General features: G+C 65.7%; 42 protein-coding genes and 1 tRNA gene (1 of these 43 running past the window's edge). 17 read left to right on the top strand and 26 right to left on the bottom strand.

The window, feature by feature from the left end; all coding sequences use genetic code 11:
• On the bottom strand, nt 1-315 hold the 5' portion of the coding sequence (locus XH81_RS17545) for a glutathione S-transferase family protein (RefSeq protein ID WP_271596311.1). It extends 312 nt beyond the left edge of the window; the window shows 315 of its 627 coding nt (coding positions 1-315); its start codon is at nt 313-315; its stop codon lies beyond the left edge, outside the window.
• 173 nt (nt 316-488) lie between these two features.
• Between XH81_RS17545 and pyrE the strand changes: the two genes are divergently transcribed.
• Nucleotides 489-1052: an orotate phosphoribosyltransferase gene (gene pyrE / locus XH81_RS17550; protein WP_008136514.1), complete on the top strand. Its 564-nt coding sequence runs from the start codon at nt 489-491 to the stop codon at nt 1050-1052.
• 249 nt (nt 1053-1301) lie between these two features.
• The gene (locus tag XH81_RS17555; protein ID WP_049824113.1) at nt 1302-2069 is read left to right on the top strand and encodes a DUF2865 domain-containing protein; all 768 of its coding nucleotides are present in this window, start codon (nt 1302-1304) and stop codon (nt 2067-2069) included.
• A gap of 131 nt (nt 2070-2200) precedes the next feature.
• Here the strand turns inward: XH81_RS17555 and XH81_RS17560 are convergent, their stop codons facing one another.
• The 7 genes from XH81_RS17560 to XH81_RS17590 all read right to left on the bottom strand — a co-directional run bounded on the left by XH81_RS17560 (nt 2201) and on the right by XH81_RS17590 (nt 10104).
• A complete protein-coding gene (locus XH81_RS17560; protein ID WP_028140863.1) occupies nt 2201-2632 on the bottom strand; it encodes a hypothetical protein in 432 nt (143 codons plus the stop codon).
• Nucleotides 2633-2922: 290 nt separating this feature from the next.
• Nucleotides 2923-3594, bottom strand: a complete 672-nt coding sequence (gene pdeM, locus XH81_RS17565; RefSeq protein ID WP_049801939.1) for a ligase-associated DNA damage response endonuclease PdeM — start codon at nt 3592-3594, stop codon at nt 2923-2925.
• Nucleotides 3595-3647: 53 nt separating this feature from the next.
• Nucleotides 3648-6224, bottom strand: coding sequence for a ligase-associated DNA damage response DEXH box helicase (locus XH81_RS17570; protein ID WP_028140865.1), 2577 nt, complete (start codon nt 6222-6224; stop codon nt 3648-3650).
• A 293-nt stretch (nt 6225-6517) separates the two neighbouring features.
• Nucleotides 6518-6883 (bottom strand): nuclear transport factor 2 family protein, encoded by a 366-nt coding sequence (locus XH81_RS17575; RefSeq protein ID WP_028140866.1) that lies wholly within the window; start codon nt 6881-6883, stop codon nt 6518-6520.
• Between the two features lie 156 nt (nt 6884-7039).
• Nucleotides 7040-7390, bottom strand: coding sequence for a RidA family protein (locus XH81_RS17580; protein WP_018320814.1), 351 nt, complete (start codon nt 7388-7390; stop codon nt 7040-7042).
• A gap of 134 nt (nt 7391-7524) precedes the next feature.
• Nucleotides 7525-8442, bottom strand: a complete 918-nt coding sequence (locus XH81_RS17585; protein ID WP_028140867.1) for an alpha/beta hydrolase family esterase — start codon at nt 8440-8442, stop codon at nt 7525-7527.
• Nucleotides 8443-8445: 3 nt separating this feature from the next.
• Nucleotides 8446-10104, bottom strand: a complete 1659-nt coding sequence (locus tag XH81_RS17590) for an FAD-binding dehydrogenase (RefSeq protein WP_028140868.1) — start codon at nt 10102-10104, stop codon at nt 8446-8448.
• Nucleotides 10105-10383: 279 nt separating this feature from the next.
• Between XH81_RS17590 and XH81_RS17595 the strand changes: the two genes are divergently transcribed.
• From XH81_RS17595 to XH81_RS17615, 5 genes are all read left to right on the top strand, one after another.
• Nucleotides 10384-10905, top strand: a complete 522-nt coding sequence (locus tag XH81_RS17595) for a hypothetical protein (protein WP_028140869.1) — start codon at nt 10384-10386, stop codon at nt 10903-10905.
• Nucleotides 10906-11015: 110 nt separating this feature from the next.
• Entirely contained in the window at nt 11016-11210 is a 195-nt protein-coding gene (locus tag XH81_RS17600; protein WP_028140870.1) for a hypothetical protein, read from the top strand.
• Nucleotides 11211-11234: 24 nt separating this feature from the next.
• A complete protein-coding gene (locus XH81_RS17605; RefSeq protein WP_028140871.1) occupies nt 11235-11825 on the top strand; it encodes an SCO family protein in 591 nt (196 codons plus the stop codon).
• Nucleotides 11826-12076: 251 nt separating this feature from the next.
• Nucleotides 12077-13033: a transporter substrate-binding domain-containing protein gene (locus XH81_RS17610; protein WP_028140872.1), complete on the top strand. Its 957-nt coding sequence runs from the start codon at nt 12077-12079 to the stop codon at nt 13031-13033.
• Nucleotides 13034-13239: 206 nt separating this feature from the next.
• The gene (locus XH81_RS17615; protein WP_028140873.1) at nt 13240-14883 is read left to right on the top strand and encodes a lysine--tRNA ligase; all 1644 of its coding nucleotides are present in this window, start codon (nt 13240-13242) and stop codon (nt 14881-14883) included.
• Nucleotides 14884-15060: 177 nt separating this feature from the next.
• On the opposite strand, the gene XH81_RS17620 is transcribed toward XH81_RS17615, so the two are convergent.
• Nucleotides 15061-15813 (bottom strand): carbonic anhydrase, encoded by a 753-nt coding sequence (locus XH81_RS17620; protein ID WP_028140874.1) that lies wholly within the window; start codon nt 15811-15813, stop codon nt 15061-15063.
• A gap of 105 nt (nt 15814-15918) precedes the next feature.
• Entirely contained in the window at nt 15919-16530 is a 612-nt protein-coding gene (locus XH81_RS17625; RefSeq protein ID WP_049801938.1) for a TetR/AcrR family transcriptional regulator, read from the bottom strand.
• A 93-nt stretch (nt 16531-16623) separates the two neighbouring features.
• On the opposite strand from XH81_RS17625, the gene XH81_RS17630 reads away from it, so the two are divergent.
• Entirely contained in the window at nt 16624-17082 is a 459-nt protein-coding gene (locus XH81_RS17630) for an ester cyclase (protein ID WP_028140875.1), read from the top strand.
• Between the two features lie 42 nt (nt 17083-17124).
• The gene (locus XH81_RS17635) at nt 17125-17616 is read left to right on the top strand and encodes a DUF3237 domain-containing protein (protein WP_038973201.1); all 492 of its coding nucleotides are present in this window, start codon (nt 17125-17127) and stop codon (nt 17614-17616) included.
• A gap of 49 nt (nt 17617-17665) precedes the next feature.
• On the opposite strand, the gene XH81_RS17640 is transcribed toward XH81_RS17635, so the two are convergent.
• Complete coding sequence (locus XH81_RS17640) at nt 17666-18316, bottom strand: S24 family peptidase (RefSeq protein ID WP_028140877.1); 651 nt, start codon at nt 18314-18316, stop codon at nt 17666-17668.
• Between the two features lie 308 nt (nt 18317-18624).
• Between XH81_RS17640 and XH81_RS17645 the strand changes: the two genes are divergently transcribed.
• Nucleotides 18625-18969: a DUF952 domain-containing protein gene (locus XH81_RS17645; protein ID WP_018320827.1), complete on the top strand. Its 345-nt coding sequence runs from the start codon at nt 18625-18627 to the stop codon at nt 18967-18969.
• Nucleotides 18966-20063 (top strand): quinone-dependent dihydroorotate dehydrogenase, encoded by a 1098-nt coding sequence (locus XH81_RS17650; protein WP_028140878.1) that lies wholly within the window; start codon nt 18966-18968, stop codon nt 20061-20063. Before XH81_RS17645 ends, XH81_RS17650 begins: the two co-directional genes overlap by 4 nt.
• Before the next feature lie 65 nt (nt 20064-20128).
• Here the strand turns inward: XH81_RS17650 and XH81_RS17655 are convergent, their stop codons facing one another.
• The 5 genes from XH81_RS17655 to XH81_RS17675 all read right to left on the bottom strand — a co-directional run bounded on the left by XH81_RS17655 (nt 20129) and on the right by XH81_RS17675 (nt 25728).
• The gene (locus XH81_RS17655) at nt 20129-21454 is read right to left on the bottom strand and encodes an MATE family efflux transporter (protein ID WP_028140879.1); all 1326 of its coding nucleotides are present in this window, start codon (nt 21452-21454) and stop codon (nt 20129-20131) included.
• A gap of 2 nt (nt 21455-21456) precedes the next feature.
• On the bottom strand, nt 21457-22191 hold the full coding sequence (locus XH81_RS17660) for an MBL fold metallo-hydrolase (protein ID WP_028140880.1): 735 nt from the start codon (nt 22189-22191) through the stop codon (nt 21457-21459).
• A 21-nt stretch (nt 22192-22212) separates the two neighbouring features.
• A complete protein-coding gene (locus XH81_RS17665) occupies nt 22213-22515 on the bottom strand; it encodes a DUF6460 domain-containing protein (protein ID WP_028140881.1) in 303 nt (100 codons plus the stop codon).
• 304 nt (nt 22516-22819) lie between these two features.
• A complete protein-coding gene (locus tag XH81_RS17670) occupies nt 22820-24694 on the bottom strand; it encodes an ATP-dependent DNA ligase (protein WP_028140882.1) in 1875 nt (624 codons plus the stop codon).
• On the bottom strand, nt 24691-25728 hold the full coding sequence (locus tag XH81_RS17675; RefSeq protein WP_049801937.1) for a ligase-associated DNA damage response exonuclease: 1038 nt from the start codon (nt 25726-25728) through the stop codon (nt 24691-24693). Before XH81_RS17675 ends, XH81_RS17670 begins: the two co-directional genes overlap by 4 nt.
• Before the next feature lie 133 nt (nt 25729-25861).
• On the opposite strand from XH81_RS17675, the gene XH81_RS17680 reads away from it, so the two are divergent.
• Both XH81_RS17680 and XH81_RS17685 read left to right on the top strand, forming a co-directional pair.
• Nucleotides 25862-26788 (top strand): class I SAM-dependent DNA methyltransferase, encoded by a 927-nt coding sequence (locus tag XH81_RS17680; RefSeq protein WP_028140884.1) that lies wholly within the window; start codon nt 25862-25864, stop codon nt 26786-26788.
• 115 nt (nt 26789-26903) lie between these two features.
• Nucleotides 26904-28133 carry an ABC transporter substrate-binding protein gene (locus XH81_RS17685; RefSeq protein WP_028140885.1) on the top strand — a complete coding sequence of 410 codons (1230 nt, stop codon included), beginning with the start codon at nt 26904-26906 and terminating at the stop codon, nt 28131-28133.
• Nucleotides 28134-28206: 73 nt separating this feature from the next.
• Here XH81_RS17685 and XH81_RS17690 read toward each other — a convergent pair whose 3' ends face one another.
• The 10 genes from XH81_RS17690 to XH81_RS17735 form a co-directional block, all read right to left on the bottom strand.
• Nucleotides 28207-29058, bottom strand: a complete 852-nt coding sequence (locus tag XH81_RS17690; protein WP_028140886.1) for an amidohydrolase family protein — start codon at nt 29056-29058, stop codon at nt 28207-28209.
• Nucleotides 29059-29061: 3 nt separating this feature from the next.
• Nucleotides 29062-30039 (bottom strand): aldo/keto reductase, encoded by a 978-nt coding sequence (locus tag XH81_RS17695; protein ID WP_028140887.1) that lies wholly within the window; start codon nt 30037-30039, stop codon nt 29062-29064.
• Nucleotides 30040-30141: 102 nt separating this feature from the next.
• Complete coding sequence (locus tag XH81_RS17700) at nt 30142-31074, bottom strand: sugar-binding protein (RefSeq protein WP_028140888.1); 933 nt, start codon at nt 31072-31074, stop codon at nt 30142-30144.
• A gap of 94 nt (nt 31075-31168) precedes the next feature.
• On the bottom strand, nt 31169-32251 hold the full coding sequence (locus XH81_RS17705) for an ABC transporter permease (RefSeq protein WP_028140889.1): 1083 nt from the start codon (nt 32249-32251) through the stop codon (nt 31169-31171).
• Entirely contained in the window at nt 32251-33009 is a 759-nt protein-coding gene (locus tag XH81_RS17710; protein ID WP_028140890.1) for an ATP-binding cassette domain-containing protein, read from the bottom strand. The genes XH81_RS17705 and XH81_RS17710 overlap by 1 nt, the downstream gene beginning before the upstream one ends.
• Before the next feature lie 11 nt (nt 33010-33020).
• Nucleotides 33021-34343, bottom strand: a complete 1323-nt coding sequence (xylA, locus tag XH81_RS17715) for a xylose isomerase (protein WP_028140891.1) — start codon at nt 34341-34343, stop codon at nt 33021-33023.
• Complete coding sequence (xylB, locus tag XH81_RS17720) at nt 34344-35798, bottom strand: xylulokinase (protein ID WP_028140892.1); 1455 nt, start codon at nt 35796-35798, stop codon at nt 34344-34346.
• 77 nt (nt 35799-35875) lie between these two features.
• Entirely contained in the window at nt 35876-36934 is a 1059-nt protein-coding gene (locus XH81_RS17725; RefSeq protein ID WP_028140893.1) for a LacI family DNA-binding transcriptional regulator, read from the bottom strand.
• A 397-nt stretch (nt 36935-37331) separates the two neighbouring features.
• Nucleotides 37332-37913, bottom strand: coding sequence for a helix-turn-helix domain-containing protein (locus XH81_RS17730; protein ID WP_028140894.1), 582 nt, complete (start codon nt 37911-37913; stop codon nt 37332-37334).
• 177 nt (nt 37914-38090) lie between these two features.
• Nucleotides 38091-38164: transfer RNA gene (locus XH81_RS17735), tRNA-Gly, on the bottom strand.
• Between the two features lie 175 nt (nt 38165-38339).
• On the opposite strand from XH81_RS17735, the gene XH81_RS17740 reads away from it, so the two are divergent.
• From XH81_RS17740 to XH81_RS17755, 4 genes are all read left to right on the top strand, one after another.
• Entirely contained in the window at nt 38340-38918 is a 579-nt protein-coding gene (locus XH81_RS17740) for a methylated-DNA--[protein]-cysteine S-methyltransferase (RefSeq protein WP_028140895.1), read from the top strand.
• 10 nt (nt 38919-38928) lie between these two features.
• Nucleotides 38929-39768 carry a helix-turn-helix transcriptional regulator gene (locus XH81_RS17745; protein ID WP_028140896.1) on the top strand — a complete coding sequence of 280 codons (840 nt, stop codon included), beginning with the start codon at nt 38929-38931 and terminating at the stop codon, nt 39766-39768.
• A 131-nt stretch (nt 39769-39899) separates the two neighbouring features.
• The gene (locus tag XH81_RS17750) at nt 39900-40259 is read left to right on the top strand and encodes a hypothetical protein (RefSeq protein ID WP_038947289.1); all 360 of its coding nucleotides are present in this window, start codon (nt 39900-39902) and stop codon (nt 40257-40259) included.
• 105 nt (nt 40260-40364) lie between these two features.
• Nucleotides 40365-40724: a VOC family protein gene (locus XH81_RS17755; protein ID WP_028140897.1), complete on the top strand. Its 360-nt coding sequence runs from the start codon at nt 40365-40367 to the stop codon at nt 40722-40724.
• Nucleotides 40725-40740 lie beyond the last annotated feature (16 nt).

Genomic DNA, 40740 nt, shown 5'->3' on the forward strand with positions numbered 1-40740 from the left:
CATCTGCCACATCAGCCATTCATAGACCGGGATCCGAGCACCCAGCGATTTTGGCAGGAATTTGCCGGTCTTTTCACCGAGATAGAGCAGGATCGCGCCTGATTCGAAGATGCTGACGGGCTCGCCGTCCGGGCCCTCGGGGTCGACGATCGCGGGAATCTTGTTGTTCGGGGAGAGCTTGAGGAACCCCGGTGCCATCTGCTCGCCCTTGGTGATGTTCACCGGGATCACCTTGTAGGGCAGCCCCATTTCCTCCAGCGCGACCGAGATCTTGCGGCCGTTCGGCGTGTTCCAGGTGTGCAGCTCGATGGTCATTCCTTGCTTCCTTCCCCAACAGGTTTGGCATCCCACCTACTCCAGAACGTCGCGCCCCCACAACCGGCGGCCGGGGATGGCCGATCCCTGTTGACGAGGGACGCCCCCTCTGGAATGTCGCGGCTGTCGCGGATAAATTCCGCCTCCTCTAAAAACGCTCCCGAGGGACCGCCGTGTCGAAATCAGCCTCCCGCGCCCGCCTGTTCGAAATCATCCGCCGGCGCTCATTCGGCCGCGGCGAGGTGACGCTCGCGTCGGGCCGCAAGAGCGATTTCTACTTCAACCTCAAGCCGACCATGCTCGACCCAGAGGGGGCGACCCTGCTCGCCGAGCTGACCTATGAGGCGCTGAAGGACGACAATCTCGATTTCATCGGCGGCCTCGAGATGGGCGCGGTGCCGCTCGCCGGTGCGCTGGCGCAGATCTCCTGGATCAAGGGCCATCCGATCGCGGCGTTCTTCGTGCGCAAGAAGCCGAAGGAGCACGGCGCCAAGCTCGCGATCGAAGGCCTGCCAAGAGGCGAGACGCTCGAGGGCAAGCGCGTCGTGATCGTCGAGGACGTCACCACGACAGGCGGCTCGGCGATGAAGGCGGTGGAATCGGTGCGCGAGACCGGCGCCGAGGTGGTGCTGGTGCTGACCATGGTCGACCGCGAGGAAGGCGCCACCGACACGTTCGGTGCGGCCGGCCTGCCATTCCGCTCGCTGTACAAGGCCTCGGAATTCTTGAAGGCCTGACGCGGCGAAACATCCCTCGCCGTCATGCCTCAGTGTGCCCCGGAAGCAACCATCCGTCCAAAGCTGCGCCCGGCCCTAAAGAGGCCACCGCCTCGTCTTGAAACCGCCTCCGCTCAACTGCTCATTTACCATCGCGCCTTATGGTGAATCATGTGCTGAGACCCCTTGGGGTCCCGGCCGGTTCAGTAGCGTCGGGTGGAGTGAGCGTTGCGTACAGTCCTGTCCCATGCGCGCCGGCGGCGTCGCGCGATGCTTGTGGCCGCCACCCTTGGAGCACTTGCGGCTCCGGCTCCGGTTTCGGCCGAGGGCCTGTTCGACTTCTTCTTCGGCGGCATGCAGCAGCAGCGGCCGCAGCGCGAGGTGCCGCAACAGTCGAGTTCCTACGCCGATCCCTTCAGCGGGCAGCAAAATGTCGCAACCCCACAATATGTGCCGCCGACCCGCTCGGCGGCAGCCGGCGGCTCCGGCCCGGCCTTCTGCGTGCGCAGCTGCGACGGCAAATATTTTCCGCTGATGCGCGGCCTCACCTCGCCGGCCCAGATGTGTCAGGCGTTCTGTCCTGCCAGCGCGACCAAGGTCTATTTCGGCTCCTCGATCGACGGTGCGGCGTCGCAGACCGGCGAGCGCTACGCCGACAGCGAGAACGCGTTCGCCTATCGCAAGGCGCTGCGCGCCGACTGCACCTGCAACGGCCGCGAGCCGGTCGGCCTTGCCCCGGTCGATCTCGCGCTGGACTCCTCGCTGAAAGCCGGCGACGTGATCGCCACCACTGACGGCCTCGTCGCCTATACCGGCATCCGCGTCGGCAACGACCAGGCTGCGGACTTCACCCCGGTTGCCTCCTATCCCGGCCTCACCGCGCAGGTCCGCGCCCGCCTCGGCGAGATGAAGGTGGCCCCGGTGCGGGCAGAGACGGTGTCGGCAGATGCGCCTGCTTCAGAGATCGTGCGCGGAACGCTGCCCGATGTGACGGTGCCGAAGACGGCAAAGCCGGCGAAGCGGGCGGGGCTGGATTGATCTCGTGTCCCGGACGGCGGCGCAGCGCGAAGCGATGCGACGCAGAGCCGGGACCCAGAATGCCGCGAGATGGGCCCCGGCTCTGCAGCGCACCGCTGAAGGAGCGCTGCGCTTTGTCCGGGGCACGGCGATCACCTCCCGATAATCACCCCGATCACGTTCGGCGCCGCCAGATATTTCTCCTCGATCGCCGCGCGCGCGGCGGCGCGGTTGTCCGGCGTCAAGAGGCCGCGCTTCTCGGCCAGGATCATCCAGCAGAAGCCCCACCAATCCGTCAGCATGCCCTGATCGCCGACGAGGTCGTATCCCTGCTCGGCCGCGAAGATGCGCGCATGCGCTTCGTCGAGCGTGTCCAGGAACAGATGATCCTCGGTCGAGAACAGCTCGTCGCTGACATCGTCGATGGTGTAACCCCAGATCGACTGGCACACCGCGTTGAACTCGCGGTCGAACTGGTCGTCATCGATCCTCTGGCGCCGCGCCGCCTGATGCAGCCGCGACAGCGAGCGCGCGAAATCGGCGATGCGGGTGAGGGCAAATTGATCGAAGGCGATGGGGGACATGTAGTCCTCGCAAGTCTGACAGACGCTAGATATTGTGCCGGCAACGCGCCGAATCACAATGATATATCAAAGACTTGCTAAAGTGTTCTTAATTTGTTCCGAACCCGGCAACGGTCCGCGAAAGTTTTGATCGCCGGAAATGAAAGGGGCCGCCTCGCAGCGGCCCCTTGCCGGTTACAATCTTGTTCGGGATCAGAAATTCCAGCCCCGGCAGGCCTAACGTTAGAACCGGCGACGGGCTTGTGCGATTCCGGAAAACTACTGAACGTAGTGCTGTCCCAATTTTCGCCTCAGGAGCAGCGCGAGGCCGCGATGGCGTGGACACGGCGGTCGCCGAGCAGATGGGCGACAAAACCGTTGGCGGGAAAGATCTTTGCGAAGGCGGCGTCGCGGATGCTGAGGCCGCCGGCATAGGCGCCGAACGCCGGCATCACCGCACGCATCCCGTCGGAGGCGAAGCAGCGACGCTCCATCGAGCGGCCGCGCGCGGAGACGCGCGCCTTGGGATGGAGATGGCCGGCGATTTCGCCGCGCGCCCCGGTGGGCTCATGACGGAAGGTGATCGGGCCGATCGCGACCTCGTCGGCGATGGTGCCGCCGAGATCGCGCGGCAGCATCGGATCGTGATTGCCGGAGATCCAGATCCAGTCGCGGCCGGTCTGGAGCGCTGTGACCGCATCGCGATTATCCGGCGACAACCGCTCATGCGCGGTGCGGTCATGAAAGCTGTCGCCGAGGGCGATGACCACGCCGGGATCATGGCGGGAGATGACAGCAGCGAGACGGCTCAGCGTTGCCAGCGTATCGTAGGGCGGCAGCAGCACGCCGCGGGCGGCGAAGCTGGAGCCTTTTTCCAGATGCAGGTCGGAGACGACGAGCAGGCGCTGCTCTTCCCAGAACAGCGCGCCGGAGAGATCGGCAGCGAACGTCACATCGCTGATGGTGACTGTGGACACGCGCATGTCGTCGACGTCTCCTGAAACCTGCGCGCCAATCGTCACGTCAAAACCTGCTGCTATCCCATCGCCTCTTTGACGAGCTCAACGGCGGCTTCGGCCAAAAGCTCGTCTGCAGCTTCGCCATAAACTGACTCGCGACCGATTTCCAGCATCACGGGCACCGCCAGTGGGGAGACGCGGTCGAGTTCCCGGTGCGTGATGCGGCCGTGGATGCGGGCGAGCATGTCGCCCAAGCGGCGCAAATCGAGCAGGCCGGTGGCGGCATCGGCGCGCGCGGCGCGCAGCAGGACGTGATCGGCCTGATGCTTGCGCAGCACGTCGTAGACGAGATCGGTCGAGAACAACACCTGACGACGGCTCTTCTCTTCGCCGGTGTGCCGGCGCGTGATCAGGCCGGAGATGATCGCGCAATTGCGGAAGGTGCGCTTCATCAGGGCGGATTCGGCGAGCCAGGCCTCCAGATCGTCGCCGAGCATATCAGGGTCGAACAGCGCATTGAGGTCGATCCGGCCGTCGCGGATCATGAAGGAGAGATCGCCGAGCGCCCAGATCGCCACCGCATATTCGTTGGCGACGAAGCCGAGCGGCCGGGCGCGGGCGCGCTCCAGCCGGCGCGTCAGCAGCATGCCGAGGGTCTGATGCGCGAGGCGGCCCTCGAAGGGATAGCAAACGATGTAGTGCTTGTTTGCGCGCGGAAAGCTCTCGACCAGGAGTTCGCGCACCGCCGGCACGCGCGAGACGTCCTTTTGCAGCGACAGCCAGTCGCGCACCTGCTCCGGCAAGCCGCCCCAGGCGCGGCCGTCATCGAGCAACCGGCGCACGCGCTCGGCGAGATAGGTCGAGAGCGGAAACTTGCCGCCCATATAGGACGGCACTTTCGGGTCCTTGTCGTTGGCGCGGGAGACATAGACCTGGTCCTCGACCAGGGTTTCATAGCGCACCATCTCGCCTGAGAACACGAAGGTGTCACCGGGGCTCAAGCCCTCGATGAAGGCTTCCTCGATCTCGCCGAGCAACCGCCCCCCGCGCGCGATCACGCCGGTCGACCCCGCTCCGCCACGGCGCGAACGCACCAGGCGCACCTTCAGCATGTCGTCCTCGACGATGGTGCCGACATTCATCCGGTAGCTCTGCCGCACCTTGGGATTGGCGACGCGCCAGCGGCCCTGCTTGTCCTGCTTGATGCGGGCAAAGCGTTCATAGGTCTTCAGCGCGTAGCCGCCGGAGGCGACGAAATCGACGACGTCATCGAAATCCGTCCGCGACAAGTCTGCGTAAGGCGCGGCGGTGCAGACCTCGCCATACAGATCATCGCTGAGGAACGGCTCGCCGCAGGCGCAGCCGAGCACGTGCTGGGCCAGCACGTCGAGCGCACCGGTGCGCAGGGGTGGCGTGTCCTGCGCGTTCTCGGCAATGGCATCGATGGCGACGCGGCACTCCAGCACTTCGAAACGGTTGGCCGGCACCAGCACCGCGCGCGAGGCTTCGTCGAGGCGGTGGTTGGCGCGGCCGATCCGCTGCATCAGGCGCGAGGAGCCCTTGGGCGCGCCGATATTGACGACGAGATCGACATCGCCCCAGTCGACGCCGAGGTCGAGCGAAGAGGTGCAGACCACGCCGCGCAGGCGTCCCGCCGACATGGCGTCCTCGACCTTGCGGCGCTGCGCGACATCGAGCGAGCCGTGATGCAGCGCGATCGCGAGCCCGTCGTCATTCATGCTCCAGAGATTCTGGAACAGCATCTCGGCCTGGCTGCGGGTGTTGACGAAGACCAGCGTGGTCTTGTTCGCCTTGATCAGCTCGTAAATCTCAGGGAGCGCGTGGCGCGCGCTGTGGCCGGCCCAGGGCAGTCGCTCGCGCGTATCCAGCATCTCGACCAGAGGTGGCGCCGCGCCGCCGGCGATGACGATGTCGGCGGCAGCTTCCTTGCCACCGGGCTGCGGCACCAGGAAGCGCGCGAGCTGATCCGGCTCGGCCACCGTTGCCGACAGGCCGATCGCGCGCATCTGCGGCGCCAGCCGCCACAGCCGCGCCAACCCGAGCGAGAGCAGATCGCCGCGCTTGGACGTCACCAGCGCGTGCAGCTCGTCGAGCACGATGCGCTTCAGGGAGGAGAACAGGAACGGCGCATCATCCGAGGACAGCAGCAGTGCGAGCTGCTCGGGCGTCGTCAGCAACACATCAGGCGGATAACGCCGTTGCCGCTGCCGCCGCGACACCGGCGTGTCGCCAGTGCGGGTCTCGACCTTGATCGGCAGCGCCATCTCCGCAATCGGCCGCTCCAGATTGCGCGCGATGTCGACGGCGAGCGCCTTCAGCGGCGAGATATAGAGCGTGTGCAGGCCGCCGGTACGCTGCAGCGTGCGGCCGGTGGAGACGAGGCTCTGTTTCTCACCCGCCTTCCGTTCGGCTGCCTCGGTCGAAAGCTCCACCAGCGTCGGCAGAAATCCCGCCAGCGTCTTGCCGGCGCCGGTCGGTGCGATCAGCAGCGCGCTAGCGTCCTCGCGCGCCTTCTCCAGCAGCGCCAATTGATGCGCGCGCGGCGACCAGCCGCGGGCTGCGAACCATTGCTGGAAGCGGCTCGGCAGCAGCGCGGCCGGCTCGGCCGATGTTTGGAGGATACGGGGCGGCACGGCATGACAGGTAAGCCGTAGGGATGGCTTCGTCGAGGGGTGCTGCCCTCCTCTATACGAGGAGGACAATCACATATGGCATTTTGCGCGACTTGAGCGCGCGCCTCGTCCTTCGAGACGACCGCTTCGCGGTCTCCTCAGGATGAGGCTAAGCAGCATCGGTGCTCGTTGAAACCGCAGCCGCGCACTCGACCCTCATCCTGAGGGCCCGCCAACGGCGGGCGTCTCGAAGGATGGCCTCAGGAACCGCTCTCAGATGCGATTACCCGCCCGAGCGAGGGGGACCAGCGGTCTCACGCCCCGGCCGGCACCTGATCGAGAAATCCGGTCACGCTTCGGATGCGGCCGTCCTTCAGCACGGCAAAATCCGTGCCCTTGATCGGGCTGTCGGCGCCATCGGGACCAAGTCCCCACGAAAAGCGGATGTGATCGCCGTAGCCGTTGGGCTCGCCGATCAGCTTGAACTTGAAATCGGGAAAGCGCTGCTGCACGCCTGCGATCAGCGCCTCGATGCCGTCGGGGCCGTCGCCCTTCATCAGGGGATCGACATAGCTCGCATCGCTCGTCCAGTTGTCGCTGAGCAGCTCGCGGCGCCGGCCGGCCGTGCGTTCGTTCCAGAGCTCGATGTAGCGGCGGGCGATGGTGACGGGGTCGGTCATGGTGCTCTCCTTCGATGACGCCGTATTCGGCTGTCCCTGACTATCGAAGGATCGCGCGCGCCGATCGATTACCTCGCAGGTCATCGTTGCGCGAAATAAATGGAGCGCGATGATGTTGTCATCGCGCTCCATTCGCATGCGAATTGGTCGTGAGGATTACTTCGCGGCCGTGACCATGATCTCGACGGTGTATTGCGGCGCCGCCAGCTTGGCTTCGACGGTGGCGCGGGCGGGGGTATTGCCGGCCGAGACCCAGGCGTCCCACACTGCGTTCATCTCGCCGAACGTCTTCATGTCGGTGATGTAGATCGTGGCCGAGAGCAGCTTCGACTTGTCGGTGCCGGCCTTGGCGAGATGGCCGTCGATGGTGGCCAGGATGTCCTGGGTCTGCTTGGTCACGCTTTCGCCGGCGGCCTTGTTGGCGACGACACCGGCGAGATAGACGGTGTTGCCGTGCACGACGACCTGACTCATACGCGGGCCGGTTTCGAAACGCTGAATGCTCATTTGCGGATCTCCTCACTGGAATGGCGGCCCTGTCTAGCCCAGCACCTCGCGCCGTGCCACCCCGGGCACGCATGCGTTGCCTGCGGCGCATGCGTTGCCCCGCACGCATGCCGTCACCGCCGAGCATGTGCGCCTCACGGAAACTGACTGAAAAAAGCCCAGATCGTCTCGGCGCCATCGATGTCGCCGTTCTGCGGCCCGAGCAGGCCGGCTGCGACCCTCGGGAAGCGGGCATCCGGAGAAAATCCAGGCATGCGGTGGCCGCCATGGTTGATGCGATAGAGCACGACGTCGTGTCCCCTCGGGCAGCGCGATGAGATCCGGGTCACTGTCGATTGGTCTGCGGGCGCCTTGTCGGGCATGTCAGTCACGCTGGCATCGTCGGTCTCACAGCCATTGAGCTTGCGCCAGAACGCCAGCGTCTCCTCGGTCGACCAGAACCCGTCCGCGGCAAAATAGCTCGATCCGCGACCGCCCTCGTAGGGGACCAGCAGGTCGGCCGTGCCGTTCATGAGCAGCATCGGCAGCGGCCTTGACGGATGGCAGGTGACGGCGGCCTCGTCGGTGAGGTTCATGATCACGCTCGCGCCTGCCGCAAACAGATCGGCGCGGGCGCAGGCCATGGTCATCGCCATGGCGCCGCCATTGGAGACGCCCGCGATGAAGACGCGCTTTGCATCGGCCGTGCCGTCGGCCACGAGCTTCTCGACGAGCTTTGCGAGGAAGGCGACGTCGTCGGTGCCCGCCGGCGGTCCACGCAGGGCAGGCCCCGCCTTGGTTCGCGCATCCGCCCATGCATTGTTGAGCCCGTCCGGAAAGACCACGGCCAGGCCCTCGCGCTTCGCGACCTGCGGCCACGCCGTCCGCGCTACCATGTCGGCGCCGCGCTGGGTCTTGCCGTGCAGCACGATCACGAGCGGTGCCGGCTTCCTGGCCGGCAATTGCGCGGTGTAGGAGCGCTTTGCGCCGTTGACGTCGATCGTCTCGGCGGATGCGACCGACGCGGCGGCCAATGCCGCGACCACCGCCCCGATGCGCATCCACAGCCGCACGATCTAGCCCACCGCTTTTGCCGCGGCCCGGCCCGCATTGCGGCCCGAGAACAGGCAGCCGCCGAGGAAGGTGCCTTCCAGTGAGCGATAACCGTGCACGCCGCCGCCGCCGAAGCCGGCGGCTTCGCCGACCGCATAGAGGCCGGGAATGACGCTGCCCTCGGCGCCGAACACACGCGAGTCGAGATCGGTCTCGAAGCCGCCCAGCGTCTTGCGGGTGAGGATGTTGAGCTTGACCGCGATCAGGGGCCCCTGCGCGGGATCCAGGATCCTGTGTGGGGAGGCAGTGCGGATCAACCTGTCGCCAATATAGCGGCGCGCATTGTGAATGTTCATCACCTGCGCATCCTTGACGTAAGCGTTGGCGATCTCGCGGTCGCGCGCCTCGATCTGCATCCTGATGTGCTCGAGCTTGAGGAGGTCGCTGCCGGCAAGCTTGTTCATCTCCGCAACAAGGTCCTCGATCTTGTCGCGTACGATGAAGTCGACACCATGGCTTTTGAATGCCTCGACCGGCGCCGGCGCGCCCTTGTTGGTGGCGCGGCGCAAGGTCATGCGCCAGCTCTTGCCGGTCAGGTCGGGATTCTGCTCCGAGCCCGACAGCGCGAACTCTTTCTTGATGATGCTCTGGGTCAGGATGAACCAGGAATAATCATAGCCCGTCGACATGATGTATTTGAGCTGGCCGAGCGTGTCGGAGCCCGGGAATAGCGGCGCAGGCAATCGTGTGCCGGTTGCGTCGAACCACATCGAGGAGGGGCCGGGCAGGATGCGGATGCCGTGGCGCGGCCAGATGGGATTCCAGTTCTGGATGCCCTCGACATAATGCCACATGCGGTCGCGATTGATCAGCCGCGCGCCTGATCTCTCGGTGATGCCGATCATACGGCCGTCGACATGTTCGGGCACGCCGGAGATCATGAATTTCGGGGGATCACCGAGCCGCTTCGGCCAGTTCTGCCGCACCAACTCGTGATTGCCGCCGATGCCGCCGGACGCCACGATCACGGCCTGCGCCTTCAGCGCAAATTCGCCGACAACGTTCCGCGAGGAGCTCTTGCCGCGCTCGATCGTGTCGGGGGCGAGCACGGCGCCGCTGACGCCATCCACCGTGCCATTGGTGATCGAAAGCGCATCGACGCGGTGGCGGAACCTGAAGCTCAGCCGGCCGCTTTTCATCGCCTCGCGCGCCCGGCGCTCGAACGGCTCGACGATGCCGGGACCGGTGCCCCAGGTGACGTGAAAGCGCGGCACGGAATTGCCGTGGCCCATCGCGTCATAGCCGCCGCGTTCGGCCCAGCCGACCACGGGGAAGATGCGATGGCCCATCGCCCGCAACCAGGCCCGCTTCTCGCCGGCAGCGAACGCCACATAGGCCTCGGCCCATTGCCGCGGCCAGAAGTCCTCGTCGCGGTCGAAGCCCGCGGCACCGATCCAGTCCTGCATGGCCAGGTCGAAGGAATCCTTGATGCCGAGCCGGCGCTGCTCCGGCGAATCGACCAGGAACAATCCGCCGAACGACCAGAACGCCTGGCCGCCAAGCGACTGCTCGCCTTCCTGGTCGACCACGATCACGCGCTTGCCCGCATCCGCGATCTCGGTTGCGGCAACCAGTCCCGATAGTCCCGCGCCGACAACGATGGCGTCAGTTTCTTCAGCCATGTGTTTCCCCCTCCATGTTTCCCCCTCCACAGGTTCCCCCCTGTAGTCGCCCGGATTGAAGCCAACGGTTGTAACTGAGATCAAGGGTGTGACGCATAAGACATCATTAACTTGTTCCACTTTGGGATAGAGACCCATCGGGTGCAGCGCGGACGCAACACTGGATTTGAATTTGTTTTGAGCGAGCCGGCCTGCCTAGACAAAACCTTGGTTACGACAGACGCTAGTCGCGCATCACCACCGAACACGCAGATTCGAATTCGACTGGGGCGGGGGACAATGAAGTTTCTGACGGGGTTGGTTGCGGCGGTCCTCCTGATCGCTGGCATGGGGGCCTCTCACGCGGTGGTTCGGATCGCGGATGACCGCGGTGGCCGGATCGGAACCTATGTCGACAAATACCAGGACCTGCGGCAGTCCGGTGACACCGTCATCATCGACGGCCTCTGCGCCTCCGCCTGCACCATCGTCCTCGGCGCCATCCCGCATGACCGCATCTGCGTGACGTCGAGCGCGACGCTCGGCTTCCACGCCGCCTGGGATTTCGGCAGCAATGGCCGCGCCGTCACCAATACTGAGGCGACCCAGATGCTCTACGCGATGTATCCGTCGCAGGTGAAGCGCTGGATCAGCCAGCGGGGCGGCCTCACCCCGCACATGCTCTTCCTGAAGGGCAAGCAGCTCCAGGCCATGTACAAGCCCTGCTACCTGGACGCGCAAGCCTCGGCCAACAAGCCGTCGCGCAGGCCCCTCCCGCAAACGGACCAGATCGAATCCGCCCGCGGCCAGCTCCTGCGCTGACGCTTCCAGCCTGACGAGATCGTTCCGGCCCGCCGGCGGCGCCTTGCCCGCAGGCGGGCTAAAGCTTATCTGAGGGCTGGGAACCGGGGCCTTCGCCCCCGATCGTTGTCATGGCTCAACCGCTGCACCCGTCGCATCCGCTACAGGACAATTCGCCCACTGCCGGCCGGACGCCGTTCGTGCTGCTGTTGGCGGGCGCGGGGATCGGCGGATTGCTGGTGCTCGGCGCGCTGGCGCTGTGGTTCCACTACGGCACGCAGATGTTCTTCGAGATGATCAGGACCGGTTTCGCCGCCTGCTTCTGATCCACGACAGGAAGTTTTCCGCTCATGAGTTCCGCCGCCCGTCCGCTGGTGATCGCGACCGCCTTCGCCGCAAGCCTCGTTATCGGCCTCCTGATCATGTTCTGGGCCATGGGCGGGGTCAGCAAGGTGGCGCAGCCGGCCGCGGTCGGCGGCCCGTTCCAGCTGACCGATCAGAACGGCAAGGCCGTCACCGACAAGAGCCTCAAGGGGAAGCCGACCCTGATCTTCTTCGGCTACACCCATTGCCCCGACGTCTGCCCGACCTCGCTGTTCGAGATCTCGGAAGTGCTGCGCGCGCTGGGCAAGGACGCCGACAAGGTCAATGCCGTCTTCATCTCGGTCGATCCCGAGCGCGATACGCCGGCGACCATGAAGGAGTATCTGTCGAGCTTCGATCCGCATCTCGAAGGTCTGTCCGGCGATCCCGCCGAGACGGCCAAGGTCATCACCTCCTACCGGGTCTACGCCAAGAAGGTCCCGACCAAGGACGGCGACTACACCATGGACCACACCGCGCTGATCTATCTGATGGACCGCGACGGCCGCTTCGTGTCGCCGTTCAACCTGAAGCGCACACCGGAAGAGGCTGCAGCGGATTTGAAGAAGTATCTCTAGTTCGGCGGATCAATCGCGCCTCGTGCGCGGTGCACTTCGCCCGCTTGCGGGAGAGGTCGGCGCGCACAGCGCGCCGGGAGAGGGCTCTCTCCCCCTGGGGGGCTCTCGCCCAGAGGAGACACCCTCTCCCCGACCCTCCCCCGTAAGCGGGGGGAGCAGACCTTCACCTTGCCCGCATTCCGCACTCGCGTTCCCGCCGGGATGGTCTATAACGCCCTCCGATCCCAATGAAATTCGTTCATTTCCGGCCGATGGCTCCATCGCAACAGGCGAAATCGTCCAAATCTGCCCGTATCTTGCTGGCGGGGCTGGCCGTCGGCGCCTGCCTGCTCGCAGGCCTTCCCGGCGCCGACGCGCAGGCCCCGGCCCAGCAGCCTCCAGCGGCGCCCCAAGGAACACAACAGGGGACGCCACAAGCCGCACCTCGGGCGGTGCAGGCCGCCCCGCAAGCCGTACCCGGCTTCTGGGATCCGCGGCGGCGACCGGAGCGGCCGGACCTGTCACGCCTGACCGTGATCCGCTTCCTGACCGAGACCGACTATCCGCCGTTCAATTTCACCGGCGCCGACGGCAACCCGGCCGGCTTCAACGTCGATCTGGCCCGTGCGCTGTGCGAGGAGATCAAGGTCACTTGCACCGTGCAGATGCGCCGCTTCGAGACGCTGGTCGATGCGCTCTCCTCCAACCGGGGCGATGCCATCATCGCCTCGATGGCGGTCAGCCCGCAGCTGCGCGCCCGGGTCGACTTCACCGATCCCTATTACCGCGTGCCGGCGCGCTTCGCCTCGCGCAAGGACGCGGTGATGCCGGAGATCCGCCCGGAATATCTCGAGGGCAAGAAAGTCGGCGTCATCGCCGGCTCCGCGCACGAGGCCTATCTCAAGGCGATGTTCACCGACGCCGAGCTGCACGGCTATCCCAATGACGACGCGCTCCGCAGCGCTTTGCGCAAGGGCGAGGTCGATTTCATTTTCGGCGACGCCATCTCGCTGGCGTTCTGGATCAACGGCACCGATTCCGGCGATTGCTGCGCTTTCTCCGGCGGTCCCTTCGTCGAGAGCCGCTTCTTCGGCGAAGGCATCGGCATCGCCGTCCGCAAGGGCAACGACGTGCTGCGCCAGGCCCTGAATTGGGCCCTATTCCGCGTCTGGGAAAAAGGCCGCTACACCGATCTGTGGCTGCGGTATTTCTCGGTGAGCCCGTTTTAGCCATCGATCGTCATTCCGGGGCGCGCGAAGTGCGAACCCGGAATCTCGAGATCGTTGAATTGTCATTCCGGGATGGTCCGCAGGACCAGACCCGGAATCTCGGGATTCCGGGTTCGATGCTGGCGCATCGCCCCGGAATGACAACAACCGTTCTTTTGCATTCTGCCCGGAAATCGCTATTTTCCGCGGCCCGGAGGCCCTTCTGAATGTCCGTTATCGATCCCAACATGAGCCCGAGCGATCTTCGTGCGCTCGCCGAACAATCCAACGCCTGGCCGTTCGAGCAGGCGAAGGCCATTGTCGCGCGGCTGAAGAAGAGTCCGAAGGACGAGGTGCTGTTCGAGACCGGCTACGGACCGTCGGGCCTGCCGCATATCGGCACGTTCGGCGAGGTCGCGCGCACCTCGATGGTGCGCCATGCCTTCCGTGTTCTGACCGAGGACAAGGTCAAGACGCGCCTCCTGGCGTTCTCCGACGACATGGACGGGTTTCGGAAAGTGCCCGACAACGTCCCCAACAAGGAGATGCTGGCCGCGCATCTCGGCAAGCCGCTGACGCGGGTGCCAGATCCGTTCTCCAACGAGTACCCCTCGTTCGGTGCGCACAACAACGCGCGCCTGCGCGCGTTTCTGGATCATTTCGGCTTCGACTACGAGTTCGCGAGCTCGACGGACTACTACACATCAGGCCGCTTCGACGCGACGCTGCTCAAGATGTTAGCTGCCTACGACAAGGTGATGGCGATCATCCTGCCGACGCTCGGCCCCGATCGGCGCGCCACCTACTCACCGTTCCTGCCGATCAGCAAGACCGCGGGCGTGGTGCTCCAGGTGCCGATGATCCGCCGCGATGTCGTGGCCGGCACGGTGACCTATGTCGATCCTGATACGAACCAGGAAGTGGAGACGCCCGTCACCGGTGGAAATGTGAAATGCCAGTGGAAGGCCGACTGGGCGATGCGCTGGGTCGCGCTCGGCGTCGACTACGAGATGGCCGGCAAGGATTTGATCGATTCGGTGAAGCTCTCCGGTGCAATCGCCAAGGCGCTCGGCGGCACGCCGCCCGAAGGCTTCAACTACGAGCTCTTCCTCGACGAGCAGGGCCAGAAGATCTCGAAGTCGAAGGGCAACGGCCTCACTATCGACGAATGGCTGCGCTACGCCTCACCGGAATCGCTGTCGCTGTTCATGTATCGCGAGCCCAAGGCGGCCAAGCGGCTGTATTTCGACGTCATCCCGCGCAACGTCGACGACTATCAGCAGTTCATCGACGGCTTTGCCCGGCAGGATGACAAGCAGCAGCTCGGCAATCCGGTCTGGCACATCCACAACGGCAAGCCGCCGCAGGGCGATATGCCCGTCACCTTCCAGCTCCTGCTGACGCTGGTGTCGTCGTCGAACGCGGAGAATGCCGAGACGCTGTGGGGCTTCATTGGCCGTTATCGTCCGGGCGTTTCGCCGCAGACGCATCCGAAGCTCGATGCGATGGTCGGCTACGCCATCAATTACTACCGCGACTTCGTCGCGCCGACGAAGCAGTTCCGCGTGCCCTCGGACACCGAGCGCAGCGCACTGCAGGATCTGCGCGATGCGCTGTCACAGCTTGCGCAGGACGCATCTGCCGAGGACATCCAGAACGTCGTCTACGAGATCGGCCGCCGCGAGCCCTTCCTCGATCAGGTCAAGAAGGGCAAGGACGGCCGTCCCGGGGTCACGCTGGACTGGTTCAACATGCTCTATCAAGTACTGCTCGGCCAGGAGAAGGGCCCGCGCTTCGGCTCCTTCGTCGCGGTGTACGGTGTGCAGAACGCCGTCAACATGATCGACGGCGCGCTGGCGCGGAGCGCGTGAGGCCACGGCTTTCTCCATCGTCGTCCCCGCGAAAGCGGGGACCCATAACCACAGGGAGAAGTTGGGCGAAGATTCGTAGTTGCGCCTGCGTTGGTACGAAGACCGCCACTCTCCGAGAGATCACGCGGTATGGGTCCCGGCGTTCGCCGGGACGACAGCGCTCATTGGAGCGCTCGCTCAGGCCGAGCGCAATACGTAGCGCCTGTTATCCTTCTGCACCGGGCGCGCGTTCATCGGATAGAGCTTTGCGAACGCGGCGACCTCGGCGGCCGACACCTGAATCGGGGTGGTCAGCAGCAGCCATTCGACCACTTCCGAACAGGGCGGCGTCGTCAGCGAGCCGGGATAGCGGAAGTAGCTGAGCCTCGGTGGCAGCATGGCGTGAGGATCGATGCCCGCATCCGCTTTCACCGCGGGGCCTTCCGCCGCCGGCATGGTCTTGACGATCTTGCCGAAGGCCGGGTTCGGCCTGCCCTCGGCCATCAGCACGCCGACCACGGCGAGGCCGCCGGCTTCGTTGCGATGGACGAAATGCGCCTCCATCGGAAAATTCTTGCCGCCGATCATGTGCTCGCTCGGCCGGTGGAAGTGCACCTGGAGCAGCTTGTACTTGACGTCGCCGAGCATCAACGTGCTGCCTTCGGCGAAGTTGAGCTGGATCGTGTGTCCGTTGTTGACGATGGTGTCGGCGCTCTTGCCCCAGTTCAGCTTCAGAACCGGCAATTGCGACTTGATCGTCCCCTCGATGTCGATCGGCGATTGCTGAAGGCCGACCGCGCAGGCCTTGTTGGCCGCATCGAGATCGCCCCATTTGGCCGGGCCGCCGACGCCCTCATAGCTCCAATGCGCGCCTTCGGCGGCGAAGGCCGGCTTGCAGAGCGGACAAAGCGCAAGACCCGCCAGAGCCTTCAATGCGTGACGGCGATTCATCATATCCCCCTAAGATGAATTGGATCGGCAATATCGGCCGCAACCTATGCGAGAGCGGCGGTGAGTCGCAATGGCGATGCAGGGCGACGCGGGCCGGGAGCGGATTCAGACCTTCTGGCGAAAGGTCTCCAGCACGGCGGCGACGATCTTCTGTCCGTTTCTGCGCAGCTTCCTGGAATCGTCGGCGTGGGGCAGCAGCAATCCGATCTTGCAGATCATGGCGTCGATCATCCGGCTGAGCAGATCGACATCGTCCGCGTGCAACTCGCCATCGCGCTTCAGCGCCCGCAGGGTCGCGATCAGGAGCGCGGTCGGATAGGTTTCCTCGATCTCGCGATAGCGCGGCTCGCCGAGCACGGCTTGCGCTTCCTGGATGACGATGCGCGCGTAGTCCGGCTCTTCGCAGGCGTCGAGATAGGCGTCGATGCCCGCGCTGAGGCGATCCCAGATCTTGCGTTCATTGCGCGCCGCGGCCTCGATTCTGGCGGCCGCGTCGCGCTGCATGGCGACTACGACGGCGTCAAACAGCGCCTTCTTGTCCGCGAAGTGATGGTAGAACGCGCCGCGCGTGACCCGCGCCGCCCGCGAGATCGCCTCCATGCCCGCCGCCTGAAATCCATTGGCGGCAAACGCCTCGCGGCCGGCATCGAGCAGCGCCTGCCTGGTAGCCTCGCTGTACTCTTCCCGACGACTTCTCGGAGGATCCTTTGCCCGCATCGCGCGCAACCTAACGCTTGACGCGTTGGTATCAAACCGCATATAACATACATTGTGTATGTATTAGACATTTAGAATGTTACGAGGCGAGCCGTGGACGGCAAGTGCATGTTCGAGCTGGCGGAAAGGCTGGCAATCGCGAAGAGCCGGCAGGACATCCCAGCGGCGCTGGAGGTTCTGCATCCCGACATGGTGCTGGAGACGCCGGCCTTCGGCACCAGGGCGCGAGGCCTCGCCGAAAACCAGCGCATCCTGACGCGCTTCTTCAAGTCCTTCCCGGACTATCACGTCACCCTCGACGGCCACGCCAATTCCGCCGACACGCTGGTCTGCTGGGGCACCGCGCGGATGACGATGACGGGGGATCGCTTCGGGGCCGAGCCCAACGGGCGCCGCGCGGAGCTGCCGGTGTTCATCGCCTTCGCCTTTCGCGACGACAAGATCGCTTATGAGCGCTTCGTCTTCGATCTCTCTGAGCTCTGCGCTCAATCCGGCGTTTCGACCGACGTGGTCAGGCGCAAGCTGTTCGGCGAAGCCACGCAGGCAGCGTAGCCCGCCGACGCAACACCATCCACGAAACAGGAGCGTCAGACCATGGCCGATCCCCGCATCAAGCCCGTCGGTGACCTCGCGACCAGGCTTCTCTTCGACATCGTCGTCGACCTCGATCCGCGCATCAATTTCGGCGCCGGGCCGATCGGGCAGCGCGTGCTGTTCGGGGCGGCCAAGGGTTCGTTCGAAGGGCCACGCCTGCGCGGCGAGGTGCTGCGGGGCGGTGGTGACTGGGCGTTATTCCGCGCCGATGGTACCATGACCCTCGATGTGCGCCTGTCGTTGCGGACGCATGATGGCGAGTTGATCTACATGACCTATGGCGGCCGCTGGGTGACGCCGCAGTCTTTGCGCGCCGAGATGGCGGATCCCGCGCGACGTACCAAGGTCGATCCCGCCGGATACTACTTCCGCACCAATCCGCTGTTCGAGACCGGCTCGCAAACCTATGCCTGGCTCAACGACGTCGTCTGCGTCGGCAAGGGCTACCTCGTCGAAGGTGCCGTCGCCTACAAGATCTTCGAAGTGCTGTGAGAGCTCCGTGGATGCGTTGAGTGCGCTGCATGTGAGCGTCCCCTCGCCCTCACTGCCTCGCCCACATGATGCGCGCGATCCACGCTACGTCGCTCGCCGCCATCGTGCGCCCGGCCTGCGACGCATCGAACGACTGAAGCTCCAGCGCCTTCGCGGTGCGGCGCCCGAGCGTCGCGACCACCACCTCGCCCCCTTTGGTCTTCACCACCACGCGGTCGCCTTTGCGGATCGGTGCGCCGGGTGAGACCAGGATGAGGTCGCCGTCGCGATAGGCAGGGAGCAGCGCATCGCCGGAAATCTCCAGCGCAAAGGTGTGGCTGTCCTCGGTGGGAAGCGCGGTTTCGGTCCAGCCCTTGCCGGATGGAAGGCCGGCCTCATCGAAAGCGCCGCTCGCGCCGGCCAGCGCGAAGCCGAGCAGCGGTACCGAGCGACCGTCGCCGGCCTCATCGTCGATCAGCCGCGCAAAGCTCTCGATCGAGGAGTCGGCTGCGGCCAGTGCCTTTGCGATCGATTCGGTCGAGGGCCAGCGCTCGCGGCCGTCGGAGGTGACGCGCTTGGACCTGTTGAAGGTGGTGGGATCGAGCCCGGCGCGCTTGGCAAGGCCGGACGGCGACAGACCGGCGCGCGCCGCCAGCCGATCCAGGGCGACCCAGATCTGGTCGTGCGTCAGTATCCTCTGCGCTTTGGCCTGTCTGACCATGCAAGGTCCAGCCCGTCGCAACTCAGGAAAACTATCCTCAAATCAACCGGTTTTCCGTTTTTCGCGCAAGAGGCGGTGGGCAGGCGCGCCTTCAAGTGATGTGGATAGCGGTTCGCCTCTGGAAAAACGCGCCAAAATAGGAATCTAGAGCCCCGTTCCGATTTCATCGGAACGGAATAGGCTCTAAGCCTTGAGTTCGGAAGGGGCGGCCTTTACGGTCGCGCCCGGGTTTCGGGGACCCGCACGCGGCGAAAAAACCCAAGAAACTCAAAGAGCTGACTCAAAGAGCAAACAGGGCTGCGCAAGCGGTGGTCAAGATCTACAAAATCTGTCCGGCCTCGGCCTGGCGCGAGGCGGAACGGCAGGGTGTCTACCGGGGCAGCGCGGACGATGCGCGCGACGGCTTCATCCATTTCTCCACCGCTGCCCAGGTTCCCGAGACCTTGCGCAAGCACTATGTCGGACAGCGCGCGCTGTTCCTGGTCGAGGTCGATGGCGACGCACTCGGCAGCGAGTTGCGCTGGGAGCGCTCGCGCAATGACGAGCTGTTTCCACATCTCTATGGCGAGCTCGACCTCGGCGCGGTGCTGTCGGTGATGAACCTCAACATCCGCTCGGACGGTGGCCACGACACTCCGGAGCTGCTGCCGTGATCCGCGCTTTCGACGCCTTTTCGCTGCCGGTGCTGCGCTGGCTCGATCCGGAAGACGCCCATCGCCTCGCGATCCAGGGCCTGCGCTTCCTGCCGCCGGTCAAGCCGCGCGCTGACGATCCCAAGCTCGCGATGCGCGCCTTCGGGCTCAACTTTCCCAATCCGATCGGCATGGCCGCGGGCTTCGACAAGAGCGCCGAGGTGCCGGACGCATTGCTGCGGCTCGGCTTCGGCTTCGTCGAGATCGGCTCGGTGACGCCGAAGCCGCAGAGCGGCAATCCGCGGCCGCGGCTGTTTCGTTTGGAGCGCGACGAGGCCGTCATCAACCGCATGGGGTTCAACAATGACGGCGCCGACGTCGCCTTGCGCCGGCTGGCCGCGCGCGCGCAGCACGGCGGCATCGTCGGCGTCAATGTCGGCGCCAACAAGGATTCGCCGGACCGCGTCGCCGACTACGTCAAGCTGATCGAGACCTTTGCGCCGGTCGCGAGCTATTTCACCGTCAACGTCTCCTCGCCGAACACGCCGGGCCTGCGCAATTTGCAGGAAGGCGCCCTGCTCGACGATCTCCTCGCAAGGGTGATCGACGCGCGCGAGCGTGTCAGGCAGAAGGCTGGCGACACGCCGGTGCTGCTCAAGATCGCGCCGGATCTGAGCCTCGCCCAGCTCGACGACGTCGTGCAGGTGGCGCGTTCGCGCCGGGTCGACGGCATGATCGTGTCGAACACGACGATCGCGCGGCCGAGCACGCTGCGGGAGGAGATGCGCGCCAAGGAGCAAGGCGGCCTGTCCGGCCGGCCGCTGTTCCGCCTGTCGACGCGCATGGTCGCGGAAACCTATGTGCGCGTCGAGGGCGCGTTCCCGCTGATCGGCGTCGGCGGCGTGGATTCGGGCGGTGCCGCGCTGACGAAGATCCGCGCCGGCGCGAGCCTGATCCAGCTCTATTCGTCGCTGATCTACAAGGGCCTCGGCCTCGTCGACGAGATCAAGCGCGACCTCACCTCGACGCTGCTTCGCACCGGGCGGGATTCCCTGTCCGAGATCGTCGGCGCGGATGCGGCGACCCTCACGGCGGAAGACTGGCCGGGGATGTAAGGCGCTCTCGTGCCCCGGCTCTGCGCAGCAGCGTTTCACGCTGCAGCGCGTCCGGGACACGAGAGCTATGATTTCGAGAACGTCGCCCGGAACTGCGCCGGATAGCGTGCGGCCTGCAAGCCACCGCGCGAGAGGTAGGAAGCCATCAGCGCGCACCACAGTCCGGCATTGCCGAGCGACTGCAGCGCCCACCAGGCGGCGAGGAAGATCAGCAGCGAAGCCAGCATCAGGTTGCGCATCTCGCGCGCCCAGGTCGCGCCGATATAGATGCCGTCGAAGCCGAAGGCGAATACCCCGGGGATCGGCGCGAGCACGACGAACGGCAGGAATTCGCGCGCGGCACGGCGGACGTCGTCACTCGCCGTCATGAAATCGATCAAATGCGGCCCGAACAGCGCGAACAGTCCCGACACCACCAGCGCGAAGCCGAGGCCCCATAGCAGCACCAGCCGGGTCGAATCCGCAAAGCCCGTTGCATCGCGCGCGCCAACGGCGCGGCCGCAGAGCTGCTGCGCTGCGTTGGCGAGACCGTCGAGGAAGAAAGCGCTGACAAGCAGGAAATTGTTGAGTACCGAGTTGGCGGCCAGCGTGACGTCACCGGCCTGCGCGCCCTTGGCGGTGAAGAACAGGAATACGGCGATCAGCGCCGCGGTGCGGATCAGGATGTCGGTGTTCACCGCCAGCAACCGCAACAGCTTGTCGCGGTCGAGCAGGGTCGCGTACGGCACGGCGAAGCCGCCATCGGCATAATGGCGGCAGACGATCACGCCGAGGGCGAACCCGACCGCTTCCGACAACAGCGCGGCGATCGCGGCACCGGCGATGCCGGTGTCGTAGACCAGCACCAGCAGGATCGTCGCCGCCATGTTGACGAGGTTGATGACGACCTGAAGCATCAAGGCTGAATTGGCGCGGGCCTGGCCGATCAGCCAGCCGAGGATGACGTAATTGGCGAGCGCGAACGGCGACGACCAGATCCGGATCTTGAAGTAGGTCTTCGCGGCCTGCGTCACACCTTCGCTGCCGCCCATGAGGTCGAACAGCAAAGCGGCCAGCGGCAGTTGCAGCACGATCAGCGCGGCGCCGATCAGGCCGGCAACGATGAAGCCGCGCGCCAGGATCGCGGTCGGCTCGCGCGTGTCACCCGCGCCCAGCGATTGCGCGGTGAAGGCGAGCGTGCTCATCCGGAGGAAGCCGAACAGCCAGAACAGGCAGTCGAAGATCACCGAGGCCATCGCCACGCCGCCAAGCAGCGCGGCATCGTCGAGACGGCCGATCGCCGTGGTCGAGACGATGCCGATCAGCGGTGTGGTCAGGTTCGCGACCATCGCCGGACCGGCGATGGCGAACACTTCGCGTGTGCCGACTTTGGGATGGACGGGCGCGTGCATGGTCAGAACACGACGACCATGCCGTCCTCGGCCGCCATATGAGGCAGAGCCTCGAGGCGCGACAGCATGTCGTCGCTCATATGGGTGAGGACGAGCCGCTTGGCGCCGATCGCGGGCAGATGCTGTTCCAAGGTCTTCAGGCTGAGATGGTTCTTCACCACCTTCTCGTACATATAGGCCTCGGCGATGAAAAGGTCCGCGCCATGCGCCAGCGGAATGAGCGTCTCCGTCCATTCGGTATCGGCGCTGTAGGCGAGCGTGCGGCCCTCGGCCTCGATGCGGTAGGCGAGGAAGGGGCCACCGGATTCGCCGTGCACGACCGGATAGGGCGTCACCGTCACGGCACCGAAAGTCCGGCTTTGCTCGGGCGCGAGCTCGACGACATTTAGCTCGAAGCGCTGCTGTGTCTTCGAGGAGTGCTCGAACAGCACCTCCATCACCTCACGCAGCCGCGTCTCGATACCTTGCGGGCCGGCGATCGTCAGCGGCCGCGTCCGCCGCGAGAATTGGGCGTCGAGCAGGACAAACGGCAGCCCGGCAAAATGATCACCGTGGAAATGCGTGATCAGGATGAGATCGATGTCCTCGCACGCGATCTCAAGCCGCTTCAGCGCCGGCAGAGCCGACGCGCCGCAATCGATCAGGAAGTTGGCCTCGCGCCCCGAGACGTGGAAGCAGGTGTTGAGCCTGCCGCCGGAGCCGAAAGCATCGCCGCAGCCGACAAAGCGCAATTGCATCGGCTGCGGGCTCCCAAAACTCTACCGGCGCGGCGTGCCGAACACGCGCGAGAGCAGCCAGATCGGGATCACGATGACTGCGCCGAGCAGGAAGTAGCGCCACAGCCAGTTGATGGTGTCGAAGCCGAGATCCCACAGACGCTGGAACAACAGGCGAATGCTGGTGAGGATGTTCCAGGGATCGAAGCCGATCGCGGCCAGCACGACACCGACCAGGATCGAGAGCAGGACCAGGCGAAACGCGACCGCCAGCGGCGAGCCGCCGAGAAAGCGGTTCAGCCCGTCGTTGCGGCCGGCCGGCAAATCTCTGACGTCTTGGACCATCTCAAACTCCTGTAGGCGGATTCGACCCATTATAGGGCACGGCGAGGCAGATGGGGAACCCGCAACAGGGCGTCAATCGGGTTACGGGAGTTTAATTCGACGGTCGGTTTGTCTCTCCCGCAGCCCAATGAGAGTTTTTCGCGGCCGCCATCCTTCGAGACGCCCGCTTTAGGCGGGCTCCTCAGGATGAGGACGGAGTGCGCGGCAGCAGTTTCAACGCGCACCGATGCCGATTAGCCTCATCCTGAGGAGACCGCGAAGCGGTCGTCTCGAAGGACGAGGCGTGCGCTCAGGATCACGCGCCTCACACCTCGACCTCCGCCGCGTCCGCCTTCAGCATCCTCTCCAGCGTCTCCAGCCGATCGGCCTCGCGCGGCGGCTTGTCCCAGCGCAGGCGGCTGATGCGGGGGAAGCGCATGGCGACACCGGATTTGTGTCGCGGCGAGCGCTGCAGGCCCTCGAACGCCACCTCCAGCACCAAGCCCTTGTCGCCCTCGTGCACGACATGGCGGACGGGGCCGAACTTCTCCGTGGTGTTGCGGCGGACGAAGCGGTCGATCTGCAGCAGCTCCTCGTCGGTGAAGCCGAAATAGGCCTTGCCGACCGGCACCAGTTCGTCGCCGCCCTCGCCCGCGGTCCAGACGCCGAACGTGTAGTCGGAATAAAAGGACGAGCGCTTGCCGTGACCGCGCTGCGCATACATCAGCACGGCATCGATGATGTGCGGATCGCGTTTCCACTTCCACCACTGGCCCTTGGGACGTCCGGGCAGATAAGGCGCATCGCGTCGCTTCAGCATCACGCCTTCGACGGCGTCCGCGTCTTCGCCGGCACCGGCACTTGCGGGATCGGCGCGTGCGGCAGTCAAAGCTTCCCAGCTGGCGAAGGCAACGGTAGGCGACAGATCGATGCGGGGATCGTCGAGCTTCTTGATGAAGGTCTCCAACCGTTCGCGCCGTTCCGCGAACGGCAGCTCGCGCAAATCGTTCTCGTCGTCGCCGAGCAGATCGTAAGCGCGCAGGTGAATCGGAAATTCCTTGATCAGCTTGGGCGAGACGACCTTGCGGTTGAGCCGCTGCTGCAGGACGTTGAAACTCTGCACACGGCCCTCACGCAGGATCAGAAGCTCGCCGTCGATCGCGCCGGGCAGGCGCACCGACGGCACGAGATCGGGAAAGCTCCCCGTGATGTCCTCGCCAGTACGCGAATAGAGCCGCGCCGTGACGTGACCGCGCTCGTCGCGCCCTGCCACCGCCTGCACGCGGATGCCGTCCCATTTCCACTCGGCGATGTAGTCGGCGGGATCGAGCGCGGCGAAATCGCTGTCCTCGATCGCATGCGCCAGCATCACCGGGCGGAACGGTGCGGGATCGCGGTTGACCGGCTTTTCGCCGCGGCCCTCCAGCCAGGCGAACAGGTCGAGATAGGGCGGCGCGAGCCCCGGCCAGATCAGCTCGACCTCGTGCGGGTCCTTGTCGCCGAGCGCGGCCGCCGCGGTCTTGGCGAGCCGTGCCGAGATGCCGATGCGAAGCGCGCCGGTGACGAGTTTCAGCAGCGCCCAGCGCCCGGTCTCATCGAGCTCGTCGAGCCAGCGCTCGAGCTGCTTCGGCAGCTCGGTCTTGCCGAGGGTGCGAAGCGTGGTCACGACCTCGGTGAGAGTTGGGGGCGGCGGGTCGTTGTGGTTGCGGGCGTGAGGGGACTCATCAGCATCTCGCCCGGAGTACCCCCCTCCCTGCCCCTCCCCCACAAGGGGGGAGGGAACGGAGAAGCTCGTGCGTCCCTCACCTTGGGAATCACTAAAAAATGTTGTGGTCGCTGACAGCGCCGCACTCCGCTGCGCTCCCTCCCCCCTTGTGGGGGAGGGCGGGGGAGAGGGGGGGCCCGGAAAAGACTGCGCATTGTCTTGCGTCTTCGGCCACATCAACGCCACCGTCTCCGAGAGATCGCCGACGTAATCGTAACTCAACCCGAACAGCACGGGATCAGTACGCGATGCGATGAGATCGCGGATCAGGGCCGGCTTGGCGTGCTTGAAGCTGAGCGCGCCGGTGAGCGCAGCCAGCGCGTAGCCGCGGTCGGGGTCACCGACCTCGCGGAAATAGCCGGTGAGCAGCCGCAGCTTGTTGTTGCGGCCGGGCTCGTAGGCGAGACGGTCCAGCAGCTCGGCGAAGCGGTTCATGCTTCGGCCTCGTCTTGAAGCGCCGTCTCGCTCTCCTCCTCGTCGCCATAGCCGACGAGGTCGAGCGGCTGCGCTTTCAGGCCTTTGCTCTGGCACCAATGCACCAGTGCATCTTCCTGGCCGTGCGTGACCCAGATCTCGCCGGCACCGGTCGCGGCGATGGTGGCGGTGAGGCCGTCCCAGTCGGCGTGGTCGGAGATCACCAGCGGCAGCTCGATGCCACGCTGCCGCGCCCGGGCGCGCACGCGCATCCAGCCCGAGGCAAACGCCGTGACCGGATCGGGAAAGCGCCGCGTCCAGAGATCGGAAGTGGCCGAGGGTGGCGCCAGCGTGATGGTGCCGGCGAGCGCCGCCTTCTTCACGCCCTTCACCGGCCTGAGCTCGCCGAGATCGATGCCCCGGCTCTGATAGTACTCGGTGATCTTCTCCATCGCGCCATGCAGATAGATCGGGGCGTCATAGCCGGCCGCGCGCAGCAGCGCGATCACGCGCTGGGCCTTGCCGAGCGAATAGGCGCCGACCAGATGCGCGCGCTCGGGAAACAGCGCGACGGAGGCGAGCAGCTTCTTGACCTCATCGCTCGCATCGCCATGTCGGAATACCGGCAGCCCGAACGTCGCCTCGGTGATGAAGACGTCGCATTGCACCAGCTCGAACGGCGTGCAGGTCGGATCGGGCGCGTCCTTGTAGTCGCCGGAGGCGACGATGCAGGTGTCCTTGCAGGTCACCGCGATCTGCGCCGATCCCAGCACATGGCCGGCCGGGTGGAATTTCACGCAGACATCGCCGAGCCGGATCTCCTCGCCATAGCTGATGGCTTGCGTCGACCCGGCGAAATTCTCGCCATAGCGCAGCCGCATCATGTCCAGCGTTTCCTGCGTCGCCAGCACCGCACCATGGCCGGCGCGGGCATGGTCGGAATGGCCGTGGGTGATCACGGCCCGCTCGACCGGGCGGACGGGATCGATATGGAAGCCGCCGGGCTTGCAGCACAGGCCGGCAGCAACTGGCAGCAGGATGTCTTGCGGACGCATGTGAGACATATAGGAAGGGGCTGCTCCAAATTAAGCCGTCATGCGCGGGCTTGACCCGCGCATCCATCCTCTTAAAGAGTCCTCTTTTTGATGGATTGCCGGGTCAAGCCCGGCAATGACGAGATGGTTCCCAATGCCGCTCCGCCTGTTCCAGACTTCCGGCGATCTCATCGCCGACCGCCGCTTCGAGTTCGCACGCGACCTCCAGCTCAAGGGCGATCTGCCCGCCGCCGCTGACCTCATAGAGCAGGCGATCGAGCTCGCGCCGAACTTCACCTCGGCCTGGTTCACGCTCGGCGAAATCCGTCAGCAACTCGGCGAGCGCGACAAGGCGATCGCCGCATTTCGAGAAGCGCGGAGGTCCGATCCCGAGGACCAGCACGGCGCTGGCCTGCATCTGATGCGGCTCGGCGACGCCGAGATGTCGGAGATGCCCAAGGCCTATGTGCAGGCGCTGTTCGACCAGTACGCCCCGCGCTTCGAGCACACGCTGGTCAACGATCTCGACTATCGCGCCCCGGCGCTGATCTTCAAGGCGGTGGTGGCCGCGCGGGTCGCCGCGAAGAAGCCGGCCTTCTTCAAACGCACCATCGATCTCGGCTGCGGCACCGGGCTTGCGGCCGCCGCATTCTCGAAGCAGGTCGATCATTTCATCGGCATTGACCTGTCGCCCGGCATGATCAAGGAGGCGCGTGCGACCAACCTCTACGCCGAGCTCGAAGTCGCCGACATGATCGAAGGCCTGCGGAGCAAGGGCGATGGATGCGCGAACCTCGTCGTCGCCGCGGATGCGTTCGTCTATCTCTCCGATCTCGCGCCGGTGCTGAGCGAAGCCAGGCGCGTGCTCGTATCCGGCGGCGTGCTCGCCTTCACGCTGGAGACGCATGATGGCAGCGGCATCGTGCTCGGCGAAGGCCTGCGTTATGCCCACTCCGCGGAATATGTGCGCGGCGCCCTCGCCAAGGCGGGCCTCAAGCTGCTGACGTTGGAGCCGGCCTCGCCGCGCATCGAGAATAACGAGCCGGTGCGCGGCCTCGTGATCGTGGCCGAGAAAACTTGAGTCTAGGCGCTAACGCCCCGTGATTTGAGCGTCATTGCGTCGCAAAGCCGTGACTTCCCACTTGCGAGCCAAGCTGCGATGCCAGCACAATGCCCTCGCCAGGGAGAAACAAATAATGACGAAGAATCCATCGCGACGCGATTTCAGCGCCGCCGCGCTCGCCACCATCGCCGCATCCACCTTGCCCGCGCCTTACGTCTGGGCCGCGGAGAAGAAATACGATGCGGGCGCCAGCGACACCGAGATCAAGATCGGACAGACCGTGCCGCATTCCGGCCCCGGCTCGCTCTACGGCGTGCTCGGGCGCATCGGCGAGGCCTATTTCCAGATGCTGAACGAGAAGGGCGGCATCAACGGACGCAAGGTCAAGTTTCTCACCATGGACGATGCCTACAGCGCGCCGAAATGCGTCGAGGCGACGCGGCGCCTGGTCGAGCAGGAGGAAGTGCTCGCGCTCTACGGCTCGCTCGGCACCGCGCCGCAGACCGCCGTGCACAAATATCTGAACTCCAAGGGCGTGCCGCAGCTGCTGCTCAACACCGGCGCGTCGAAGTGGAACAATCCGAAAGAGTTCAAATGGACGATGGCGGGCCTGCCGCTCTATCCGACCGAGGCGCGCATCCTGGCCCGTCACGTCGTCAGCGTGAAGCCGAACGCCAAGATCGGCATCCTCTACCAGAACGACGATTTCGGCCGCGACTTCCTCGGTCCCTTCAAGAAGGTTTTGGAAGACGCCGGCGGCACCGCAAAGGTGATCATGGAGCAGACCTACGATCTCACCGAGCCGACCGTCGATTCCCAGCTCATCAACCTCTCGAAGTCGGGCGCCGACGTCTTCTACAACATCTCGACCGGCAAGGCCTCGTCGCAGTCGATCCGGAAGGTCGCCGAGCTCGGCTGGAAGCCGCTGCAGCTTCTTTCCGCCGGCTCGACCGGCCGCTCGATCCTCAATGCCGCGGGCCTCGAGAACGCCACCGGCATCGTCGCCATCCGCTATAACAAGGAGGTCGGCCTGCCCAAATGGGAGAAGGACCCCGACGTGATGGCGTTCGAGGAATTGCGCAAGAAGTACACCCCGGCCATCGACCCCGACAACACCATCGCCTTCGCCGGCTACGGCCAGGCCGTGACCATGGGCGAGATCCTGCGCCGCTGCGGCGACGACCTCACCCGCGCCAACGTGCTGAAGCAGGCCTCGACGCTGGCGGGCTTCCACTCGCCCTACTTCCTCGACGGCGTCACCTATAGCTACACGCCCGAGGACTACACGCCGATGAAGACGCTCTTCATCTCCACCTTCACCGGCAAGGACTGGGACATCTCCGACAAGCCGATGTCCGAGTAGACAAGAGCGCACGCCGCTGCTTCCCCTCTTCTGCTTTGCCAGGAGAGGCATGAAGCAAGAGCGCGCTCAGACGCTAACTTGCGATAGCCAGCCGATACGCCCGCGTCGCATTCACACCAAAAGCCTTGGCCCGCAGCTGCGGGCCAAGCTTCGCCAGACAAGCCTCCAGCGCGTTCTTGATCTTGCCATAGCTCCCCGCGAGCAAGCACACCGGCCAGTCCGAGCCGAAGATCAGCCTGTCTTCGCCGAAACACCTCGCGGCGTGCGCGACGAACGGAAACAGGCGTTCCGCATCCCAATCATTCCAGACCGCTTCGGTCGCAAGCCCAGAGATCTTGCACCAGACATTGTCGCAAGCCCCGAGCGCGGCGATGCGATCGGCCCACACCTCGCTGCCGCCGTCGGCGATCGGCGGCTTGGCGGTGTGGTCGAGCACGAAGCGCGCTTGCGGAAAGGCCTGCGCGGATGCGATCGCCGACGGCAGCTCGCGGGCGCGGACGAGGAAATCGTAGGCGAGATCGCGGGCGAACACAGCGGTGAGGCCGCGCTGAACGTCCTCGCGCAGCAGCCAATCGGGATCGGCTTCATCGTGGACCTGGTGGCGGATTCCGACCAGCTTGCCGCCGCCGGGTGAAGCACGAAGCCGATCGAGCGTTTCGCCGAGCGCACCATCCGTCAGATCAGCCCAGCCCACCACGCCGACGACGAAGGGATTTTCGTGCGCAATGCGCAAGAATTCATCGGTCTCCTCCAGCGCGGAGCGGCATTGCACCAGGATGCTGGCATCGACGCCGTTCGCCTTCAGCAGCGGTGCAAGATCGGCCGGACCGAAGGCGCGGCGGATCGGCGTCAGCTCGTCCGCTGCCATCCAGGGATAGTCCGCGCGCGCCGGGTCCCAGAAATGCTGATGCGCGTCGATGATCATGGCCTACGCCCCACCCGGCAGCGGCGCGCGCGCATCGACGAGGTTTCGTGCCCGCAGCTCCTGCCAAAAGGCAGCCGGCACCGCTGTCTCCGACATCGCGATGTTGTCGGAAACCTCCGCGGCGTTGCGCGCGCCCATCACGGCGACCGTGACGGCCGGATGCGCCATGCAGAACTGGAGCGCGGCGGCTTTCAGCTCGGTGCCATGCTTGCGGCAGAGCGCGTCCAGCTCCAGCGCCCGCGCAACGAGCGAAGCATCGGCGTCCTGATAGTTGAACTTCGCGCTGGTGTGCGGATTGGCGAGGATGCCGCTGTTGTAGATGCCGCCGAGCAGGATGCCGATGCCTTTCGCCGTGCAGAGCGGAAACAGCGCATCCAGGGCGCCCTGGTCGAGCAGCGTGTAGCGCCCGGCCAGCAGGAAGCAATCGACGGGCACGGCCTCGGCGAAACGGACCAGCATCTCCGACTGGTTCATGCCGGCGCCGATCGCCTTCACCGTGCCCTCGCTGCGCAGGCGCTGGAGTGCGCGGAAGGCCCCGGCGACGGCGTCGTCATAGTGATCATCAGGGTCGTGCACCAGCAGGACATCGACGCGGTCGAGCCCGAGGCGGACCAGGCTCTCCTCCACCGAGCGCAGCACACCGTCATGGCTGAAATCGAACACCGGCCGCTCGCGCGGCGTGCCCTTATAGTGTTCGTCCTCGGCGGCGCCGCCATCGGGCGCGCGCAGCAGGCGGCCGACCTTGGTCGAGATGGCGTAGGAGTCGCGCGGCTGTTGCCGCAGGAAGGCCCCCAATCGCCGCTCCGCGAGGCCAAAGCCGTAGAGCGGCGCCGTATCGAAGAAGCGCACCCCGAGCGACCAGGCGCGCGCGATCGTGGCTTCAGCATCGGCATCGCTCACGGGGGTGAACAATCCCCCCAACGGGGCAGAACCGAGACCGATTGAAGTGACGTCGAGCGAACCAAGCCGCGACCGTTTCATTCCCATTGCCTTGTCTTCATTCCAACAGTCCAGATCATCTCCCCCGCTTGCAAAAACCGCAAGCGGGGGAGGCACGCAGGAGCGCGGGGCTGGCGGACGCTCCTACTTCAACATCTGCGCGACGTTGTCCTTGGTGACGAGATCGAGGCCGGTGTAGACGATCTCCGGCACCTTCTCGCCCTTCTTGATGGCGAGCAGCGTGTCCATCGCCTTCTCGCCCATCTCGAACGGACGCTGGCCGACCAGCGCGTTGGCATAGCCGTCGCGTAGCAGCTCGAGCTGCATCTTCAGCGTATCGGCGACGACGAGCGTAAACTTGCCGGAATCGATGTCCTTCTTGTTCCTGCTGGCGAAGGCCTTGAAGCCTTCGGGCGCGAACATCGGCCAGCCCCCGATGGGAACGATGGCGGCGAGATCAGGTGTCGCGGTGCGCATATCCGTCATCTGCTGGACCGCGAGTGCCGGATCGTCGTTGCAGAAGGTCGGGGAGCCCGCGACCTCCGTCCATTTCGAGCCCTTCAGCGCCTCGCGCACGCCGTCGACGCGCTCGGCGAGGTTCTTGGCGCCGGGGCCGCCCGAGACCATGGCGTATTTGCCGCCGTCGGGGCGCATCTTCACCAGCTGCTTGCCGAGCGCGACGCCGAACTCCTTGTTGTTGGTGCCGATATAGGCGATGCGCTTGGAGCCGGGCGCGTCGGCATCGAAGGTGATGACGGGGATGCCGGCCGCCGTCGCCGCCTCGATCGACTTGGTCATGGCCGCGACGTCGGCGACCGAGATGGCGAGGCCGTCGACCTTCTGGGTGACGAAGTCCTGGATGATCTGGGCTTGCGTCGCCGGCTCATGCTCGACCGGCCCCTTGTAGTTGCACTCGATATTGCCGAGCTCCTTGGCTCGCTTCAGGCAGCCGTCGCGCGCGAAGTCGAAGAACGGATTGTTCATCGCCTTGGGCACGATGACGAAGCGGTAGTTCGCGGCCAACGCCGGCGTTGCCATCATTGCGACGGCGATGCCGGCAAGAAGAAATTTCCTCATTGTCTCCTCCACCCTTGTTTGGTGCCTATCCTCTCGAAAGCGCCCGGGAAGCGGACAGGCAACATTTTATTTGTCTTCCCGAAGCGACGTTACGTCAGCTCATCCGCGAGCGGATGCGGTCGACCAGCACGGCCAGGATGATGATCACGCCCACCAGCGTCTGCTGCCAGTAGGAGGAGACCTGCGCCAGCACGAGGCCATTGCGGATCACCTCCAGCAGCACGCAGCCGACGATGGCCCCGAGCGGACCGCCGATGCCGCCGGCGAGATTGGCGCCGCCGATCACAGCCGCCGCGATCACGTTGAGCTCGTAGGACGTCGCCATGTTGGCCGGCGCCGATCCGAGCCAGCCGGAGATGATGATGCCCTGCAGGCCGGCTGCGAGCGCGCAGATCACATAGACCTCTATCTTCACCCGCACGACCGGGATGCCGGTGAGTTCAGCCGCCTTCTCGTTGCCGCCGAGCGCGAAGACGTGGCGGCCGAACGCGCTGTGATGCAGCACCACGGCCATCGTCAGCGCGAGGACCACGAGATAGATGAAGGGCACGGGCACGCCGAGCACGTCGCCCGACGTGAGCGCGTAGAAACGATCGGCGTCGGGCCCACCCGGAAAGCTGCCGCGGCCGTTGGAGACGACATAGCCGAGCCCGCGCACGATCGAGAGCATGCCGAGCGTGGTGACGAAGGGCGACAGGCCGAGCACCGCGATGCAGAAGCCGTTGACGAGACCCGCGATCAGCGCGACGCCGAGGCCGGCGAGGATCGAGATCAGCAGGATCAAGCCGGGCACGTTGGCAATTACGGTCTTGCCGTCGGCCGCCATGTGCACGAACAAGGCGCCCGCTGGCGAGCCGGGCGCCGACAGTTCGGTCATCACCATCGAGGTGATCATGGCGGAGAAGCACATCATCGATCCCACCGACAGATCGATGCCGCCCGTGATGATGACGAAGGTGACGCCGAGCGTCGCGATGGCGATGAACGAGAAGTTCTTCGCCACGTTCTGCATGTTGCCTTCGGTGAAGAAATAGGGGCTGGCGAAATGCATGATCACCAGCAGCACCGCCAGCGCGAGCAGAACGTAACCGGTCTGGGAGGCGAAGATGCCGCGCTGCCACCACCTGATCTTGCCGACATTGGTGAAGCTGATCGGGGATTCCATGGGCATGGCCATCACGCCGCCTCCTTCGCGCCGGTGATGAGGGCGGTGACTTCCTCTGGCGAGGTCTGGTGGATCGGCTTGTCGGCCCGCTTCTCGCCGCGACGCATGACGATGACGCGGTCGCACACCGCGAACACGTCGGGCATGCGATGCGAGATCAGCATCACGGCGACACCCTGCTCCTTGAGCCGGTGGATCAGGCCGAGCACCTGCTCGACCTGGCGCACCGAGATCGCGGCGGTCGGCTCGTCCATCATCACCAGCCGGGCATTGGAGAGCCGCGTCCGCGCGATCGCGACCGCCTGGCGCTGGCCGCCCGACATCTGCTTGACGAGATCGTCGGGGCGCGTCTCCGAGCGCAGCTCGCCGAAAAGCTCCAGCGCGCGCGCTGCCATCGCCTTGTGGTCGAGCAATGCGATGGGCCCGAACCTGCGCTTCAGCTCGCGGCCAAGGAACACGTTGGCCGCCGCCGTGAGATTGTCCGACAGCGCGAGGTCCTGGTAGACGACCTCGATGCCGACGGCGCGGGCATCGACCGGCCGGCTGAAATGGACCGCATTGCCGGCAAAGCGGATCTCGCCATGGCTGGGGCGGAAATTGCCGGCGATGATCTTGACCAGGGTCGACTTGCCCGCGCCGTTGTCGCCCATCAGCCCGACAACCTCGCCCGGCATGACCTGCATGTCGACGCCATGCAGCGCGCGGATCGCGCCGAACTCCTTGCCGATGCCGGTCAGCTCGAGGACCGGTGTCGCGTCAGCCTTTGCCATCAGTGCCTCGCTCAGACATAGCGGTTGACCAGGGATTCCAGATATTCCTGCCGGCCCGAGCGCGGCTGCGGGTCGAAACCGGGACGAAGCGCGCGGTCGGCGAGATCGGCGAGCGAACGCTGGCCGCCGAGAATGGCCCGCCCCTCGGGGCCGGACCATCCCTGGTAACGCTCGGTGAGCGGCGCCGTGAGGGCGCCGGCGTCCAGCATGTCGGCGGCGGCGAGGAATGCGCGCGCGCAGGCATCCATCGAGCCGACATGGGCGTGGATCAGATCATCAGGGTCGATCGACTGCCGCCGGATCTTGGCGTCGAAATTGAGCCCGCCGGTGGTGAAGCCGCCACGGTTCAGGATCTCGTGAAACACCAGCGCCAGCTCCGGGACGTTCATCGCGAACTGGTCGGTATCCCAGCCGAGCAGATCGTCGCCGCGGTTGACGTCGAGCGAGCCGAACACGCCGAGCGCCTCGGCCAGCGCCACCTCATGGTGGAAGGAGTGACCGGCGAGGATGGCGTGGTTCTGCTCGATGTTGAGCTTGACGTCCTTCAGGAGGTCATAGCGCGCAAGGAAGCCGTAGCAGGTGGCGACATCGAAATCATATTGATGCTTGGTCGGCTCCTTGGGCTTCGGCTCGATCAGGATCGGCCCCTTGAAGCCTATTCTGTGCTTGTGCTCGACGACCAGCGAGATGAAGCGGCCGAGCTGGTCGAGCTCGCGCTTGAGATCGGTGTTGAGCAGCGTCTCGTAGCCCTCGCGCCCGCCCCACAGCACATAGTTCTGGCCGCCGAGCCGGTGCGTCACCTCCAGCGCGGCGCGGACCTGGCCTGCCGCGTAGGTGAAGATCTCCGGATCCGGATTGGTCGCCGCGCCCGCCATGTAGCGACGATGAGTGAACAGGTTGGCGGTGCCCCAGAGCAGGCGGACCTTGCTCGCGGCCATCTTTGCCTCGAACAGATCGGCAATCGCATTGAGATTGGCGACGGACTCGGCGAGCGAAGCGCCCTCCGGCGCGGCATCGACGTCGTGGAAGGTGAAGTAGGGCACGTCCAGCAGGCGGAACAGCTCGAAGGCGACGTCGGCCTTGGCGCGCGCCTGCGCCATCGCGTCACCGCCCCCGTGCCACGGCCTCAGGAACGTCTCGCCGCCGAAGGGATCGCCACCCGGCCAGCAGAACGAATGCCAATAGCAGACTGCAAAGCGCAGATGATCCTCCAGCCTGCGGCCATGCACGAGGCGGTCCTTGTCGTACCAGCGGAACGCGGGCGCCTGTCCCGCATCCTTGCCGGCGAAGGCGACAGGTGCAGTTGCATCGAAGAATTTGGCTGACGCGTTCACTTAAGGGGTCTCCTTCAATGCGGGATAAAGCGCGCGCCATCGCCGATAGGCCTCGTCATAGGCCTCCGCGACGGATGCGCGGGGTGTGAAGCTCGCGAGCCGCCGCGGGCGGGTGCAGACCGCCGCGGGTGTCTCGCCGGTCACAGCGAGCCGGCCTAGCCGCGCGGCGCCGAGGGCCGCCCCCACCTCGCCTTCCTCGATGCGATGGACGGGAATGCCGAGCACATCGGCGCAGATCTGCGCCCACAGCGGCGAGCGCGAGCCGCCGCCGACGAGATCGAGCTCGGCAACGGGCCCGCTCGCCGCGCTCAGCGCCGCCAGATTGTCGCGCGCAGCGAAAGCGACGCCTTCGAGCACGGCCTGCACGATCTGCGTCCGCCCGGTCGCACCGCGCAGGCCGACGAAGGCGCCGCTCGCCGCGGCATCGTTGTGCGGCGTGCGCTCGCCGTCGAGATAGGGCAGGAATCTGATCGGGCTCGGTCCATCGACGCGCTCGCCGAGCGGCGCCAGCAGCGCTGCGGCCGGCGTCTCCATCACGCCGGCGAGCCAGGCCAGCGAGGCCGCTGCCGAGAGCATCACGCCCATCTGGTGCCAGAGGCCGGGCAGCGCGTGACAGAACGCATGCACCGCCGTTTCAGGCGCCGGCGCGAAGCGGTCGGTGACGCGGAACACCACGCCTGACGTTCCGAGCGACAGGAACGCATCGCCCGGCGCGATCGCGCCGAGCCCGATCGCGCTCGCGGCGTTATCGCCGGCGCCCCCGGCGACAACGACATCTTTCGCCATGCCCCAGCGCCGCGTGAATTCCGGTGCGAGCATCGCGCTCGCCTCACGGCCCTCGACGAGACGCGGCATGTGGTGGAGATCGAGCCCGGTGGCATGCAGCAGCAGGGGCGACCAGCGGCGCAGACCGACATCGAGCCACAGCGTGCCAGCCGCATCGGACATGTCCTCGATCAACTCGCCGGTCAGGCGATAGCGCACATAGGCCTTCGGCAGCAGCACCTTTGCGACGCGCGCGAAGATTTTTGGCTCATGCCGCGCGACCCACAACAGCTTCGGGGCGGTGAAACCCGGCATCGCCAGATTGCCGGCCATCGCGTGCAGCGAGGGGCAACGCTGCTCCAGCACGGCGCATTCGGCCTGCGAGCGACCGTCGTTCCAGAGGATCGCCGGACGCAGCGGCCGTCCATTCTCGTCGAGCAGCGTCGCGCCATGCATCTGGCCCGACAGGCCGATGCCGCGGACCCGCGCCACCTCGCGCGGATGGCGGGCGGCGAGATCGTCGACCGCGCCGATGGCTGCATCGACCCAGGAATCGGGGTCCTGCTCGGACCACAGCGGCGCCGGGTGCGACAGCGCAAGCTCGCGCGCCGCCGTCGCGAGGATCGCGCCGCCTTCGCTCACGAGCACCGCTTTCACGCCGGAGGTGCCGATGTCCAGTCCGAGATACAATTCGTCCTCCCATTTACCCATTGCGGTGCGCGAGCTTGCGTCGCCTTCCCGCCAGGCCGTTCCATATTCATCTGCCGCTAAGGCAGATTGTCCCGCATCACGATGTCGATCCTGATCTTCTCCTGTTCGCGCAGGATCGGCTCGCCGCGGGCGAGCGCGAGCAGCACGCGCACGGCGGCGCGCGCTTCATGTCCGGGGTTCTGCGAGATCGCGGCATCCATCACGCCCTGCAGCAGCAGCCGGCGCGTCAGCATGGTGACGTCATGACCGACGAACACGACCTGCTTGTCGCGGCCGGCATCGCTCAACGCCTTGTCATTCAAGGCCTTGGCGACGCCCTGGGTACCGGCGCCGACGTTATAAAGGCCGACGATGTCGGCATGCCTGCCGAGCAGCCGCGCCAGCACCTGTTCCGAACGATCGTCCTCGTCGCGCCCTTCCAGCACCGGCAGCACGCTGAGCCCGGGGAATTCCGACGCCATCACCTGGTTGAAGCCGAAGATGCGCTCGGCATGGTCGCGCAGGCCCTGCGAGCCCGCGACGATCGCGACCTTGCCGGACTTTTGGCCGGCCAGCCGCCCGACCAGCGCGCCGGCGGTGCGCCCCGCGGCAATGTTGTCGATGCCGACATAATGGTGGCGCCGCGAGGACGGCACGTCCGAAACCAGCGTCACCACCTTGGTGCCGGCATCGACGAGATCGTTGATCGCGGCGCGGACGCCAGGATGATCGAGCGCCACCACGGCGACGCCGTCGTAGTCGCCCGACAGCGCCTCCAGTGAGGCCGCGAGCACGGAGGGGTCAAACACGTCGGTCGCGACCATCTCGACGTTGAGGCGGCGAACCGAGAGCCAGGCCGACATCTCGCCGAGATAGGCCTCGATCTGCTGCATGAAGGGATTCGGCCCCGACGGCATCACGAAGGCGAAGCGGCGGGCGCGGCCGCGGGCGAGTTCGGCGGCGGCAACATGCGGCTGGAACGCGTTGCGCTCGATCGCCGCCTTGACGCGCCGCACCGTGTCCGGCCGCACCCCCGGGCGGTTGTGCAGCACGCGATCGACCGTCGCCAGGCTGACGCCCGCCTCGCGGGCGATGTCCTTCAGCGTCAGCGCGGTCGCGGTGAGGGTGTCAGCCATCGCTGAAGGTTAGCAGAGGTGTTTTGAGGTACGCAACTCATTTTGAGGACCGTCATCGCCGAGCCTCAAATTACGGTTGTAGCCACAGCCGTAGACACGCCCCTGCCCGACCCGCGTCTCGCTCGAACGCTGGACGCGCGGCCCCGCCGCCTTGCCTATGGTTGCCGCTCACCGACGGCGCCACAACGAGCGTTCGCGGCAAGATCATGAGAGCGCGCGGCGATATCGCCAGGGATTCGGACAAAGGCAGGCTCTATCAACGCGTCCTGTGGCAGTCCGCGACGCTCTATCATCAAAATGCTCAGCTCCTGGGCCGGCGAGCGGGTCCAGCCGCTGCCGCAATTGGCCTGAGCATTGACCGGACTTGTCGACAGGCCATGACAGGCTTGCCCTGATCTCACATCTTCCCGTAGGAGGCGCCGCGCCGCGTGATGATGACGTAGCGCGCGTCCTGCTTGGTTTCGTTCTCGAAGATCACCGCGCGCATCACGTCGAAATCCAGGCAGTCGCCTTCGCGCAGGCGCACCGCCTTGGCGTCGATGTGCACGGCGATGGCTCCCTCCAGCATCAGCAGTTGCTGGGTGAAGGCGTTGCGGCCCCAGGGGCTGTACGGCACCCGCGCGCCGGCCGGCAAATCGATGACGATGATCTCGATGCCGCTCGCCGCATCCGTCGGCGAGGCGTGCCGGCGGCGATAGCCGCTGTCGGGATCGCGCCAATGCGGCTGGTCGGCAAGCCGCACCAAGCGCTCCGGCGGCTTCTCCGCGAGCGCGACGACATCGCTGAGCGACACGTCGAGCGCCGCGCAGAGTCGTCCCAGCAGCGCAGCCGTCGCGCTGCTCTGCGCCCGCTCCACCCGCCCGATCATGGCACGGCTGACGCCGGAGCGTGCGGCGAGCTCGTTCAACGTCATGCCGGCCTGCGTCCGCAGCGTCTTCAGGCGGCGCCCGATCGCGCGATCGAGTTTTTGCTGGTCCATGGTCTTCATCCGAACGTTGCCCGGCCAGAGACCGCACCCGCCAAAGCGTGAGGAGCTTAGGCCAAGGGACCAGCAAGCGCCGGAGACAGCGGCTAATATATTGGAATTTTACGCACCGCGCGAATACGCGGTCGCGCCTGCCAGATCGATCGGAATGGAAACTTCAATCGGGAAGCTTGGAGCGGGCGAAGGGAATCGAACCCTCGTATGCAGCTTGGGAAGCTGCCGTTCTACCATTGAACTACGCCCGCTTATGCGCGGCTTGCGCGCCCGTCCTGATTAGCCGAGACGGCGCCTCCCGCCAAGCAGTTTGGCGCAGCCAGCCGGCTGGTTATTAACGTCTTGGCAAGATTTTGGGTGCGCCGGATTGTGGCGGTGTTATGATCTCGTGTCTGGGGAGAGACGTGCACTGAGTGGGGCGTGTGCATGGTGGGGCGTGGCTATACGATATTCGACACGGCGATCGGGCGCTGCGGCATCATCTGGAGCGGCACCGGCGTGGTGGCCGTGCAATTGCCGGAGGCGCGGGAGATCGACACCCGCCGCCGCATCTTTGCGGTCCATCCCGAGGCGCGCGAGCAGCGCCCCTCCGACAATGCCGAGCTTGCGATCGACGGCATCGTGAGCCTGCTGCAGGGCAACGATCCCGATTTTTCCGAGGTCAGCCTGGATGCCGGCGGGGTGCCCGGCTTCAACCGCCGCGTCTACGAGTTCGCCTGCTCCATTCCGCGCGGGGAGACGCGCACCTATCACGAGGTCGCCAAGGCGCTGGGGGCTTCAGGCGCGGCACATTCGGTGGCACAGGCGATCGCCAGAAATCCCTACATGCTGATCGTGCCCTGCCACCGGGTACTGGAGGCCGGCAATTACACCGATCGGCTCTCGCCTTATGGCGGGGTGATCTCCAAGCGGCGGCTCCTGGCACTCGAGGGCGCCCATCCCGTCGCCAGCAAGACGCTGTTCGAGGTGCTGCTGCCGGTTGCCCCACCAAGGCCGTCCACCTAGATAAGGCGGCATGGACGCGACCACACTGCTGACGTCACAATCGATGATCGTTTCCGAGTTTCGCTGCGACGCGGGACCGGGCGATACGCCATTTGCCGAATGCCGCACTGGGCATTCCATCGCCTATGTCCGCTCGGGCAGCTTTGGCTGCCATTGCCGCGCCGGTTTCTTCGAACTGGTGGCGGGCTCGATGCTGGTCGGCGCGCCCGGCGAGGAATACACCTGCACGCATGAGCATGTCAGCGGCGATGTCTGCCTGTCGTTCTTCCTCAGCTCGGACATGGTCGATGCCCTCGGCGGGCGGGGCGAGGTCTGGCAGGTCGGCGCCACGCCGCCGCTACCCGAATTGATGGTGCTGGGCGAGCTCGCCCAGACGGCGGCAGATGGCAATAGCGATATTGGCCTCGACGAGGTCGGCCAGATCCTGGCCGGCCGTTTTGTCGACGTCGTTTCGGGCAAGGCGCGCAAGCCGGCCACCCCCACCGCGCGCGACCGCCGCCGCGCGGTCGAGGCCGCACTTTGGATCGACGACAATTCGCATGCCGAGGTCGATCTCGAACAGGCCGCAAAGCAGGCGGGCCTCAGCCCGTTCCATTTCCTGCGGCAGTTCTCGAGCGTGCTCGGCGTCACCCCGCATCAATATCTGGTGCGGTCGCGGCTGCGGCACGCAGCGCGGCTGCTCACGGATGACGACATTGCGGTCACCGATGTCGCCTATGACGTCGGCTTCGGCGATCTCTCCAACTTCGTCCGCACCTTCCACCGCGCTGCCGGCGTATCGCCGACCAAATTCCGCCAGGCCTCGCGCGGGGAGCGCAGCGTCTTCGCCGAACGCCTCGTCCTCAACTGAGACAGGTCGGCCGCATGGTGGGGTAATAGTCTGTTGACCAGACGGGCGCGTCGTACTGGGCTTACGGAACGCCGCGCGATATTACAACCAAAGAGCGAATCATCGCTCTTTGAAATGCGGCGACCCGGCAGATGAACAGTGCCCCGAGTGATGTGATTGCGGCCACACTGATCGCGCTTGCCGTTGGTCTTGCCTTCATCGCCGGCTGTGCCGTCTATTATGGCCGCCAGATCACCTCGCGCAGGATTCCGATGCAATGGGGCACCGACGGTCAGCCGGCCTGGTTTGCACCACGCCTCATCGGGCTCTGGTTCAGCTTCGGCGTCACGGCGGCCCTGTCCGCGTTCCTGCTCGTCCTCGCCCTTCATGACCCGCAGAAGCTCACGGCCCTGATCGTCGCAACGGTCAGCGTGATCGGAACGAACATGTGGGTTCACGTCTATCACCTGAAACGGGTGATCCGGTGGCAGTCGGAGGTTCCGGCGAATTAGCCGGCTGCCGAGCGCAAGATTCTCCAAGAGCCGCCCGCTCCACCCCGACTAGGGTCGTCTCCGGGCGCGCGCCATTTTCGGCGCGCTTTGCAAATGGAGACGACCATGTACGACCACATCGGGCTTCGCGTTGCCGATCTCGACGCCGCGACGCGCTTCTACACCGCGGTGCTGGCGCCGCTCGGTTACGTCCTGTGCTCCAGCGGCGACGGCTATGCCGGCTTCGGGCCGAAGGGCGAGCCGGGGCTGTGGCTGCACCTGAACAAGGGCCGCAAGGCCGACGGCGCGCACATCGCGTTCCGCGCCGGAAATCATGACGCGGTCAAGGCGTTCCACAGCGAAGGCCTGAAGAGCGGCGGCCGCGACAATGGCGGCGCCGGGCCGCGCAAGGATTACAGCCCGACCTACTACGCGGCGTTCCTGATTGATCCCGATGGCAATAATGTCGAGGCGGTTTGTGTGTAGAAGCCGCCGCGCACGA

Origin of the sequence: Bradyrhizobium sp. CCBAU 25360, assembly GCF_028128695.1 — a bacterium.
In the GTDB taxonomy this organism is placed as follows: domain Bacteria; phylum Pseudomonadota; class Alphaproteobacteria; order Rhizobiales; family Xanthobacteraceae; genus Bradyrhizobium; species Bradyrhizobium ottawaense.

Coding starts and splice junctions, on each gene's coding strand:
- XH81_RS17740 (WP_028140895.1), top strand. CDS start 38,340: ATGGTGGGGCGTGGCTATACGATATTCGACACGGCGATCGGGCGCTGC.
- XH81_RS17755 (WP_028140897.1), top strand. CDS start 40,365: ATGTACGACCACATCGGGCTTCGCGTTGCCGATCTCGACGCCGCGACG.
- XH81_RS17690 (WP_028140886.1), bottom strand. CDS start 29,058: ATGATCATCGACGCGCATCAGCATTTCTGGGACCCGGCGCGCGCGGAC.
- XH81_RS17595 (WP_028140869.1), top strand. CDS start 10,384: ATGAAGTTTCTGACGGGGTTGGTTGCGGCGGTCCTCCTGATCGCTGGC.
- XH81_RS17625 (WP_049801938.1), bottom strand. CDS start 16,530: ATGCGGGCAAAGGATCCTCCGAGAAGTCGTCGGGAAGAGTACAGCGAG.
- XH81_RS17705 (WP_028140889.1), bottom strand. CDS start 32,251: ATGGCCATGCCCATGGAATCCCCGATCAGCTTCACCAATGTCGGCAAG.
- XH81_RS17725 (WP_028140893.1), bottom strand. CDS start 36,934: ATGGCTGACACCCTCACCGCGACCGCGCTGACGCTGAAGGACATCGCC.
- XH81_RS17620 (WP_028140874.1), bottom strand. CDS start 15,813: ATGAATCGCCGTCACGCATTGAAGGCTCTGGCGGGTCTTGCGCTTTGT.
- XH81_RS17600 (WP_028140870.1), top strand. CDS start 11,016: ATGGCTCAACCGCTGCACCCGTCGCATCCGCTACAGGACAATTCGCCC.
- XH81_RS17675 (WP_049801937.1), bottom strand. CDS start 25,728: ATGCGTCCGCAAGACATCCTGCTGCCAGTTGCTGCCGGCCTGTGCTGC.
- XH81_RS17710 (WP_028140890.1), bottom strand. CDS start 33,009: ATGGCAAAGGCTGACGCGACACCGGTCCTCGAGCTGACCGGCATCGGC.
- XH81_RS17655 (WP_028140879.1), bottom strand. CDS start 21,454: ATGCACGCGCCCGTCCATCCCAAAGTCGGCACACGCGAAGTGTTCGCC.
- XH81_RS17605 (WP_028140871.1), top strand. CDS start 11,235: ATGAGTTCCGCCGCCCGTCCGCTGGTGATCGCGACCGCCTTCGCCGCA.
- XH81_RS17615 (WP_028140873.1), top strand. CDS start 13,240: ATGTCCGTTATCGATCCCAACATGAGCCCGAGCGATCTTCGTGCGCTC.
- XH81_RS17695 (WP_028140887.1), bottom strand. CDS start 30,039: ATGAAACGGTCGCGGCTTGGTTCGCTCGACGTCACTTCAATCGGTCTC.
- XH81_RS17555 (WP_049824113.1), top strand. CDS start 1,302: ATGCTTGTGGCCGCCACCCTTGGAGCACTTGCGGCTCCGGCTCCGGTT.
- pdeM (WP_049801939.1), bottom strand. CDS start 3,594: ATGCGCGTGTCCACAGTCACCATCAGCGATGTGACGTTCGCTGCCGAT.
- XH81_RS17670 (WP_028140882.1), bottom strand. CDS start 24,694: ATGAACCGCTTCGCCGAGCTGCTGGACCGTCTCGCCTACGAGCCCGGC.
- XH81_RS17575 (WP_028140866.1), bottom strand. CDS start 6,883: ATGACCGACCCCGTCACCATCGCCCGCCGCTACATCGAGCTCTGGAAC.
- XH81_RS17660 (WP_028140880.1), bottom strand. CDS start 22,191: ATGCAATTGCGCTTTGTCGGCTGCGGCGATGCTTTCGGCTCCGGCGGC.
- XH81_RS17610 (WP_028140872.1), top strand. CDS start 12,077: ATGGCTCCATCGCAACAGGCGAAATCGTCCAAATCTGCCCGTATCTTG.
- XH81_RS17580 (WP_018320814.1), bottom strand. CDS start 7,390: ATGAGCATTCAGCGTTTCGAAACCGGCCCGCGTATGAGTCAGGTCGTC.
- XH81_RS17560 (WP_028140863.1), bottom strand. CDS start 2,632: ATGTCCCCCATCGCCTTCGATCAATTTGCCCTCACCCGCATCGCCGAT.
- XH81_RS17680 (WP_028140884.1), top strand. CDS start 25,862: ATGCCGCTCCGCCTGTTCCAGACTTCCGGCGATCTCATCGCCGACCGC.
- XH81_RS17730 (WP_028140894.1), bottom strand. CDS start 37,913: ATGGACCAGCAAAAACTCGATCGCGCGATCGGGCGCCGCCTGAAGACG.
- XH81_RS17750 (WP_038947289.1), top strand. CDS start 39,900: ATGAACAGTGCCCCGAGTGATGTGATTGCGGCCACACTGATCGCGCTT.
- XH81_RS17685 (WP_028140885.1), top strand. CDS start 26,904: ATGACGAAGAATCCATCGCGACGCGATTTCAGCGCCGCCGCGCTCGCC.
- XH81_RS17700 (WP_028140888.1), bottom strand. CDS start 31,074: ATGAGGAAATTTCTTCTTGCCGGCATCGCCGTCGCAATGATGGCAACG.
- XH81_RS17665 (WP_028140881.1), bottom strand. CDS start 22,515: ATGGTCCAAGACGTCAGAGATTTGCCGGCCGGCCGCAACGACGGGCTG.
- XH81_RS17745 (WP_028140896.1), top strand. CDS start 38,929: ATGGACGCGACCACACTGCTGACGTCACAATCGATGATCGTTTCCGAG.
- XH81_RS17635 (WP_038973201.1), top strand. CDS start 17,125: ATGGCCGATCCCCGCATCAAGCCCGTCGGTGACCTCGCGACCAGGCTT.
- XH81_RS17640 (WP_028140877.1), bottom strand. CDS start 18,316: ATGGTCAGACAGGCCAAAGCGCAGAGGATACTGACGCACGACCAGATC.
- XH81_RS17590 (WP_028140868.1), bottom strand. CDS start 10,104: ATGGCTGAAGAAACTGACGCCATCGTTGTCGGCGCGGGACTATCGGGA.